Annotated in this window: 44 protein-coding genes; 24 read left to right on the plus strand and 20 right to left on the minus strand. The window is 47.3% G+C overall.

Features of this window, described 5'->3' with window-relative positions:
• A partial coding sequence (locus WCK19_RS07620; RefSeq protein WP_342396776.1) for a cation diffusion facilitator family transporter occupies window positions 1-1205 on the plus strand: 1205 nt, incomplete at its 5' end.
• A 63-nt stretch (window positions 1206-1268) separates the two neighbouring features.
• Here the strand turns inward: WCK19_RS07620 and WCK19_RS07625 are convergent.
• The 4 genes from WCK19_RS07625 to WCK19_RS07640 form a co-directional block, all read right to left on the minus strand.
• Complete coding sequence (locus tag WCK19_RS07625; RefSeq protein WP_342396777.1) at window positions 1269-2294, minus strand: tagatose 1,6-diphosphate aldolase; 1026 nt, start codon at window positions 2292-2294, stop codon at window positions 1269-1271.
• Window positions 2295-2517: 223 nt separating this feature from the next.
• Entirely contained in the window at window positions 2518-3750 is a 1233-nt protein-coding gene (locus tag WCK19_RS07630; protein WP_342396778.1) for a hypothetical protein, read from the minus strand.
• Between the two features lie 2 nt (window positions 3751-3752).
• Window positions 3753-4550, minus strand: a complete 798-nt coding sequence (locus WCK19_RS07635; protein WP_342396779.1) for an ATP-binding cassette domain-containing protein — start codon at window positions 4548-4550, stop codon at window positions 3753-3755.
• Between the two features lie 344 nt (window positions 4551-4894).
• A complete protein-coding gene (locus WCK19_RS07640; RefSeq protein WP_342396780.1) occupies window positions 4895-5827 on the minus strand; it encodes a substrate-binding domain-containing protein in 933 nt (310 codons plus the stop codon).
• 31 nt (window positions 5828-5858) lie between these two features.
• Between WCK19_RS07640 and WCK19_RS07645 the strand changes: the two genes are divergently transcribed.
• The gene (locus tag WCK19_RS07645) at window positions 5859-6014 is read left to right on the plus strand and encodes a hypothetical protein (protein WP_342396781.1); all 156 of its coding nucleotides are present in this window, start codon (window positions 5859-5861) and stop codon (window positions 6012-6014) included.
• Between the two features lie 16 nt (window positions 6015-6030).
• On the opposite strand, the gene WCK19_RS07650 is transcribed toward WCK19_RS07645, so the two are convergent.
• Window positions 6031-6165: a hypothetical protein gene (locus WCK19_RS07650; protein WP_342396782.1), complete on the minus strand. Its 135-nt coding sequence runs from the start codon at window positions 6163-6165 to the stop codon at window positions 6031-6033.
• Window positions 6166-6651: 486 nt separating this feature from the next.
• Here WCK19_RS07650 and WCK19_RS07655 point away from each other — a divergent pair, with 486 nt between their 5' ends.
• On the plus strand, window positions 6652-7938 hold the full coding sequence (locus WCK19_RS07655) for an ROK family transcriptional regulator (protein ID WP_342396783.1): 1287 nt from the start codon (window positions 6652-6654) through the stop codon (window positions 7936-7938).
• A 22-nt stretch (window positions 7939-7960) separates the two neighbouring features.
• Here WCK19_RS07655 and WCK19_RS07660 read toward each other — a convergent pair whose 3' ends face one another.
• From WCK19_RS07660 to WCK19_RS07670, 3 genes are all read right to left on the minus strand, one after another.
• Window positions 7961-9271, minus strand: coding sequence for a branched-chain amino acid ABC transporter substrate-binding protein (locus WCK19_RS07660; protein WP_342396784.1), 1311 nt, complete (start codon window positions 9269-9271; stop codon window positions 7961-7963).
• Between the two features lie 16 nt (window positions 9272-9287).
• A complete protein-coding gene (locus WCK19_RS07665) occupies window positions 9288-10781 on the minus strand; it encodes a hypothetical protein (RefSeq protein WP_342396785.1) in 1494 nt (497 codons plus the stop codon).
• A gap of 114 nt (window positions 10782-10895) precedes the next feature.
• On the minus strand, window positions 10896-11690 hold the full coding sequence (locus WCK19_RS07670) for a hypothetical protein (RefSeq protein WP_342396786.1): 795 nt from the start codon (window positions 11688-11690) through the stop codon (window positions 10896-10898).
• Window positions 11691-11992: 302 nt separating this feature from the next.
• Between WCK19_RS07670 and WCK19_RS07675 the strand changes: the two genes are divergently transcribed.
• The 4 genes from WCK19_RS07675 to raiA all read left to right on the plus strand — a co-directional run bounded on the left by WCK19_RS07675 (window position 11993) and on the right by raiA (window position 15840).
• The gene (locus WCK19_RS07675; protein WP_342396787.1) at window positions 11993-12301 is read left to right on the plus strand and encodes a hypothetical protein; all 309 of its coding nucleotides are present in this window, start codon (window positions 11993-11995) and stop codon (window positions 12299-12301) included.
• 152 nt (window positions 12302-12453) lie between these two features.
• A complete protein-coding gene (locus tag WCK19_RS07680) occupies window positions 12454-14580 on the plus strand; it encodes an alpha-galactosidase (protein ID WP_342396788.1) in 2127 nt (708 codons plus the stop codon).
• An 18-nt stretch (window positions 14581-14598) separates the two neighbouring features.
• The gene (locus WCK19_RS07685) at window positions 14599-15108 is read left to right on the plus strand and encodes a pyridoxamine 5'-phosphate oxidase family protein (RefSeq protein ID WP_342396789.1); all 510 of its coding nucleotides are present in this window, start codon (window positions 14599-14601) and stop codon (window positions 15106-15108) included.
• A 177-nt stretch (window positions 15109-15285) separates the two neighbouring features.
• Window positions 15286-15840: a ribosome-associated translation inhibitor RaiA gene (gene raiA, locus WCK19_RS07690; protein WP_342396790.1), complete on the plus strand. Its 555-nt coding sequence runs from the start codon at window positions 15286-15288 to the stop codon at window positions 15838-15840.
• A gap of 50 nt (window positions 15841-15890) precedes the next feature.
• On the opposite strand, the gene WCK19_RS07695 is transcribed toward raiA, so the two are convergent.
• The 3 genes from WCK19_RS07695 to WCK19_RS07705 all read right to left on the minus strand — a co-directional run bounded on the left by WCK19_RS07695 (window position 15891) and on the right by WCK19_RS07705 (window position 17833).
• Complete coding sequence (locus tag WCK19_RS07695; RefSeq protein WP_342396791.1) at window positions 15891-17081, minus strand: glycosyltransferase; 1191 nt, start codon at window positions 17079-17081, stop codon at window positions 15891-15893.
• A 35-nt stretch (window positions 17082-17116) separates the two neighbouring features.
• A complete protein-coding gene (locus WCK19_RS07700) occupies window positions 17117-17314 on the minus strand; it encodes a hypothetical protein (RefSeq protein ID WP_342396792.1) in 198 nt (65 codons plus the stop codon).
• A gap of 141 nt (window positions 17315-17455) precedes the next feature.
• A complete protein-coding gene (locus tag WCK19_RS07705; RefSeq protein ID WP_342396793.1) occupies window positions 17456-17833 on the minus strand; it encodes a hypothetical protein in 378 nt (125 codons plus the stop codon).
• 351 nt (window positions 17834-18184) lie between these two features.
• On the opposite strand from WCK19_RS07705, the gene WCK19_RS07710 reads away from it, so the two are divergent.
• On the plus strand, window positions 18185-19759 hold the full coding sequence (locus tag WCK19_RS07710; protein WP_342396794.1) for an AMP-binding protein: 1575 nt from the start codon (window positions 18185-18187) through the stop codon (window positions 19757-19759).
• Window positions 19760-19844: 85 nt separating this feature from the next.
• Here the strand turns inward: WCK19_RS07710 and WCK19_RS07715 are convergent, their stop codons facing one another.
• From WCK19_RS07715 to surE, 3 genes are all read right to left on the minus strand, one after another.
• Window positions 19845-21221: a helix-turn-helix transcriptional regulator gene (locus WCK19_RS07715; protein ID WP_342396795.1), complete on the minus strand. Its 1377-nt coding sequence runs from the start codon at window positions 21219-21221 to the stop codon at window positions 19845-19847.
• A 385-nt stretch (window positions 21222-21606) separates the two neighbouring features.
• On the minus strand, window positions 21607-22389 hold the full coding sequence (locus WCK19_RS07720) for an enoyl-CoA hydratase-related protein (RefSeq protein ID WP_342396796.1): 783 nt from the start codon (window positions 22387-22389) through the stop codon (window positions 21607-21609).
• 15 nt (window positions 22390-22404) lie between these two features.
• Entirely contained in the window at window positions 22405-23172 is a 768-nt protein-coding gene (surE, locus tag WCK19_RS07725) for a 5'/3'-nucleotidase SurE (protein ID WP_342396797.1), read from the minus strand.
• A gap of 188 nt (window positions 23173-23360) precedes the next feature.
• Between surE and WCK19_RS07730 the strand changes: the two genes are divergently transcribed.
• The 10 genes from WCK19_RS07730 (at window position 23361) to WCK19_RS07775 (ending at window position 36657) form a co-directional block, all read left to right on the plus strand.
• Entirely contained in the window at window positions 23361-24599 is a 1239-nt protein-coding gene (locus tag WCK19_RS07730) for a TIGR00300 family protein (RefSeq protein ID WP_342396798.1), read from the plus strand.
• 23 nt (window positions 24600-24622) lie between these two features.
• On the plus strand, window positions 24623-25735 hold the full coding sequence (ychF, locus tag WCK19_RS07735; RefSeq protein WP_342396799.1) for a redox-regulated ATPase YchF: 1113 nt from the start codon (window positions 24623-24625) through the stop codon (window positions 25733-25735).
• A 375-nt stretch (window positions 25736-26110) separates the two neighbouring features.
• Window positions 26111-27607 (plus strand): LysM domain-containing protein, encoded by a 1497-nt coding sequence (locus WCK19_RS07740; RefSeq protein ID WP_342396800.1) that lies wholly within the window; start codon window positions 26111-26113, stop codon window positions 27605-27607.
• 219 nt (window positions 27608-27826) lie between these two features.
• Entirely contained in the window at window positions 27827-29314 is a 1488-nt protein-coding gene (locus WCK19_RS07745; protein ID WP_342396801.1) for an MATE family efflux transporter, read from the plus strand.
• 153 nt (window positions 29315-29467) lie between these two features.
• Window positions 29468-29680: a hypothetical protein gene (locus WCK19_RS07750; protein ID WP_342396802.1), complete on the plus strand. Its 213-nt coding sequence runs from the start codon at window positions 29468-29470 to the stop codon at window positions 29678-29680.
• A 38-nt stretch (window positions 29681-29718) separates the two neighbouring features.
• Window positions 29719-30510: an SDR family oxidoreductase gene (locus WCK19_RS07755; RefSeq protein WP_342396803.1), complete on the plus strand. Its 792-nt coding sequence runs from the start codon at window positions 29719-29721 to the stop codon at window positions 30508-30510.
• Between the two features lie 4 nt (window positions 30511-30514).
• Window positions 30515-31057 (plus strand): hypothetical protein, encoded by a 543-nt coding sequence (locus WCK19_RS07760; protein ID WP_342396804.1) that lies wholly within the window; start codon window positions 30515-30517, stop codon window positions 31055-31057.
• Between the two features lie 204 nt (window positions 31058-31261).
• Window positions 31262-31795: an NAD(P)H-dependent oxidoreductase subunit E gene (locus WCK19_RS07765; protein ID WP_342396805.1), complete on the plus strand. Its 534-nt coding sequence runs from the start codon at window positions 31262-31264 to the stop codon at window positions 31793-31795.
• Between the two features lie 17 nt (window positions 31796-31812).
• Window positions 31813-33615: an NADH-ubiquinone oxidoreductase-F iron-sulfur binding region domain-containing protein gene (locus WCK19_RS07770; protein ID WP_342396806.1), complete on the plus strand. Its 1803-nt coding sequence runs from the start codon at window positions 31813-31815 to the stop codon at window positions 33613-33615.
• A 105-nt stretch (window positions 33616-33720) separates the two neighbouring features.
• Window positions 33721-36657, plus strand: coding sequence for a molybdopterin-dependent oxidoreductase (locus WCK19_RS07775; RefSeq protein WP_342396807.1), 2937 nt, complete (start codon window positions 33721-33723; stop codon window positions 36655-36657).
• 70 nt (window positions 36658-36727) lie between these two features.
• Here WCK19_RS07775 and WCK19_RS07780 read toward each other — a convergent pair whose 3' ends face one another.
• Complete coding sequence (locus WCK19_RS07780) at window positions 36728-37879, minus strand: hypothetical protein (protein WP_342396808.1); 1152 nt, start codon at window positions 37877-37879, stop codon at window positions 36728-36730.
• A gap of 592 nt (window positions 37880-38471) precedes the next feature.
• Window positions 38472-40841 carry an NYN domain-containing protein gene (locus tag WCK19_RS07785; protein ID WP_342396809.1) on the minus strand — a complete coding sequence of 790 codons (2370 nt, stop codon included), beginning with the start codon at window positions 40839-40841 and terminating at the stop codon, window positions 38472-38474.
• Window positions 40842-40983: 142 nt separating this feature from the next.
• Between WCK19_RS07785 and rph the strand changes: the two genes are divergently transcribed.
• Window positions 40984-41730, plus strand: a complete 747-nt coding sequence (gene rph / locus WCK19_RS07790) for a ribonuclease PH (RefSeq protein WP_342396810.1) — start codon at window positions 40984-40986, stop codon at window positions 41728-41730.
• Window positions 41731-41772: 42 nt separating this feature from the next.
• On the opposite strand, the gene hisC is transcribed toward rph, so the two are convergent.
• Window positions 41773-42888, minus strand: a complete 1116-nt coding sequence (gene hisC / locus WCK19_RS07795) for a histidinol-phosphate transaminase (protein ID WP_342396811.1) — start codon at window positions 42886-42888, stop codon at window positions 41773-41775.
• A gap of 449 nt (window positions 42889-43337) precedes the next feature.
• Between hisC and WCK19_RS07800 the strand changes: the two genes are divergently transcribed.
• Together WCK19_RS07800 and WCK19_RS07805 are read left to right on the plus strand one after the other, a co-directional pair.
• Window positions 43338-47600, plus strand: coding sequence for an alpha-2-macroglobulin family protein (locus tag WCK19_RS07800; RefSeq protein WP_342396812.1), 4263 nt, complete (start codon window positions 43338-43340; stop codon window positions 47598-47600).
• Window positions 47601-47884: 284 nt separating this feature from the next.
• Window positions 47885-48202, plus strand: coding sequence for a hypothetical protein (locus WCK19_RS07805; RefSeq protein ID WP_342396813.1), 318 nt, complete (start codon window positions 47885-47887; stop codon window positions 48200-48202).
• Here WCK19_RS07805 and WCK19_RS07810 read toward each other — a convergent pair.
• The 3 genes from WCK19_RS07810 to WCK19_RS07820 form a co-directional block, all read right to left on the minus strand.
• The gene (locus WCK19_RS07810) at window positions 48199-49509 is read right to left on the minus strand and encodes a histidine kinase N-terminal 7TM domain-containing protein (protein WP_342396814.1); all 1311 of its coding nucleotides are present in this window, start codon (window positions 49507-49509) and stop codon (window positions 48199-48201) included. The genes WCK19_RS07805 and WCK19_RS07810 overlap by 4 nt on opposite strands.
• A 141-nt stretch (window positions 49510-49650) precedes the next feature.
• Window positions 49651-51627 carry a tRNA uridine-5-carboxymethylaminomethyl(34) synthesis enzyme MnmG gene (gene mnmG, locus WCK19_RS07815; RefSeq protein WP_342396815.1) on the minus strand — a complete coding sequence of 659 codons (1977 nt, stop codon included), beginning with the start codon at window positions 51625-51627 and terminating at the stop codon, window positions 49651-49653.
• Between the two features lie 266 nt (window positions 51628-51893).
• Window positions 51894-53522: an ATP-binding protein gene (locus WCK19_RS07820; RefSeq protein WP_342396816.1), complete on the minus strand. Its 1629-nt coding sequence runs from the start codon at window positions 53520-53522 to the stop codon at window positions 51894-51896.
• A gap of 463 nt (window positions 53523-53985) precedes the next feature.
• Here WCK19_RS07820 and glpK point away from each other — a divergent pair, with 463 nt between their 5' ends.
• The 3 genes from glpK to trxB all read left to right on the plus strand — a co-directional run bounded on the left by glpK (window position 53986) and on the right by trxB (window position 57570).
• Complete coding sequence (gene glpK / locus WCK19_RS07825; protein WP_342396817.1) at window positions 53986-55491, plus strand: glycerol kinase GlpK; 1506 nt, start codon at window positions 53986-53988, stop codon at window positions 55489-55491.
• A gap of 64 nt (window positions 55492-55555) precedes the next feature.
• Window positions 55556-56548, plus strand: a complete 993-nt coding sequence (locus tag WCK19_RS07830) for a sugar phosphate nucleotidyltransferase (RefSeq protein WP_342396818.1) — start codon at window positions 55556-55558, stop codon at window positions 56546-56548.
• A 74-nt stretch (window positions 56549-56622) separates the two neighbouring features.
• Window positions 56623-57570 carry a thioredoxin-disulfide reductase gene (trxB, locus tag WCK19_RS07835; protein ID WP_342396819.1) on the plus strand — a complete coding sequence of 316 codons (948 nt, stop codon included), beginning with the start codon at window positions 56623-56625 and terminating at the stop codon, window positions 57568-57570.
• Window positions 57571-57671 lie beyond the last annotated feature (101 nt).

Below are 57671 nucleotides of genomic sequence, written 5' to 3' on the forward strand. Positions count from 1 at the left end.
TGAATCTAGCGCATAATCATGATTCGCATGAACATAACCACGACGAACACGACCACTCACATGACCTGAATCTAGCGCATAATCATGATTCGCATGAACATAACCACGACGAACACGACCATTCACATGACCTGAATCTGGAGCATGACCATGATTCGCATGAGCATAACCACGACGAACACGACCACTCACATGACCATAACAAAGGCTTTTTCGGACGCATTTTTGGTGGTCTGGTGCATAGCCACGCGCATGAGGGCGAGGGCGGTCCGGCGCGGTACATGCAGGAAAGCAAGCGCGGAATCTGGGCTATCAAAATCTCGCTGGGCGGACTAGCTCTAACCGCTCTTTTTCAGGTAGTAATAGTCATTATAAGCGGTAGCGCGGCGTTACTTGCAGATACAATTCACAATTTTGCCGATGCGCTTACCGCCATTCCACTGTGGATTGCCTTTGTAATAGGTCGCCGTGAGGCAAACCGCCGCTATACATACGGCTACGGACGCGCCGAAGACCTTGCGGGTCTGTTCGTAGTGCTGATAATTTTCATCAGCGTATTGATTGCGCTTTACGAGTCAATAAATCGGATAATCAACCCGCAACCTATAACCAATATCGGTTGGGTGATGGCAGCAGCAATCATTGGCTTTGTGGGCAATGAAGCGGTGGCATTCTTCCGCATCAGTATAGGGCGCGAAATCAATAGCGCAGCGCTAATCGCCGATGGGCAACATGCGCGTGCCGATGGTTTAACCAGCCTTGCGGTGTTGGGAGGAGCGGTGGGCGTTTTGTTGGGCTTCCCTTTGGCAGACCCCATAGTAGGTTTGCTGATTACTGGAGCAATTATCCTGATTTTGAAAGATTCGGCTAAAGCAATGTACCATCGTGTGATGGATGCGATTGATCCCGCCATTCTGGATAAAATCGAGCGCGAGGCGAAAGCGGTAGAAGGGGTACGCCTAGTAGATAATGTACGGGCGCGTTGGCACGGACATAAAATATTCGCCGAACTTTCGATTGAAGTGGAAGGGACATTAACCACATCTGCCAGCCACGATATTGGCGAGGAAGTGCGCCATCGCCTGTGGCATAGTGTAACCACGCTGGAAGATGCAGTGGTGCATGTTGACCCGTACATTGATGGCACAAATAGCCACCACGATTCAACCGCCCATCACCTACGCACCAACAGTGCAGACAAATAAAAAAAGGCGGGTTACTCCAAGCTAAAGAAGTAACCCGCTGCAATTATTCAAATGACAGGGAAATTAACCCACTACTTCAATATTGTCCAGACCACCATAAGCGGAATACCACGGTTTTCCACCCTTCGCAAGCACTTCATTAAGCGCTTGGATGTTCTTAACGCCTCGATCCAGCAACCATTCTTCCAGAGCAGCGCCACCCTTCTCACCGAAAACTGGAACGCCCTCTTTCCAAGTTGCACGTCCACACAACACACCACTATAGCCCACGCCTGCTTCGGCAGCGAGTTCTAGGCTCTCGCGGAACACATCATCGTCCACACCTGCGCTCAGGTAAATGAAAGGTTTTTTGGTAACTGCGGCGGAGGAATGGAAAAATCCCAGCGCAGCTTTCTTGTCGTAAGCAGCTTCTCCACCTTTGAAAGCGCGGCTACCAGCCAAAAATTCCACGTTGAAGGGGATTTCTACCTTCAGAATGTCCACGCCATATCGGTCTTTAGAAAATTCTTCCATGTAGGCAGTGACATACTGCGGTTTTATCTTGGCGAACTCCAGACCCTTCTCATCATAATTATCGTCATAAGCAAGCGGCTCAAGGAAGAAGGGTACATCTAATGCCGTACATTCCGCACCAATACGCTCGATGAAAGCCGTTTTCACGGAATTAATACTCTCAGAGTCAAAGGGATTGTAATACAGCAGGATTTTGACCGCATCTGCGCCAGCTTCGAGCAACCGACGAGCGCTCCACTCCGGCAACAGGTCGGGCAAGCGACCCTTTACACCGACATCGTAGCCGGTTTTCTCATAAGCCAGCAAAACGCCGGTACCGGGGGCGCGTGCTTCCAACGAAGGCAAGCCGTATTCTGGATCCATCAGGATGGCACTAGAATAGGGAGTTAATACCTTAGTAACAATAGTTTTAAACTCGGTAAGAACATCGTCAGAAACAGCAGAGCCTCGCGCCTTTTCAATGCTCTTTTTCAACGAACCACGCTGATCCATAGCGGCGGCAGCTATGATACCATTATTATCACTGCAATTCTGGATATGGGTAAATTTACCCTTTGTCATTTTTACTTTACTCATGAAACCCCTCTTCACAAATTATTTGGTTAGTTCAAGCGGTTGATGCAGAGTATTAAGCCTTTGAGTCAAAGCTTCTTTCACATGTTTATATTCTAGCACTTTGAAACAAAGAATGCCAATTTATTAGTATTAAATGCACAAAATTTCAGTTCATTTTTAGTTAGGATTTAAAAAAGCAAGGAGCATAAACCCCTTGCCAGAATTTGATTATATTCTCTTGAGATTAGCGGCGATTGGAGGAACGCCGCGCTAACGCATCGGCAGTTACCGCTAAAATCAGAACGACTCCTTCAATTACGTTCTTTATACTCTGTTCCTGATCTTGCAGGGTCAAACCGTTTTCAAGGCTGCCAATTACCAGCGCACCCAATACAACTGCCCAGATTGAGCCGCGACCACCGAACAGACTAACCCCACCGATTACAGCTGCCGCAATAGCCCTTAGTAGTAGGGTAGAATCAATTTGGGATGCCGCAGCGGTGCTACGCGATAGAAGCATGATTCCAGCAAAAGCCGCCAGCGTTGAAGCCAACGCGAAGATGGAAAGTTTCATTAAAGTGGTATTGATACCGGCGCGGCGAGCCGCTTCGCTGTTACCGCCCACTGCATAAAGATGTCGCCCATAGGTAGTTCTCGTCAGCAATATCCAAAAGGTCACAACCAGCCCGACCCAAATTAAACCCGCAATAGGCACACCATTATAGGATTGGAGCAACCAGATAACAGCAACCGGCACTATCACCGTCAAACTAAACTGAATGCCTAGGCGCAAAGGGGTTTTGGTTTTCAAACCAATTGCTGCACGACGGCGCTGTTCCAAAAGTACAAAGGCTATATATAAGCCGATACCAACTAAAGGAACGAGCCAGCCAAATAGATTATCCATATAGTTAGGGGCAAGGTCGCGGAGAATCGGGTCGCGCACCGTTAGAGTGGTTTGGCGACCCAATACCAACAACAAGATGCCGGCATAGAAAATAGAACCGGCTAGAGTTACTATAAAAGATGGGACTCGTAGTACCGCGATAAAGAAGCCATTGACCAACCCGATAGCAGCACCCGCTACCAGACCGACCAGAATAGCCGCCCACCCGTTCCATTCCTGATAAACCGACAGCACCGCTGTAATAGCGCCGCAAGTCTGTGAAACCGCCGCCAAACTCAGGTCGATTTCCCCGAGCAATAGCACCAAAACCGCCGCGATACCGATAATACCAACCGAGACCACCTGTTGTAGCAGGTTCGAAATGTTGCGTGGGTCCAGAAATATTCCATTGGTGCTGATCTGGAAAAAAACCACTATAATGAGTAAGGTAACTAGTACAGGTAGAAAGCCTAAATCTTGGCGCAACAATGTTTTTATGCTAAAATTTTCCGCCGGTGGAGGTGGTACTGTTCCAGCAAGACCGGGTAATTTTTCTACTACAAAGTTTTTGGTTTTGAGTTCGTTACTCATGGCTATACCTCTGCCTCCGTACCTGCCGGAATTTCACCGAATTCGGCTCCAGTAATTGCTCCCACCACTTTTTCAGGAGTTGTACTTTTAATATCAAAGGTGGCAGAACGCCGTCCTAAGCGCATTACAATCGCCCGATCTACTACTTCAAATACATCATGGAGGTTGTGCGAAATAACCACTACCGCCAGACCTTGCTCACGCAAGCGACGAATCAATTGCAAGACCTGTTTGGTTTGAGCGACACCAAGCGCAGCGGTAGGCTCGTCCAACAAAACCACTTTGGGTTTGCGTAGAATGGTTTTGGCTACTGCGATAGATTGGCGCTGCCCGCCGGAGAGAGCGGCTACAGGCACGCGCACTGAGGGGATTTTCACATCCAACGAACGCAACACATTAAGGGTAAGCCGTTCCATCTCTACTTCATTAAGAGTACCCATCAGCAATTCTTCGCGACCGAGCCAAAGGTTAGCCACTACGTCGAGATTATCGCAAAGGGCGAGGTCTTGGTACACCGTTTCAATCCCTAGGCGGTTGGCATCTTGAGGAGAAGTTATATGAACACTTTCTCCTTCTATAAAATAGTCCCCAGAATCCGGTATATAGACCCCGGAAATTACTTTGATGAGGGTGGATTTGCCAGCGCCGTTGTCACCAACAAGCCCAACCACCTCCCCAGCATATGCTTCAAAATCTACATTCATCAGCGCACGCACCGCGCCGAAGGTTTTATTTATGCCTTTTAGCTGCAAGCGCGGTACCCCAATACCAGCAGTTTTGGCAGTTACTTTCTCACTCATTCCTGTTTCTCATCTTCTACCCCTAGAGGAGTGTTTCTGGACGGTTGGTTATAGACAAATCCGAAAGCAGTCAGACTTACACTCGGAATGTACAACTATATTTATAAGCGTTAAGACTTAGACGCTCTGATTTTCCTCAACGTTGCGTTGAAAAAATATGCCAACCTGATAAAGTGAAATATTTCTGAAGTTCTTTAGTACGTTGTTCGGTACATGGAGCAGACATAAAACACCCCTGCAAGCAGGATACGCACGCTGTTTAACTCAGGATGGCATAGGTGTGAACAGACTCGGATAAAAATTGCCCCCACTCTTGTGGGAATGGGGGCAAAAGTTTGCCGGGATTAGCAGATACCACCGGTACCAGCGGGAAGACCTTTGCAGGCATTTTCTTTCTTGACAAAACCGTCTTTGAACACAGTGGAGACAATGTTGTCTTTAGTCACGGTTACGGGAACTGCTAGAACAGACGATATATCTACGCCACCTTTGGTCTTGGTTTTACCGTTTATAATGCTACCGGGGTCTGTACCAGCAGCGAGAGCGGCTACCAACTGACCGGTCGCTTTGGCTTCCAGCGGTATAGCTTTGTAAACAGTCATACCTTGGTCTCCGGTGATGATATTCTTGATACCATCATCAGAAGCATCCTGACCGGTAACAGGCACTTTGCCATTCAACTTCTGGGCACGCAGCGCGGCGATAACGGTGTTAGCCATACCGTCGTTAGCAACATAAGCAATCTGGAGGTCGTTCTTCTGAGCGGTCAAAACGCCTTCCATCAAGGTTTGGGCTTTGGCATTGTCCCAATCCGGGGTGTACTGATCGTAAACCATGGTCAAGTCGCCGCTGTCAACCAGAGGTTTCAGCTTATTGAGAGCGCCTTGGCGGAAGAGCAGCGCGTTGTTGTCGGTCTGACCGCCGTTAATCATTGCCAGTTTCGCGCCCTTTTTCAGACCATAGTTACCGGCTTTGTATTGGTCAGCCAGCCACTGACCCTGCAATTCGCCTACCTTCACATTGTCGAAGGAGACATAGTAAGCAGAATCATTGTCTTGGATTAAGCGGTCGTAAGCGATAACCGGCACTTTAGCAGCTTTAGCTTTCTGCACGATGGCGGAAGCTTTATCACCGTCAACAGCGCCCACTACCAGAATGCAAGCCCCCTTGGTCAGAGCAGCCTCAGCCTGGTTCTGCTGTGTGTCGGCATTTTTACTAGCGTTGGAATACTGAACGGTAGCGCCGGGGATTGCGGCAGCAATTTCCGACTGAAGCAATGGGCGGTCTAAGGCATCCCAGCGGAACGAAGTGTCGGTTTCAGGTAGTAAAATTGCAACGTTCTTGCAGCCTTTAGCCGCAGAGAAGTCGGCTTTTGCGGCGACAGCAGTAGTAGCTCCAACAGCGGTGGTTGCAGATGCCGTAGTAGCAGCCGGTACAGGGGTAGCAGTGTTGTCACTTTTGTAACAATGATTGCAGCAAGTTAGCTTAGATTTGTAGTAGCAGCCGGTACAGGGGTAGCAGTGTTGTCACCGCAAGCACCCAGCATCATGGCAGAACCCATCACAACTGCCAATCCAAGACCAAACTTTTTGTACAGGGACTTGGTAAGTTTCATCCTTGCCTCCTTGGTAGATAAGTGAACAGCATTGTTACGCTTCTTAAGGATTAGGGCGTGCAACAAAGTCGGAAATATGCAAACTTAAGACGATGATGTAGAAAAACCGTTGGATTTCCGGGCAAAGTCATATCCGCCCATTTATTCCCAAAAAAAACTGGGAATGGAATTGATTTGAACTGCTAACCATGCTAAAAACATGGGATTTTATCATTGCAGCCTTTGTTATAACCTATGCGATTTACGAGAGATTGGTCTGTTGTGTTGAATGGTGTAGTTTATTACGAGTCAACTAGCAGAATCATAAATCATTTTGATTTATTTGTCAATAGGTTCTTTCTATAAATCAATTTGATTTATTATTGGCAAACATATTGCAAATTTTGTAAAAAGATTCTATCCTTTACAGGATAGTAACTTTCCCAACCAATAAAGTAAAATTAATACAGCAAATTGCTCGCAAGTTTGGTTAATTAATAACTGATTATGACCCGTATAACTCAACGTGTAAATAGTAAGCGCATTGGATTAATCGGAGGCAACATGCCGGGAGGCACAAATCTACCGCGCATTCGGGACTACAATCAAGGGGTAGTGTTAGAAGCAATTCGGCTTGGTGACGGAATTAGCCGGGTTAAGATTGCAGAGGATACCGGGCTGACTGCCCAGACCGTTTCTAACATTGTGCGGCGTTTGCTGGAAGAAGGGCTAGTAGTAGAAGCTGGGGTTGACCCCTCCGGGCGCAAACCTCGCGTTAAGTTGCGCATCAATCCTGAAACGCGCTATGCAGTGGGCGTGTTAATGGATCGGGACGGGATTTCGCTGGCATTGTTGGCGTTGGATGGAAGCGTGGTGGCAAGTTCCTTCCAACCGTTGACTGTTCCCGTATATGAAACAGACGCGATTATTGATATGGTGGCACGCTGTATCCGCGAAATGATCGAAAATGCGCGGATTCCTGAGCATAAAATATTGGGAGTAGGGGTAGGCTGGCCCGGAGCAATGGATCACGAGCGGGGTATTGTATATGAGCCGCTGGATTTATTCGGGCAGAATTGGAAAGAACTAAACCTGAAAGAGGCGCTGGAAGAACGCACTGGTTTGCGGGTACTGGTAGATAACGATGCTACCGCTGCCGCTATAGGCGAGCATTGGGTGGGCGGCGCACAAAACGCCACAAATTACGCCTACATTTTTATGGGCGCAGGCATAGGCGCAGGTATTTTCATCCAAGATCAAATTTACCGGGGCGATACCACTAACGCCGGAGAGTTCGGGCATATTGCTATAAACTTTGAGGGTCCGCTATGCTTTTGTGGTAATCGGGGCTGTCTGGAAACTTACTGCTCCCCGGCAGCAATGGTAGCAAAGATTAATATGCTGCTGGACGAAAACAAGCCTAGTTTGTTGAGCGTACGCAAAGGTAAAATTGATTTTGAGACAGTGACCAACGCCGCGCTCGAAGGCGATGAACTGGCGCTTTCGGTAGTAAAGGAAGCGGCGCGTATTCTAGCGGCGGGTATCGTCAGTCTGGTAAACTTATTGGACATTCGGCTGGTGATTCTGGGAGGCAACAAATTGCACTCGCTCCGTCACCTCTATCAAAACGAGGTGGACAAAGCCTTGAACGAGCGGTTAATCACCCGCAATGTGAAGCCGGTAACAGTGGAGCTTTCAATGGCAGGCGAATTTGCCGGAGCAGTAGGCGCGGCAGCACTGGTACTACACGAAATCTATACCCCCCGTTTGGCAGGATTGAGTCTTTCCTCCTGATAAAAAGAGCGCCCCCCCTTGCCTATTTACTCGGCTTGCTTTGCCGTTGGTACGCAAAAAGCCCGTCCTTAATCTGATAAATAGCGAAATCGGTCAGGTCAGTGTCTCCGTTTGCATCGAAACTCCACCGCCCCAACACCCCCTCAAAGTTTTTGGTAGCAGCGATAGCATTCAGAATCGCCTTCCGATCTTTTTTCCCCGCATTCTTGATAGCATTCAACGCCACCGACATCACCTCGTAGCCGTGCAAAGTGTAGTTAGTAGGCGTGCCGAAACGAGCGCGATAGCGTTTGAGGAAATCCTGACCTTTGGTGGGTAACAAATTTTCCGGCACGCCGCTGATAGAGCTATAGGTTGCCACCTCACCCGCAACACCGGCGCTTTTAAGGAATGCTGGGTTATTGAAACCATCGCCGCCCATAAAGGGAACGGTCACTCCGGCAGCGCGTACATCTGCCAACAAACGACCGGGTTGGTTTTGGGCTGTTCCGCCAAAGAAAACCATGTCCGGCTTGGCATCGCGAATCTTACGAGCAAGGTTGCGGTAATCGGCAGCGCGTTCCTGAACTGTAGAGCGTCCCACGATAGAAATACCATATTTGGAGGCTTCACGCTCCACCGAATCGGTTAGACCCTTGCCGTAAACAAAAAGGTCTGGTTCGCTGACCAAATACAACCGCTTTACCTTGAATTCTTCACGAGCGAACAGCACAATTGCAGGTCCCTGCCAATCATCACGCGCCACCACTCGGAAATAATTACGGGTTTTGGTAGGATAAAAATTATCCGGTTCCCCTGTTTTGGTGATGCCATCAACCGCCAACGTCAAGCCGGGGTAGGTATTGGAGGGGCTAATAATCGGCAACCCGGCGCGGTTAAGAATCGGAATAGCCACCTGCGCCGCCCCGCTATTATAAGGACCAAGAAAAACCATCGCGTCCGGGTCATTAGCGGCTTGGGTAGCATTGGCTTTCTCGGTGGTTTCGTCCCATTGCCCACGTTGCGCGGTGGCATCATCAAGGCTCACGAAATCAATCTTGAACCCGTTGATAGTCTTGTCAGGTCCGGCAACATCTTCCAACGCCATTTGCATAGCGTTAGTCAGAGTCAAGCTCTGTTCTTTGCTGCTACCCGTAAGTGGCAAACTGGAATAGATACGAATAGTTCCGCTATTTTGCTGGACAAGCGCATAATTTACGGCAACATCCGGCGCAAGCACAGCGTCAACCCGCTGCGAGGAGGTGGTAGCGTTACCGACCGCTGCACCACAACCCTGCAACCCTAGCAATAGCAAAAATAGCAGAGAAAGTTTTTTCAGATTTTTCATTTCCATCAATTCCTCCGCTCCCTTAAAATTCCCTGCGCCAAACCAGCAAACCAGCTGCCGCCAACGCCAGCGCCGCCGGATAGATAATCCAAGCAAGCTGAGTGGCAAAACTCAAACCGTCAGTACCTTGCTGACTACGCTTGCGGTAATCTTGAATATTGAGGTCGCGTTCCTTGTTCAAGCTATCAGCCATAAAGGCATAGGCTTTCGCCCCGTCTCCGGAACGCAGCGTAAGCGCATCATCAATTTTGCCAGATATTACCAATGGGCTAAACCGATTTTGCATATTTAGCCAGTCGCGATAGGCTTTGATAAACTGATTCAGGTTGTTGGAACTATAAGAGGCAGGCAATTCGCGACACAACTGGGCAATATTCCCCTCGAAATTATAATTGGTACGTGAAGTAGCAGAAGCGGGGCAATCCTGCAATTGCGCAGGGTCAACCAACAACGTACCGTCCTTTGTACGCAGCGAAAGCAGCAATTCCAGCCGCGTTTTCAAATCTTGATTATAAATCTCGTCACGCACACCCGTCCCAAGCCCGGTTTGCCCCACTAATTGCTTGCCGCTGATAACCCATTGCACCTGATCTGCCGAAGCATCGGTAATATAAGTCAGCGAGTCGCTGAGAAGCGCGGTGCGGTTGTAGGTAGCTACCACTTGCGTCAGGTCTCGGCGACTGTTGGACAACACCGACCAAAGAAAAGCCGAATATATCAACACGATTACCAGAGCCAAATTGAGCAACGGCACAAATACACGCTTTACCCTGAAGGTAAGCCACAAGTTTGTTACCAATAACGTAGCGCCAAAAAGGACGGTAGCCGCCGCCGCCAAATATTGTTGCAATTCGGCAGAATAAACCGCGCTGCTTTCGGCTTCTTCAAGGCGCGATTGGTGGATGCTACGCAAGAAGTATAGACTGGCAAAAATCGGTTCGTAATTATCATTTTGTCCATTCAGAAAAGCTTGAATCGCGGTGGTAAGGTCGCCCTTATCGGTTAAGGCACGCGCTTGAGCCAACGCATCCTGCAAACGCCCGTAGCGACTGCTAATATAGAGCAACGCTTTGGAGGCATCTGGCTTAATATCGTTACTGTAATTGCTAAGAGCGTTGTAACCGCGCTGCAAAGCAAGGTCAAAAGCGGCACGCTGCTCTTCGATTTTGGTGAGAATGACCTGTTTGTTGGTAGCAGGAGCGAGCGCACCGGGAGCAACGCTGGTAGCTTTGCCTTGATCCGCCAGAATATATTCGCCAGTATTCTCCACTTCACCCGCAAGTAATTGAGTAGCATCATTGGTAGCATTGATGCTCGGCACTGCAATTGAGGCTATTTCGTTGAAAGTAGAGATGCGGGCGGTGGTCGCGCTGATTACCGCCAGAAAAGCGACAACTGCCAGCGCCGCGCAAGCTCCCATAAACCATAGAATCTGGCGGCGCAGCGTCCGATTGCGCTTTTGGGCAAGGTGAAGGGACGCTGCCCCGCCGGGTACCTGAGATACATTGACAGCCAAGCTCTGTCCTCCTGAATTTCGACAGGTAATAAACACGAAAGCGGAGAAAGCTTTCAGGGCTTTTGCAATATGCAATTTATCTCAAGCAAAAGCCCAATTCAAACTTGCTCCAAACTAACCCATATTATAAAGCATTTCAGGAAGGAACGATGGCAACACGGCTATAGTTAGTGGGGTCAAACTTGACTTGAATAATCGCACCACTGGTATATTTCGCCTGTGAAGCGTAAGTAACGAGCGCAAAGGACTCGGATTGAAAAGATGGTTGCCCAAACGGTTGTACTTCCAACGAAAAAATCTTTGGAGAAGTGCCGTCCGGCAAAGGCGCACCGTAGTCGCGCACGCCCAGAATACGAGCGGTGGCAGGCTGTCCGCTCTGGAAGAGCGTGGCACTGTTCGTAACACTATAATACGCGCTACTTTTAGCTTTGTGGCAGGCTGTCCGCTCTGGAAGAGCGTGGCACTGAGGGCGTTCTGCTGCATTACAATCTGCTGAAGTTCGGGGGGAATCTGACTAAGAGCAGCCATTTGCATGCCGCCCATACCACCGCTTAAAATCGCGCTCAAAGCTACTTTGCTGGTATCATTCGGATCATATTTCACTTCGACCATCTGCCCCGGCTGCACCTGCGCCAACTGAATCATCGGCACAACCTTGCGTGCTTCCGCCTGAAAAGGGGGACGATCTGATGGCATAACCTGAATAGTCATACCGATTTCGGGTTGCTCGTTAATATACATTCCGGTTTGCCAAACTTTAACAATCGTACCGTTCGCGGTCAATCCGGTATTTAAAAGTTGGCGACTTCGCATTCCACGACGTACAATTGGTATAAATACAATTAGGATTATAGCGATTGGCAATGCAACAGAAAGCCCGATAATTATGCCAATATTATTCATAGACATAAATCAATACTCCTAAGTTAAAATTAGGTGACACAACGTTACAAGCACACTTGCTAAATCATAACTCTAAACAGCCAAAGCGCGTGTTAAACAGGTCACACCGACAATAAAAACGCCACCCGTAAGAAAATGAGTGAAGTTCCTACCGAAATTTCTTGAGTTTTTATATCTAATTTCAAATAAGCAGATAAAGCATCTTGACAGCCTGAACAGGTGGCATTATAATAAAGTTATGACGCAGTGCGTCATAGAGGCGCTTCTGCTCCAACCTCATAAAATATTATTTAGAAGGAGACAATGCTATGGCGGATGACATTAAGATTAAAGTAAAAGATGCTGAAGTTGACGCTCTCGAAGAGCTTGACACTGAAGTAGGCGGTTCTTCCGGTTTGTTCGGAGTCAATGTTGGCAAAACCGTACTCAATCTCGTAAAATTGGAATACAACTTGGTTACTGCACCGCTCGCCCTTTTCCCCAAGAAAACCCGCGTGCTTGCCAAGCAGACCACAGTTGATTTCTTCCAGACCATTCGGTCTTTCGTGGACAGAGTAACCGATGACCTCGAAGAGATTGTCGTTAGCAGCCTCGAAAAGGATAAAGCAGCCGAGTAATTTCTACGCTGTTTAACATTCGCTTTTGCTAGTCTGAAGAAAAACGAGAAGAGAGTGACCTTCGGGTCACTTTCTTTTTTACTTGGTCTTTCCTATCTAAAAACAGGTGCGCTATAATACACTACCTGAACTATTTTGGAGAGGAATGCGCCATGCCTGTACAATACTTTGATGAGACCCGCTTGTTTTGCCTGACCACCGCCACTACCGCTTACCTATTTCAAATCAGCCCGGACGGACAGCCACTACACCTCTATTGGGGCGCAAAATTGCCGCGTATTGAAGATTACCCGCTCGCTCCCCCCGACCGCCAGCATTCCAGCTTTAACGCTACTTTACACCAGAATATGAGCGAGTATTTATGCCGTAGCGGTATTGCCGAATATGAACCGTCATTGCGCGTTACCTTCGCTGATGGCGTTCGCGATGTGCGCCTGAAATACCTTTCGTACCGGATTGAGGGAGAAAGCCTTAGCGTTCGGTTGGCGGATATTTTCTACAAGCTGGAATTATCGCTGGAATATCGGATTGTTCCAGAATGCGACATGCTGGCGAGGCGCGTCACAGTTTACAACAATGGGCAAGAACCTATCACACTGGAACAAATATTGAGCGCAAGCCTACCGCTTGCACCCGACCGGGGCGATTACCGCCTTACCCACCTATCAGGAGCATGGGCTTGCGAAGCGCTGCTGGAAAGATGCGCCATCACGCCGGGGCGCAAATCGCTGGAAGGTCGCCTGAACTATTCGGGGCATGCTGCTAACCCCTTTTTCGCGCTAGATTTGGTTGATAGGGCAGGTCAGGGCGCGGGGGAAAGCGTAGGCGAGGTATATTTCGGGGCGTTGCAATGGAGCGGTAACTGGAAAATCGTGGTGGAGCAGGAACGCGCCGCCGGAAAAAGAACGCGAGTAGCGGGCGGTATAAATGATTTCGAGTTTTCGTGGCAGCTTGGCGCGAGCAACAGTTTCGAGACTCCGTGGATGGCGTTAGGTTATAGCAACGCTGGTTTCGGGAAAATGAGCCGCAACCTACACCGCTACGTTAGCGAACAGCTATTACCTCCGCAATTCGCACACGAGTTGCGCCCGGTGCTTTACAACAGTTGGGAAGCAGTTTTCTTCGAGGTGAACGAGGCATCGCAAATAACGCTGGCAGAAAAAGCGACAAAACTGGGCGCAGAGGTGTTTGTAGTGGACGATGGCTGGTTTGGGGAACGACATAGCGACCGCGCCGGGCTTGGCGACTGGCAAACCAATCCAGCTAAATTCCCCAACGGCTTGAAGCCCCTAATTGCGAAAGTGAACACGCTTGGGATGGATTTCGGGCTGTGGGTTGAGCCGGAGATGGTGAACCCGGACAGTGATTTGTACAGGGCACATCCAGAATGGGCTTATCACTATCCCAACCGTGAGCCAATTACCGGACGTAATCAGCTAATCCTGAACTTGTGCCGTGAAGATGTCCAAGATTGGATGTTGGGTTGGCTAGATGCGCTACTCTCTAAGCATAATATACGTTATGTCAAATGGGATTATAATCGCGCTATCAGTGAGATAGGCTGGACTGATGGGGCGCAAAGCGAAATTCCGGTGCGCCATGTACAGGCGCTCTATAGCATCGTGGCACAATTACGAGCGAAACATCCTTATGTGTTGTTTGAAGCCTGTTCCGGCGGTGGTGGACGTGCCGATATGGGGATGCTTACTCACTTCGACCATGTGTGGACGAGTGATAACACCGACCCGCTCGACCGCTTGCTAATCCAACAGGGCTATTCATTGGTATATCCTCCCAAAACCATGTATTGCTGGGTCACTGCCACCGATTGGAACGCGGGAAATTACTCCCTGCGCTACCGCTTCCACTCCTCTTTTATGGGTGCGCTAGGAATCGGTACTAACCTCAACAGCATGAGCGAGCAGAACTTAGCAGAAGCCGCCGCGCTGGTAGCACAATACAAACAGCTACGCCCGGTTATTCAGCATGGGAATTTCTACCGCCTTACCACACTAGGCGAAAAAGAGGTGCAGGCTTACCAATACCAACGCGAAGGCGAAGGGGTAGTGCTGGCGTTCGGGCAACGCTATCACTTCTGGAAGTTCCTGAACCGCTTGCGTCTTTACGGACTGGAAGCGGAGGTGCTTTATCAACTAGAGGGGGATTTGATGAAAGACGAACCGCGCCTATTGAGCGGTGAAGCACTGATGCGGCGCGGGCTTGTCCCTAAATTAGAACACGCCTTGAGCAGCGCACTGATTACCTTGCACAAAATATAAGTAGCATGAGGTGTATAGATGGCAGATGAGCAAAAAGAGATAATCCGTCCGATAGCAGGACGACCCAACTTCGCGCCTGATTACGGGCTGGATACAGCAGATGACATCCAGTTATTGGAATGGGAATGGGTCACCGAAAAAATGACCCTTTCTCATAACTACTGGATAGGCAGCACCCGCCCCGATGGTAAACCGCACGCCATGCCGGTATGGGGCTTGTGGTTAGAAGGCACGTTTTATTTTGCTACCGGACGCACTTCTCGTAAAGGGCGCAACCTATTACAAAACCCGGAAGCGGTGGTACATCTGGAGAGCGGGGATGAAGTGGTAATTTTCGAGGGCAGGGTGGAGGAGTTCAACGACCCGGCGTTGTTCGAGCGGTTCGCTGAAGCTTACGGGCAAAAATACGCCGGTTTCAAACCCGCCTACGACCCGGCTAACCTATATCTGAAACTTATCCCGCGAGTAGCTTTTGGCTGGCTAGAAAAAGATTTCGCAAACAGTGCCACTCGCTGGCAATTTTCCTAAAGCAGGGAGGTTTTCAAGTTCAAAGCTGGAATTTTAATAAAATTTTAGCAAAAAATTGTATGCGACATCACCTTTCTTCTTGCCTACAATGGTATAATTAAGGTAAGGAGAACTCCGTTTTGACAAAATTATAAACAACGGAGTATTTTCCAACAGCTATCTAGACGGAGGAAGACTATGGAACTAACTATCCGGGGTAAAAACGTAAAGGTTAGCGATGAGCGCCGAGAGCTAATCGAAACCAAATTGGGTAAACTCAATCACTACCTTGAAACAGTACACGATGCCACGGTCGAATTAACCGCACAACACTCTCACAAACTGGCTGAACGGCTAGGTGTAGAAGTAACCTTACGGGTAAACGGCACAATTCTAAGAGCGGAAGAACAAGATAGCGACTTGGCTACCGCCCTTGACAAGGTGCATGACAAGATGCAACGACAGATGGTACGCTACAAAGAGCGACAAGTCGCGCGACGTGGTAGAACCAAATTGAGTGAGGCTGTTGCTCCACAAGAACCTGCCGAAGAAGCAATTTTACCTGTAGAATTTATCTCCCCGGTCAAGGTTAAAACCTTCCCTATCATTCCAATGATAGCCGAGGAGGCGATTGAAGAACTCGAGTATGTTGGTCACGATTTCTACATGTATATGGATGCAGAATCCAAGCAGATAAATGTAGTTTACCGCCGGAAGGAGGGCGGTTACGGCTTGCTTAAGCCGGAAGTATAGCTCATGTAAATAGTCTTTGCCCCCTCCCTGAACTTAGGAGAGGGGGCTATTTATTTCTCCGGTGAAAGCGTGGATAAAGCGGAGAGGAAATCCTGTGCGCCCTGTTGCCATGTAAAATGCTGCGCGACTCGTGCTGCGCCTCTCCGCCCGATTTCCTGCGCCTCAGTTGGGTGGGTTAACAGCCATTCCAGCGTTGCCCCGAACGCTGCCGGATTTGCCTCTACCAAAAACCCGGTTTGCCCTTCCAGAATTATATCGCGGGGACCGCCCTCGTCCGCCGCCACTACAGGCAAACCCGCCGCACTGGCTTCTAATACCGACAACCCAAAACTCTCGGCGCGACCAGAGTGCAAATAAACAGCAGCAACAGAATAGCAGGCTGCCAGTTCCTCATCCGGCACGAATCCGGCAAACACCACACTATCACCTATTCCAAGCCTCCCTGCCAACTCTCTGAGATTTTGCGCTTCCGGTCCAGAGCCGACTACCAATAGCGCTACATCCGGGTATTTTGGCAGCAACAGCGATAATGCTTCCAATTGCAGATTGACTCGTTTGCGTGGGTGAAGGTGGTTGACGGTCAAGATAACGCGCTTGCCCTCCAGCCCGAAACGAGCGCGAATCTGGTTAGCGGATTCTGCTGGGTCTGACGATTTGGTTAGCTCTGCCCCATGCGTGATAACTATTGAAGGCAACCCGTAAGTTTCACGAATCAGGCTCTGCCCGTAGCACCCATTCACCAGCGCCGCCGAGGCTTGCCGCGCCAGATAGCGATCTATCGGACGATACAACCGAAAGAACGGTTTCACCAATCCACTAACTCGCCCTGCCCACGCCCGACTGACCTCGCCAATATCAGTATAGGCAGCGCGGGGCGGTTCGTAGCAAAAATAGAACAGGGGCATTTTCAGACGGTGCAAATGCTTGCCCCACCACAACCCCGGTAGGCTAGGCGGTCCGAAAAAGCACAATGCGCTTATCTTTTCGCCGCTTTCCCGTTCGATGTGCGATAGCTGTCTCAACAGAAAAGGCGTGGAAAAATATTCCAGCAGCGAATTAAGGTAATGGTTGGGAGTACGGTTGAGGTTAAAGCCGCTCTCGCACAAGCGCACCCCGGCGGGTATAGCAGCGCGACATGCGGGACTAACGGTATGGGTCAAGAGAGTCACACAATGACTACTCCCCGGCGTAGAAGCGATTGCCCCTGCCAATTCAAGAATTAGCCGCTGCGCGCCGGTCAAGTTTTTCAGTTGTGGGTATAGAAAGGCGAAATGCACTAATCCTCTATCAGCATAACGGGGATGCCGTTCTCAATGCGATATTCGCGTGGGCATTTCGGGTCATCGCATTTATCGGTGCAGACGAGTTTGGTTTTATCTTCGCTCAGCGCTACCTTTTTCTTGCTACGAGGGCAAACCAGAATTGCCAACAAATCTTCGCTAATAGGGCTTTCTTTTGTGCTATCCTGCGACATAGTTTATCCTCCGGTATATAAAACATAATTTAGCCTGTTATCGGAAGAATTTTACCATATTTTCAGGCAAGCGTTTTATAGAGTCAGGGATGTCCCTTGAACCGCTGCTCTCTCCTCCTCTTCGGCGGATTACTGCCCTGTTTATAGAGTGGAGTAGAAATTATCAGACGGCGCGAAATCAACAAATACAACTTTTGAAGGATTAGTCGGGTCGTATTTTACCTTTACCACTGCATCGGGAGTCAGTCTGGCAATTTGACGCGCAGAAAAATACCCATTCAATTCAGCTTTGAAAGGATGTTGTTTCGGCGGGAATACTTCCACCTCAAGTAGCATCAAGGTATCCCTAGAACGACGATCAGTCATGGTGGTGTTAATCACAAGTGCTGACGCAATTCGTAAGGTTTTATCCTTATGCTCGGCTATTTCAGGCACTTTATTTACTGGTAAAAGGATATGTGCGGCAGCATACATTAACAGGATTGCCAAAACCGCAAATACCAAAATAGTGAAATCCATAGATACAACCCTTGCAATGGGGATTATAAGTTATTTACTTACCCCGCCATATTGTAACCTATGAGTCGTCTTATAGGATTAAGCTCAGATTAAGAACTTTTAAAATAAGCATGTTCTACCTTTTTGCCATAGGGCTGACTGAATTACAGTAATTGGCAGTAAAAATACTGGTTTTGGAAGCTATTTTAGGGATACAATGAAGTTGAAAGTTAATAAAGCCGCTTCTAACTTGAAAAAAATTCCCAACAATACGCCCGACAAATAGCAAAACTACAGGAGTAGCGGCACTTGCGAAACAAAAGGGAAACGCCCTTCTATATGTGCAAGCCTGAAAACAGGGAGGTTAATCGTATGCAAACGTTAAGTTCGTTTCTAATGGACAGGGTTGAGCATTATAGCACCCGCCCCGCTCTATTGACCGGACAGGGCGCAAAGGTAGAGCAGTGGAGCTATCAGGAGTTGTTGAATAAAGCTAGAATTATCGCAAACCATCTGGCAGAACAAGGTGTTAAAAACCGAGATCGGGTTATAATCTGGGCGCCGAATAGCCCTTGGTGGGTGGCAACATACTTCGCTTGCCATCAGATAGGCGCAATTCTGGTTCCTATTGATATTCGCAGTAGCAAGGACTTTGTAAACAAAGTGTTGGCACAGTCTGAAGCCACTTTAGCAATACTCTCTACGCAAACTCAGGAAAGCTGGAATGCAAATATAGCGTCAATCATGATTGAAAATCTGGAAAAGCTGCCTGATACAGGTAAACCCTTGCCACAATGCCCCACCCAAGTCGATGACATAGCTTTGTTGATGTTTACTTCCGGCACTACCGGAGACCCCAAAGGGGTTATGCTGACACATCACAACGTGCTTTCAAATGTGGATGCTACCAACGGAATTGTGCCGTTCCTATCGAACTATCGCCTTATGTCGTTGTTGCCGTTGAGTCATATGCTAGAGCAAACGCTGGGGCTTTTGCAACCGCTTTATCAGGGCGCAAGCGTTTATTATCCCGCCAGTTTGCAGCCAAATACCCTGTTCAGCGCCATGCAACAGCAACATATTACCATCATAATTTTGGTGCCACAGGTTTTGCAGTTATTTATGGACGGCATGGAGCGTGAGGTCAAAAAGCAAGGCAAGCAAAAAATCTGGCAGCGCATGCTCGCCATTTCGAGGTTTTTGCCGCTCAAAGCACGCCGTTTTATTTTCAAAACCGTACACAAACGATTGGGAGGACATTTGCGATATTTCGTAGCCGGAGGCGCATATCTCGACCCCGGACTGGCGCGTAAGTGGAATTTGCTAGGTGTTCAAGTGTTGCAAGGCTATGGCTTAACCGAAGCTGCGCCAGTTGTAACTGGCACACCACTATACCAGAAAGACCCCGCCTCAGTTGGGAAAGTATTGCCGGGAATTGAGATAAAATTTAACGAGGATAACGAAATTCTGCTAAGGGGCGCAACCATTACCGGAGGCTACTGGCACAATGAAAAAGCCACTCGTGACGCTTTCGAGAACGGTTGGTTCAGAACTGGCGATTTGGGCTACCTCGATAAGAAGGGCTATTTATACCTTCGCGGTCGCAAGAAGGACATGATTGTGCTATCCAACGGTAAGAATGTTTATCCCGAAGATGTGGAGCATGCCTTGAAACAAGTTCCCGGCATCAAAGAAGCGGTGGTGGTGGCATATCCTGAGAAGCCCGAACCGCAAGTACACGCAGTGCTAATCTGCGACCCTGAAGCAGGTAATCCGGCGACATTGGTAAAAGAGGCTAACAAAGCGCTTGCCCCTTACCAGTATATCAAGGGCTTTACGGTGTGGCATGAACCCGAATTTCCGCAGACCCACACGCTGAAAATCAAGAAGCGCGAGGTTATTAAGGAATTGGAAGCCCTGAAAAATGCGCCGATTAATATCGTCTGAAAAATTGCCGGGTAAGAATTTGTGGTTTATTTAGAAGAACTAGCGTTTCAGACAAGGGGCTTAAGCCCCTTGTTTTCAATTATTATTAGAGTTCCGCTGCTATTCCGGCGCGATTCAACTGACGATAAGCGCGTTCGTACATCTCGGCAGCGTGGGCAGTATCACCTTTCTGACGTAGCGTTCCGGCATAACGAAAATAGATTTTGCTGAGCAAATCACGCGCATTAGCATGTTCCAGTAATTCCACCGCTTGCTCGAAAAAGCGAATCGCGCTATCCAAATCCTGCTGGGAGGAAAGCAACCCGGCGCGACTGGCAAATGCCTGACCTTTAGCAATTATATCCACACTATCAATCGTGGAGAGCATTGCATCGCTATGCGACCGCGCTTTCTCCAGTTCACCCTTCTGCAGAAACAGGTCGCTCAGATTCATATGAGCATGAGTGATTGCTTCTTCATTGCGTTGGAATGAAGCAATCCGCAACGCATCCTCAAACTGAGTTTCGGCTTCATCAAATTGTTCGGTTTCTCGCATCAGCACCCCGAACCCGGCGCGAAGTTGGGCAAGTACGCGCTGATTACTGGCACATTCGTATAACGCTAGAGCCTTATTAGCAAAGTTACGGGCAGCGGGCAGGTTGCCATTTTCGCGATGAACTGCGCTGAGACCGGCGTAAAGATTAGCAAGTTTATCAGGGCTGGAGGCGTTTTCTGCCAAGCGCAACGCCTCACGGTACATCGAAATCGCCTCTTTCATGTCGCCAAGTTGATAGTGCAAAATTCCGAGATTACTATATATGCTCAACTGGAACTGAATATCCTTGATTTGACCATTTTCAACTGATTGAAGAGCCGTCCGCAATTGCTCGATTGCCAACACAGGCTTGGATTGGAGCATGTAAACGATTCCGGTAAGCTGTCGCACCTTTGCCTGCATCTCAAAATCGGCGGTTTTTTCAGCCAATTCACGAGCAACGCCAAGTTCGGGCAAAGCCAACGATGAATTATCCAAATCAACCAGTACAGTAGCAAGCGTAAAATGGTAATTCTTAAGTTGTTCAACGCTTAATTGTCGGATACGCACTTTAGTAGTAAGCAAGTTGCGGGCTTGTTCGTAGCGGCGCTGCTCTCTTAAAATTTTAGCTTCGGTAATCAGCAAATCCCAACGTGCGGGCGATTCTTGCTCGTCATCCATCGGGGCAATAGTCACCGCCAATTGATTGGTCATCATACCAGTGAGGAGGTAAGAAACGGTCACTCCCAATTGTTTAGCTATATACTCAAGAGCTTTAAGAGAGGGGGTAATTTTACCGCGCTCAATTGAACTTATATAACTTTTGGAAAACCGCTCACCCACCAATTCTTTCTGGCTCATCCCTTTATCGGTGCGTGACTCGCGAATACGTAAACCGACTATCGGTGCTAGACCTTCAAGAATATTCAAGCTTCTTTGCGCAACCATAAACCAACTTCCTTTATTATACACTAACATTGAAATGGTTAGCCGTTTCTAAAACGACTATACTTATTATTATAATATCTCAAATTTTACAAAATTACCATAGTATTTCAGAAATATAGGGCTTTCTTTTGTACTATTTTATAAATCTCTATAAATATAATTGTGACAATAATATTTATATATTTGAACCTGAAAACCAACACATGCTGAAGCCAACACAATTAATTAGCTCAATAAATAAAATTACACACAGTTCAAGCTTGTCAAATTATAATGTACAAGCTCAATTTGGTTAGCGTTAATATTTTCACATTAAATTGTAGAACCATTGTTTTAGAACATGAGGAATTTTAAACAGAGCGGCGGGGATGCCGCTCATAGACGTTTATTGACCTTTCCAAATCGGTTTGCGCTTTTCAAGGAAAGCCGTCAACCCTTCTCTGGAATCTTCGGTGAGGATGCACAGAGACAGCATAGAACTCAAGTAATCTAGCGATTGCTCAAAAGGCAAGTCACTAGCATTGTAGAGCGCGTCCTTGCCCAACTTCATGATGGCAGGGCTTTTCGCTGCCAGTTCTGTTGCCAGCGCATCAACTTCCTGTTTTAGTTGCTCTTGCGCCACCACACGAGTCGCTACGCCGATGCGTTCGGCTTCGTGCGCGTCAATCTGCCGCCCGGTTAGCATCAAGTCAATAGCTTTCTTGCGCCCAAGATTGCGAATGAGAATCGCCGAAATCATCATGGGAAACATGCCAACATTGATTTCAGGCGTACCGAAACGTGCTTGCTCACCTGCGATTACGAAATCGCAATTGACCGCCAAACCCATGCCACCAGCCAATGCCGCGCCCTGTACCTGCGCGATGATAGGTTTGCCGAGTTTGCCCAGCAACTCCCACAAGTAGATGAAAGGTTCGCGCCCTTTCCAACGGATGTATTCGCTCATGCTCTGCTGAGTTTCCGCCAAATCTGCGCCTGCACAGAATGCCTTGTCGCCCGCGCCACTCAACACCACCACTCGCACCGCCTGATTATCGCGACATTCTTCAAATGCTGCTACCAATTCGGAGATAGTGGCAGAATTAAGGGCATTGCGCCGTTCCGGGCGGTTGATGATTATATCGGCACGCGCCCCTTCGATTTGCAGCAGCACATTTCGGTACTCCATTGCACCGCTCCTCTCTTAAATCTTCCAACCTTGCATTTCTTCCAACGCCTTATAATTGGTCAAATCCAGCATCAAGGGAGTAATCGAGATTTTACCCTGCGTTATCGCTTCAATATCAGTACCTTCGCCAGGAATACCGCCGGGACGCTCTCCGCCAATCCAATAGTAAGCGCTGCCTCGCGGGTCGGTGCGTTTGTGCAATTCGTCAGTATAGATGCGCCTCCCCTGTCGGGTTAGCGTCACGCCTTTTATCTGTTCAGGCAGCAAATTCGGCACATTGATATTCCAAAAGTTATCCGGTTTTAGCTTGAGCGCACCGCTCTGAAAACGCATCACCAAATCGGCAATAAAATTTGAAGCGGTTTCAAAATGCCAGTTGGAATAGGCATCTAGCGAAACAGCAATAGCGGCAAATCCGGCGATATGCGCTTCCATCGCTGCCGCCACCGTACCACTGTAGGTAACATCATCGCCCAAATTTGGTCCGGTATTGATACCGCTTACCACCAAATCTGGCGGAGTTTCGAGGAAGCCGAGACTGGCGATGCTCACACAGTCAGCGGGCGTGCCATCGGTAGAAAAAGCGATGCTGCTACCGCCCCACCATTTCACCTCGCGCACTCGTAGTGGGCGATCCATTGTTTTATTATGACCGCTCACGCTCCAGTTATGGTCGGGCGCAATCACTGAAACTTGTACACCGGGGATTTTCACCAGTGCATCATAGTTAGCACGCAAGCCCTGACTATCAATACCGTCATCATTGGTTAGTAGTATGTGCATTAATGATTCTTTCTACAGTTAAGGAGAATTCAGTCTGATGAGTAATATAGCATTTTCGCAGGAAAAAATAAACGAGAAGAGCCAAAAAATATCATTCAACTAGTCCGAGGGCTTGTATTTTTTCTGTACTTTTCCTGCCCAAACCGCTATAATCAGCAGAGCTTAACCAACCATAGGTGAGGAGAATTATGACTCAGCAGCTTTACCAGCAAACCATTGAACTACGCGGGCATATAGTTGACAGCCTGATTTTGCCGCAGTTGATGGACGGCATTATGGATCTCGGCGGAAACTACGAGGTTGAGGAGTTCGAGTTAGGGCGCAACAAAACCGAAACCAGCTATTGCCGTATGCGTATCATTGCCACTACAGATAAGATTCTGGAAGAGGCGCTTCTGGTAGCGCAACGACTCGGCGCAGCTATTCTTTCCGATGCCGATGCCAAATTCGAGCCTGTTCCTCGTGATGGGGTATTCCCCCTCGATTTTTACGCTACCACCAACCTGCAAACTCACATTCGCATAAAGGGCATCTGGTTGCCGGTAGATAAAACCGAGATGGATTGCGGCATTATTTACTATCCCGAAAAGGGAACCGCCGAATGCATCCCTATGACCAAAGTTAAAAAGGGCGATTTATTGGCGGTGGGGCATTCCGGTATCAGGCTGGAAGTATTGGAACGCGAACGCCAACGTGAAATCTTTGGCTTTATGAATAGTGCGGTCAGTAGCGAAAAACCCAAAGAACTGGCTATAAACGGGTTGGTAGAAGAAATCAAGAATGTAAAAGCGCGAGGAGGAAAAATCCTGCTGGTAGGTGGTCCAGCAATCGCGCACACAGGCTCAGCCAAATACGTGAGTCGCCTAATCGAAATGGGCTTTGTGGATGTTTTGTTTGCAGGAAACGCGCTAGGAGTACACGACATTGAAACCGCCCTCTACGGCACATCATTGGGAGTATCGCTATCTAGCGGGTTGAATGCCGAACATGGGCATCAACACCACCTGAAAGCCATCAACACCATTCGCTATTATGGCAGCATTGCTCAGGCAGTTGCACAGGGTGTATTAAAGAGCGGGATAATGTACACCTGTACCAAACACAATATTCCGTTTGTGCTGTGCGGCTCTATCCGCGATGATGGTCCCTTACCGGAAGTAATTACCGATGTGCTGGTGGCGCAGGATGTTATGCGCGAACATCTCGAAGGGGTGGAAATCACCCTTATGGTATCTACGATGCTACACAGCATCGCGGTGGGCAACCTGTTACCAGCGCGAGTACGCTTGGTCTGTGTGGATATAAATCCCACCGTAGTAACCAAATTGGCAGATCGCGGCAGTAATCAGGCACTTGGTATCGTTACCGATGTGGAAAGCTTCCTAGGTGAGCTTTACCGACAATTAAGCGGAAACAACGGCAACTAGCCGATTTCTTATTTTGGAGATATATGGCACTTACTTTAGGTATTATAGGCTTCAGTAAAAGCGGCAAAACTACCGTTTTTAACATTCTTACGCATGGACATGCCGAAACCAGCGCATACGGGTCGGCAGCAACTCCCAACCTCGGCACTGTAAAAGTGCCGGACAAACGGCTGGAAGTGCTAACCGAAATGTTCATCCCCAAAAAAACCACCTACGCCACAGTTGAATATACCGACGTAGCAGGTATGAACCCCGGCGCTACCAAACAAGGGCAAGCCCTTCCCGGCTTGAACTATATCCAGAAGGTACAAGCGCTGGTTCATGTGGTACGGGCTTTCGAGGACACCAACATACCGCATCCCTCCGGCAAGGTTGACCCTATCCGCGATATTGAAACGATGGATTTGGAACTAGCTTTCAGCGACCTTAGTATTATCGAGAAACGCCTGATTAAGCTGGAAGAAAATATCAAGAAATTCAAGTCTGGTCCTGAGCGCGATGCCTATGTTTTTGAGCAGGAAATTATGGTGCGCTTGAACGAATCGCTTTCAAATGAAATCCCGATTCGGGATTTGGATTTGAATGAAGACGAGCTAAAAGTGATTCGCGGCTATCAATTTTTGAGCCAGAAACCGTTACTTACCATTCTGAACCTAGGCGAAGAAAAGGTAAGCGGGGCTGACCAACTATTGGCAGAATTGCGGACGCTGGCAAGCAAACACAAACAAAGTGGAGTTGAAGCCTTGCGCGGCAAGATTGAAATGGAAGTCAGCCAACTTGAACCCGAAGAAGCCGAGATGTTTATGGAAGAGTTGGGCATTAAAGAAAGCAGCTTAGATAGAATTATCAAAGCATCTTACGATTTGCTCGGCTTGATTTCCTTCCTAACCGCCGGAGCAGATGAGGTGCGTGCGTGGACTATTCGGAAAAACACCCCAGCAGTACAAGCAGCAGGGGAAATCCACAGCGACATCGAAAAGGGTTTTATTCGCGGTGAAATCGTTAGCTATGACGATTTGATAAAAGCCGGGAGCATGACTGAAGCGAAGCGGTTGGGAGTGTACCGCAGCGAAGGCAAAACCTACATTATGCAAGATGGCGACATCGTAAACTTCCTGTTCAATGTCAAAAAATAATCAAGGTCTTGCCCTTCACAGATATAAGCTGGAAGGGCAGTACGCCTCTTTCGCTGGAACGCACTTGTCATCAGCCCACATCACTATCAACAGAGGTGCTTAAATATTAGAGGTATTAGGTTACTGAGAAGCGTTCTATTTACAAATCGTAATTGTCAGAACGCACTTTCCCAGTAAAAATTTTACCGTATTATAACGGCTTAAACCTTGTTATAAACATATTAAATAACCCCCTAGACATAATATGATATAATGGTAATAATCATGATATGTTAAGTTAACGGTTTGCCAAATCAAAGAGAACTTTCGCTAAAGATTAATGAATAATAACTCTAAGAGTGCCACTTTTCTAGGCGCATATGGGGGGGGCAGAAAGTGACAGAAACGAGCGCAAACGATATTAATGCTCTGTTAGTGCAGGGTTTTAAGGCTGCGAAAGAGGGAAAGCGCGAGGAAGCCTACAACCTTTTCTGCAACGTAGTCAACCTTGACCCAAATAATGAACATGGTTGGCTGTATCGAGCCGCAACCACAGATGACCTTTCGGAAGGATTTGTTTGCTTACAGCGAGTGCTGGGCATCAATCCGAACAATGCAAAAGCGCAGCGTGGTATCGAGCGAATCAAAGCCCGGTTAGATGAGGAAGCTCAGGAAACTGGCAAAATCGCCGAAACTTCTGCACAAGCGCCAGAAACCACCGAGCAAGATAACCTTAGAGTTGGTGAACAAGAATTAGTTTCCGGGCTTGGAATGAGTAACACATATTCAGAAAACCAATCCCAAAACCTTGACAATATTCAAACCAGCCAAACTTCTCGGATAGATTTGAGCAATATGCCATCTGGCATGCCTACTGTCTCATTTCACCAACCACCCAGTTCTGCTGCTATACCGCCGTTTAGCAACCAGTTGCCGATTCAAGCAGAGGATGTGGCAGAGTCAAATTACGCCAGCAAGGATACCTCACCTGCTTTTAGCATTCCAGCCTTGCATGTTGATTACTCTGCGACAGATGAAGATATGCCGCCGATAATTACTCCTCCAAGCTATAGCCAACGCCCCAAAGGAGCTTATGAAGAACCCGGTTTGGATTCTTTAAGGGCTGAAATAGGCGGGCGCAGCAAGAAGAAAGAAAAACCGCGGCTACAAACTTTTGGAGGCGGGGCTGCAACCAGTCTTGACCGCAGTGGCAAAGAACGCCAGAATAAGCAGCGGCGCAGATTATTGCTGATATTAATCACGTTAATCGTGGCGTTTATTCTTATTGCAGCAGTTTTGTCATATCGCAACCGTAATCAGATGGTAGCTTACAACAGTGGTGATAGCGTTACTACCGAAATGGCAACTACACTGCCTACCAGTGTAGCCACTACGGCTTCTTTCGTTACTACTACCGCTGCTCCTGTAACTACCACGGCAGTTGCTACAACAGCGGCTCCGGCAACTACCACCGTAGCGCCCGTTGTTACTACTACCGCTCCTGTTGTTACTACCGCGGCACAAGCTCCAGCATCACCCAGACCAATTATCAGGGCGATTGTAAGCGGGGACAACCTGACCAATATAGCGAAACAATATAATACCTCGATTGAGGCTATAGCCGCTGCCAACAGCAACCCGGCGGCAGTTGGCTCTAACATTCCGTTAATCAGCGGCACGGCTCCATATTACGGAATATTCGCCAACACAAAGCTTGTGATACCGGTTAATCAGCCTAATTTTAGGGGCAGAGCAGTGGTACTTAAAGCAGGCGAAACAGTTGACAGTATCGCCCAACAATACAAAGTAGCCGCAGCTGAAATCCTGAAGTTAACAGGGCTAAGCACTACAGGGGATGCTAAACCCGGTGACGCGCTGCTATTGCCGCAATAGTTCGAAAATTCTGAGAGGTTGCACCTAAACCGTGCAGCCTCTTTTTTTGTCTTCAATATTACTCTTTAATCACATCGAATAATTTTTAACTAGACCTTTCAATGAAGTATGAAAAGTCTTATTTTATTATTACCGCCAAATTACCAATTGACATGACAGCAGCTTAATGTTTGAATTTTTACTATGGGAAATAATCTATCAAGGAAAGTGCGTTGAAGAATGAGCAGAACCAACGCAAAGAAAGAAATAGTATTTGAAGGGGAAATAACTCCAAACAGGTTGCGCAAGCAGGTTTGGAGTTTGGCTTGGCCCACTATCGGAGAACAATGCCTGAACCTTTTGGTAGGGTTATCCGATGTGTTTTTCGTGGGGCATTTGACCGCAACAGCGGTTAGTCAGCTTGGATATGGAAGCGCCGAAGCATTGACCGCTGCCGCTTTGGCAACCTTCTTTACTTGGGTGTCTTTCGTAATATTCAGCGCAGTGAGCATTCCCGCTACCACACTGGTAGCACGCGCTTACGGCGCACATGATATAAAACACGCTGCTCACATAGGGCGGCAAGCGATGGCAGTCGGGCTGATTACGGGCATTATCGTAGCAATAATTTTTCACTTTTCTGCAAGTCATCTTATCCAAGCTTTCGGTGCCAGCGGAAATGTCGGGCAAATTGGCGCTATATATCTTGAAACCGCTGCTTTAGGAATGCCGCTGTGGGCGCTTATGACAATCGGCAACGCCTGTTTGCGCGGAACGGGCGATACCCGTACCCCATTACTAATTATGTTGCTAGTGAATGGCATAAATATCGCTGGTTCGGCTCTATTGGTAAACGGCAACCTCGGCTTCCCCATAATGGGCATTAGAGGAGCAGCTACGGCAGCAGCTACCGCTTGGACGGTGGGAGGATTGGTAGTAGCATACCGCTTGTATAAAGCGCCCCGACCGGGAAATACAGAGGCTCTTTATATTCCTTTCGGGGTTAAATTTGAGGCAACCACAATTCTTTCTATGCTCAAGATTGGGCTACCTACTCTGGGAGAGCAACTCGCCTTCCAATTCGGCATTTTCTTCTTCGCCCGCATAGTGGTTGGGTTGGGAACTACCAATTATGCCGCCCATAACGCCATAATCAGTATTGATAGCATAGCTTTTTTACCCGGTCTAGGCTTTGGAATAGCCGCTACAGTGCTAGTAGGGCAATGCCTAGGGGCAAATCGTCCTGACCTAGCAGAACGCTATGCCATCACCTCTTACCAATTGGGGCTGGTTTTTATGACCATTATGGGTATCACCTTTGTACTATTCCCACAATTTTTCCTGAGTATCCTAGTAAACGACCCCAATGTAATCGAAGCCGCTACTAATCCTCTACGCATTGCAGGGATGGTTGACCCGTTGCTAGCAACCGTCTTTATCTTCATCGGCGTGCTACGCGGCGCAGGCGACACCCGCTACCCGATGTACGCGCGGATAGTTTCATCCTGTGGAGTACGCTTTATCCTAGGGTATATATTTATCGAACTAATCGGATTAGGCTTATATGGAGCGCGTCTGGCTATGGGCTTGGACTCGGTTGTACTATCAATAATGGTGGTATGGCGTTTCAAGAGCGGACGTTGGAAAAGTGCCATCAAAGAAGAACCTGAACAACCATCTTCACTTCCCAAACTTGCAACTGTACAACCTATTCCTTCTAATGAATAAAAAAGGTTGGATTATCCTAAAGAAGCGTGCAAAGTTGCCGTTTCTTATTGCTTGTATTTTCGCCCTAAAACTATTTGGGCTTTACAAAGTTATTCCTAAAGGTTAAGATTACGAACACAACCTAACGTTATTTTCAATTAGGAGAAATATATTATGGATGCCCAACAGTTGGAAAAAGAATTAAACGACTGGATGAAAGAACACGAAAGTGAGCTTTTTGAATTCATTCCCGAAGCTATCCAAGAATTTGAAGAAGCGCATCCGGGCGTAGATACAAATATGGTACGGGTTAATGCTCTATCTATGGCAGACCGCAAATTTATGGCACGTGCTGTAGCAGAAGTTGTAAGCAAATACCTCAAATAACGCCAAGCCCTGCCATATAATTATAGGGAGATAAAAGTATGGACTTTGGAATAAAAGGCAAAGTGGCGCTTGTAGTTGCATCTAGCAGCGGGCTTGGCAAAGCAGTTGCGCTGGAACTGGCAAAAGAAGGGGCTAAGCTGAGCCTGTGCGCTCGCAACGAGTCCCGCTTGCTGGCAGCAGCACAGGAAATCAGCGCAGCAACTGGCGTTGAAATACTGGCGGTTCCGGCTGATGTCACTAAAGCTTCAGACATAGAGAGTCTAATTAACAAAACAGTAGCACGATTCGGGCAGATAGATATTTTGGTCAACAACGCGGGTGGACCACCAACCGGCGCATTCGAGTCGTTCAACGATGAAGAATGGGCTAAAGCTATCGAACTTAACCTGTTGAGCGCGGTTCGCATAACCCGCGAAGTATTACCACACATGAAAAAAACAGGCGGGGGACGCATCATTAATATTACCTCGATGTCGGTAAAACAGCCCCTTGATGGCTTTGTACTCTCCAATTCGGTCAGAGCGGGCGTAACCGGACTGGCAAAAACACTTTCAAACGAGCTGGCAAAGCACAATATTACAGTCAATTGTGTATTACCGGGCTGGACTGCCACCAACCGCATTCTGGATATTCAGAAAGCGCGAGCCAAGCGAGAAAACCGCACCGAAGAAGATATACGCAGTGAAATTGAACGCTCTATTCCAATAGGGCGCATGGCTAAACCTGAAGAGTTTGGCGCAACCGTTGCTTTTCTGGCAAGCGAACGAGCTAGTTATATCACCGGAGTATCCTTACAAGTGGATGGCGGCTTTTATAAGGGCTTAATTTAAGCAAATGAAAAGCAGAGAAGATTTCGACTCGGAGATTCAACGAGTGGTCGAGCGAGTATATGAAGATGAAATGCTACGCTCCGACCTGACTGACAAAGAAGCTCAGCCTGTACTGGATTGGGCTTCAAACTATCTATACCAACGATTGGAAAATAAATACGCGAACGCAACAACTGCTACTGAACTAGAAGACGCTCCCGATTATGAGTATGGGCGGGTAAAACAAGCGGTATTGGCAGTAATAGCCTTATCTAGCCCTACATCAAATGAAACACCCCATGCCATCTTGTTAAGTTCGGTCAAAACGCTGGCTCAAGCAATCAGCGGACTTTTGGGGAACAAAAATCCAGAATCATTGGCAGAAAATCCTGCAACGCCGAGAGTAAAAGCGCAAGTATCCGATAAAGAGCTTGATACCAACCAAACAACCCTATTTAATTTCGGATTAAGCCCTGAAACGGTTCGTGACTTTCCGCAACAACTCTCAGGAAAAACCCGTCAGGAAAAAATTGATTTGCTGATAAGCATATTACAAACGGTAAACTAACCAAATTTTTCACAAAGCATTTTCCAATTTGTGCTATAATACGTGAAGTGAAAATGGAGAAACAGGCACGCTTAATTTTTTTACGTGAGCGCCTTTTCTTGGCACGCATATATCTGCTTAAAATGTTCCCATAGCGTGGAAGTAAAACCCCATGCATAATCACCAAATAAATAAAACCAATTCCTTTCCTTTGGAGGTGTGGTGTTGTCTCTCACAGTTTTGAACAATGGCGGCGGCAGTAGTAGTATAGAGCTTGCCAAAGCTAATGCTATACTGGATAAGTATGATTCGTGGGATATCAAACGCGAAGCTTTAATTCCGGTTCTTCAGGATTTTCAGCACGAATATGGCTACATTCCAGCGCCGATTGCAGCCCTAATCAGTCAGCGGCTTGACCTTACCCTTCCTGAAATCTACGGGGTAGCTACCTTCTACACTGACTTTAAAGTTCTCCAAAAAGCCGAACATCGCATCTTGCTATGTGAAGGCATTGCCTGCTATATGTGTGGATCGAAAGGTCTGGCAAAACTCGTCAAGGAAAAACTTGGTATCGAACATACCGAAGTCACACCAGACGGAAAGTGGACAGTTGAGCGGGCTAACTGGTGCTTTGGGGCATGCAACCTGATGCCGATAGTAGAAATTGACCACACGGTTTACGGGAATGTGACTGCTGAAAAGCTAAGCCAATTGATTGATGATATCAATACAGGCAAATTTAAAGAGCATCATCACTAGAGGAGCGCATCTAATAAATGAACCGCCAACAATTTCATGAGCTGCAAGCCCGTTTGGCTGGACAGCGTAAGGCGCTTTTTGAAAATAACACCGTCATTCAGGTCATGATGGATGGCGGTTCGATTCTTTCAGGCGCCAAACAGACATATGAGTATTTCAAAAAGGAAATTGCCAGTCGCGGGCTACAAAACGTAGTGGTCAAAATGGTAGGTAGTTTCGGCGCTATGTGGGCTGACCCTACCGTTTTCATCAGCAAGCCCGGCAGCCCGCGTGTCCTTTACGGATTCGTAGATACCAAACGAGCGGGTGAATTGCTCACCAGATTTGTACTAGGCGATGACCCCTGCGCTAATTGGTCGCTAGGGTGGGTTTCAAATGACCCATATCACTACCCTGATTTCGCTTGGGCAAAAGCCCCTGATGAAGAGTGGCGAGGCATCCTGCCAATTGGTCGCACCGAATGGGGCAAGTTACAACATCGCATCTCTGGGCGCAACCTTGGTTTTATTGACCCCGAAGACATCGAGGATTATATCGCAATCGGCGGCTACAAATCGCTGGAAAAAGCGTTACTCGATATGGATCCGCAAAAGGTCATTGACGAAGTTAAAGCCTCCAAATTGCGTGGACGTGGTGGTGCAGGTTTTTCAGTCGGTACCAAATGGCAATCAACTCACGATGAAACACGCATGCCAAAATATGTCGTGGTAAACGGGCATGAAGGCGAACCAAACGTATTCAAGGATCGCCGCTTATTTGAAGGAGACCCACACTCCATCCTCGAAGGGTTACTGCTAGGATGCTACGCTGCCGGAACCGGTGATGCCTATATCTATGTAGGTTCAGAACACCCTCTATCCTTCAAGCGTATCGGCATTGCAGTAGAACAAGCTCGCAAAGCAGGTTTCCTAGGTAAAAACATTCTGGGTAGTAGCTTTAGCTGCGATGTAAAGGTAATTATCGCGGCAGGTTGCTATATCTCCGGCGAAGCAAGCGCCATGCTCTACGGTATTCAGGGCTTACGTGGTATGCCCCGTGTAAAACCGCCTCGTTCTTACGAAGCAGGTTTGTGGGCGCAGCCTACCACCGTTAACAACGTGGAATCCTTCAACAACGTGCCGGAAATCATTCTGAGGGGCGGCGCGTGGTATGCCGGTTTTGGTAGCGAAAAAAGCAAAGGTACTAAGCTAATCATGCTCTCTGGTCCTTTCAAACGGCAGTGTCTGGCTGAAGTGCCTTTCGGTGGTCCTATCTCCGACTCGATTAACATCGTTGGCGGCGGTTCGTCAGACCCTAAGCATCCAATCAGAGCGGTGCAAACTGGTTCGGTATCGGGCGGTTGCTTCCCCCCTTCTATGTTCAATATACCATTTGATATTGATGCCTTTGGCAAATGGGATTGTTTGTTGGGTAGCGGTAGCTTCACTGCCTATACCGACCAGCAGTGCCTAGTGGACGCGGCGTACTATGTGCTTCGCTATAATCGTGACGAAAGTTGCGGTAAATGCGTCCCTTGTCGTATTGGCAACGAAGGGCTAACCGAAATGCTCTGGCGTATCAAAAGTGGCGATGGCAAAGAAGAAGATGTGGAAAAAATGCTCCAAATCTCCGATCTAGTCATTGAACACTCAATCTGTGGGCTAGGACAAGCAGCTCCACTGCCAATCCGCAATATGCTCAAGATTCCAGAGTTCAAAGCAGAGTTGATGGAGCATATCATCAACAAGCGATGCCGCGCCAACGTTTGCTCGATGGATCACGCTGATAATAAAAAACTCGGCTTCGGTACCGGAGTACGTGCGAACCACCAGTATAAATAATAAAAAAGGGGCTTGGAAGATGCGATTGCTTCCCGCCCCCGTACAATTTTACAGTCAAACAAAACTCAGTAATGTACTGAAAACCCTTAGAGGAGTTTGATATTTATGGCTGATGCGACCCAGGGTGTGCAACTGGTCAAAGTAACTATAGATAATGTCGAGGTAAGCGTGCCGAAAGGTACGTTCGCCATTGAAGCGGCTAAGAGAGCGGGTATTTACGTATCCAACATGTGCGCTCACCCCGATATACGCCCCTTCGGCTCTTGCCGCATGTGTACGGTAGGTACAGTTAGCAAGTGGGGTTTTGATTTTGAAATCTCATGCGCCTTAGAGTGCAAAGACGGCATGGTAATCTTTACCGAAAACAGCAATGACCAAGTACGCGAAGTTAAGCAGTTTATTCTCGAATCTTTATTGATAGACCACCCGCTCGATTGCCCCATCTGCCCTTCCAGCGGCGCATGCGATTTGCAAAATGCAACTTGGCATTACGGAATGAGCGAAAACCGCATGGCACGCCCTAAAGACTGGTACGAGCTAGATTATCTCAGCCCTGCCATTGTTATCAAGCGGGATCGCTGCGTAAACTGTGGGCAATGTGTGCGCGTCTGCGAAGAATTAGTCGGCGCGAAAGCCTTATGTTTCGTCAATCGCGGTATTGAATCTTACATCGACTCAGCTTGGGGCGGAGATCTCACCACCTCAACCCCCTGCACCAGTTGCGGTATGTGCGTAGAAGTTTGCCCAGTGGGCTGTCTGATGCATGTACAGTTTGAAAATACCTTCCTGAACTGGAACCTCAAACGTACTCCCACCACCTGTAACTATTGCAGCACAGGTTGCCAAGTTAATCTAGAAGCCGAAGTAAATACCGGACTGATAGAAAAAATTGCTTTCAACGAAGCGGCAGGCGTAGGAGACGGGCGCTCATGCGCGAAAGGTCGTTACGGACACCAATATATCAATAGCAAAGACCGCTTGACTTCACCGTTAATGCGTAAAGGCGAAGAGTTTGTCGAAATTAGCTGGGAGCAGGCTTATAACGAAATTCTAAATCGCCTCAACAAATATAAAGGTGACCAATTCGCTGCTATTGCCAGCGGAAAACTCACCAACGAAGAGAATTATCTTCTCCAAAAATTCACTCGTGGCGTGATGAACTCGAACAATATTGATAACTCAATTCGTTTCAATCACGGTGCATCAATAAACGCGCTGCTAAGTCAGTTCGGTATGTTCGGAATGACCAACACCGTACATGACGTGAAAGACTATTCCGGTTGCATGCTTATTGCCGGTTCAGACCTAGAAAATACCGCTCCGGTTATTAGCTACCAATGGCAAGAAGCGGTACAACGTCGCAAAGCTTTGAAAGTTATAGTGGTTGACCCCCGCCCTTCCCGTTGGACTGAACGCGCCCACCTATGGTTGCAAATCAAGCCGGGAACCGATGCCGCGCTGTTTAACGGTCTAGCCTACATCATCTTCAAAGAAAACCTGTTAAACGCTGGTTTTATCTCAGCACGTACCACCGATTTTGAAGGTTGGAAATCCTCGTTGTCTGAGTACACGCCGGAGAAAGTAAGCGCAATAACAGGTGTTCCGGCTGCCAAATTGCTAGAGGCAGCGCGTTTGTACGCTACTGGCGGCGCAGGTAAAGGCAATAAGGGCAAGGATGGGCAATATCCGGCATCTGCCATAATCTACGGCACCGGTATTACACAATGGACTAATGGCGTTGAGAATGTCCATACATTGGCAAACCTAACCCTATTAACCGGAAATCTTGGACGACAGGGTGGCGGTTTGAACGGTATCCTTGACCAAGCAAATGACCAAGGCGCAGCGGATATGGGATGCTTACCGGATTACCTGCCCGGTTACGTTCCCGTTACCAAAAATGAAGCCCGGGCGGCGTTAGAAACTATGTGGTTCGGACAAGCCAATGCAGCTATACCAGCTAAAGCAGGCTTGAAATTTATGGATATTTTCAAAGCCGCCGAAGCCGGACAGGTCAAAGCGTTGTATATCGTTGGTGAAAATCCGATGGTAACTGCGCCAAATCTGCAATTGATACAAAAAGCATTGGAAAAGGTAGAGTTGCTAATTGTGCAAGACCTTTTCATGAATGAAACAGCCCGGTTTGCTGATTTCATTCTCCCTGCCGCAGGTCACGCCGAGAAAGATGGTACTTATACAAGTACCGAACGCCGAATCAGTCGGGTTCGCAAAGCGTTGGCAGCGCCGGGAATTGCGAAGCCAGACTGGAAAATCCTAACCGAACTATTGAATCGTCCCGGTTTCGTCAACAACTACAAATCGCCAGCCGACATCCTCGAAGAAATTACACGAGCGAATAGGTTGTACAGGGGTGTAACACTCCAGAAGGTGGAACGCAACCGCACTATTTCTACCTTCAAATCGGGCTTGCTATTCCCCGGAGCAGATTATAGTCGCAAATATCCCTACACTTTAATCCGCTTTGGACCACAGACTCCGGTTAGCGTCGAGGGAACAGCCGAAGATGGTACTCCAATTCTGTTCAAAGACAAATTTACAACGGCATCGGGTAAAGCAAAGTTTGTGTCAGCCCGCTACAATGCCAGCAAGACAATTGCAAGCCGCGACTATCCGCTAATCCTATCGGTAGGGCGTGCTTCATACGCCAATGATCGCAGTGGAGTGCTGTTGCGCCGTAATTACGTGCCTGAAGCACTCGATCCAGAACCGGAGTTGGAGATTAATGAAGTTGACGCAAAGAAACTCAATATCGAAAGTGGTGATATTGTAAAAATTACGTCAGCCTTTGGTTCAATTGAAATCAAAGCCAAAATCACCGGCAAACAACCGAAAGGTTATGTATTTATGCCATGGATGTTCCGTGAAGCGCCCGGTTTCGTGGTCACAAACCGCGCTACCGATGAACGTAGCGGTTCTCCTGAGCTTAAGAACACACCTGTTTCGGTGCAATTCGTGCGGAAAAGCCTTGCAGGGTTGCTACAAACCACAGAAGGTTTACAAGTAGTACCAAGCCGAGCATAATCCAGTAATGGAATAGAATTAAAAAAGGGGGGCGGTTTTTAGAACCGTCCCCTTTCTAATGAAAAAATTATTACAAATCCAAAATTCCCGGTTCAAAGGTCGTGCGACCAAGTATAGCGCCACTACTTCCGAATATAATCACAGTAAGGCGGATTTTCTGCGAAACGTTCTTGCGTAGTTCAAAGCAAGCTCCTTCGCAGATTTTGTCGAATATCCAACCCAGACCGTCACGGCTTATAAGTTTCATCAGATTTGGTAAGCTGAAAGATTCTCGCAAGCTCTGAACCGTTTCCATCGGTAAATTAAAACGGGTTGCCAGTTGAATTACCAAGCTAGTATCAAATGCAATATTATTCTGCGCTGCCTGTTCACCAAGTGCAATTTGCTGAATCGAATTAAAATTACCGCAAATCGTTATGGCATCAAGTAGCTCAAACGAAGTGGCATGGTTCAGGGCATCTTGTAGCGACAAATTATGAAGAGACAAATCTAGGAACACCTCAGTTGAATTATCAAGCATAGGCAAGATACCGTTACCGACCGAATCGAGTGATAAAGCAAGGTGAGTTAGAGTAGCAGTATTATCCAGATCGGACAAATTCACCCCATTGTTATTCTGGTATGACTGTTCTAATTTCGTTTGCAGGTTGGGTAATTCAAAGGCACTCTCGTGAGCCAACCCAATCATAACGCGCACACCACGTTCAAGCCTATCGGAAGATATTGAATTAATAGCTTCGGTGATAGCGCTCGCTACCAGTTCACGCGGTATTTGGCTTAGCGCGGCTTCTTCTTCATGCGTAGCAGCGATAAAGTGAAGCAATAACGGCACAGCCTTATTTACAGAAGAAAGGGTAAGCCAGTGTAATTCGACTCTAGGGTCTAAAAACGCAACAGGTTCAGGTAATGAATCTACAACCGGGCTAAGGTTATGTTCCCACATTACTTTAACCCAGACTTCTGGGGTTTCAGTTTCGGGAATCGCTTCAGGGGTACCAATAATTGAGCAGAGGGCGCTTCCAGATTCAATAACGCATTTTTGGACTTTGAAGTGTGCAACACCACCACCGGGTATAATCATTCGCACCCGCTGTATAACTTGGTGAGTCAATAATGCAGTAGCAGCAGCTTTAGCAGCGGCGGCGGCAGTCAGATGGACAATATCATTTTGCGAACCACCGATACCTGCTCTGGACGCATCTTTTCTGATTTCGCGTCCCATAAGGGTTTCTTCTTTCTGAGTCCTTGAGCTAAGTACATCTCACTCTATTTAGCTTTAGCTTACCTGCATCATCGAAAGGTAATGGCTGGAACAAGGCTTAGCTTGGTTCCCTAAAATAATTGCCTGATTCTTAGTTGTGTTAACGTTCGGATACATCGCAAGAATCAGGAGTAAACTCAACGCTGTAATTCTCATTATACTTCGACAGCATTTACCCACCAGAACAAGTACCATATTTTGACTTGTTGGCGCACTTTATCAGGTATCGTTTTATTACCTGCCGTCTCTGTGCCATCGCTGCTGTTAAACAGCTTAGGATTTCTCTTAACGGTTTGTTAATTCTTCCTTTTATTAATCTTTTGAGTCTTTACACTAGGCTAAGCAACTGGAGTTCAAAACATAGCATGGTGTAAAAGATTAATTAAGAAATCTTTAAGGATTCGTTACAAAAGAGTGAGGAATCAATTAAGATTACATGAAGTATAACGCATAGGGGAAAGCAATGTCAATATCAATTTGAGCGACTCTGATTAAGTTTTGTTAACAAAAACCCCCTCTTATATTCAAAAAGAGGGGGTTTGTTAAGGGTTTTTTAGTTTTCTGAATTTCCACCTTCGTCATTCTCAGAACCGTTTCCATGCGGTATCTTTATTGGGCGACGACGGCGCGGAAAAGGCTTTCCTTCCATATCGAGTTTAACTCGGAGCGGAGGGCGACGACGAGGGCGTGGAGTTGCTTCTGGGCTATCTGCCATATCCGCAGAAATAGCCTCATCGTCACCAATACCTTCCTCGTTGGCTACTTCTATATCATCTACCCCTTCTTCGATTTGATCATCTATCTCTACCAATTGCTCCGGTTGTTCCACTTCTGATAAAGCCTCTTCAGCAGAGGGAAGTTCCGGTAGCGGTTCGGCTGAATAACTCAAAAGCCCGAAATATCCAAAAGTATCAGGTTCGCTTGGCGATGAAGCTTCGATTTCTGGAGTCGACTCAACTTCGGCTACTTGCTCGACAATTTCATCTTGCGCGATTTCCTGAATAGCAGTCATTTCAGGCTGAAACTCAACCATAGGTGCGGCATTTAATTCGTCTGGCATCTGCTCCATATGTGATTGAGCTTCCGCTGCTGCCGTTGCTAACATAGCATATTTAACTGCTTTGTGTTCTTCCTGCAAATGCGCTACCTGTACTCGCATCTTGCGAGCGCCACGAGAATGCACTTCCACCGCCATTTTCAAGACACCCTCACTTAAAAGACGAGAGAGTATGGTGCCGGCGTGGCTTTTAGCTTCATTCTCGTTCATACCATGCTTGTTTAGATAATCGCGAACGTTGGAAAGCAATAATTCGTATCCAAGCCACCGATTGCGATGACGCAACCCTTCTATCAAAACAATAACTTCCTGAAAGTGAGGTTGGTCAAGTAACGTAGGCTTAGGCCCGAAAGGCGAAGTGTTCGTTTCTTTATGGAAAGATGAAACTGAACGTTCACGACTACTAGGAGTAAGAGCCACCGCTTCCACTTTTTCTGATTCAGCTACAGGGGCATGCGCTTCAATTGCTGCGTCCTGTTGAGCTTCAGTCGCCCCATCATCCGACACGTTCTCAGTCGCTTTAACAACTGTTTCAGTTCTAGTTTCTTCGCCGGCAGCCTCATAATTTTCTTCGGAATCCATATCTATTGAAGACTCGCCATCGTTAACCCCATCCGCCTCATCATACCCACTCTCAGAGACATCCATTCGAGGTGAACCCGGCATAGAAACCCACAAAATATGTCCGATTTGATCCATTTGCAGGATATTAGCAACTTCTAAAGCTGAAAGTAGGGCTTTGAATTTGCTGAATCCATAACGGCGTTCATTAAAACTGGGGATGCGGCGCAGCAAATCTTCTTTAAGGTCACGGGCGCGCATTTGCGCTCTACCACTAGTGGAACGTTGGGACAAAATATTGCGGATTACTTCCTTAATATCCTCAAAATTGGAAGCATGCGCGGTTGACTGTGTAGTAGTCGAGGCAACAGGCTTGACAGGAGCTGGGGGAGGAGTTGTTACTACCGGAACTGCTTGAACCGGAACTTGCACAGGTTGTTGTGCCTGTGGTTGCGGAACGGGTTGGTAAGAATTTGTCACAGACGGATAGTTAACCGGAGTTGTAGGCTGATATTGTATGGGATAAGTTACCTGAGAAGGGTAGGAAGGCTGCTGTTGCTGAGGAATAGGAACCTGCATATAGGGTTGACCCACACTTGTCGGCGGGGGAGTACCACGCCGATTTCCTGCCAAGCGTCGCCCACTACGCCCTGCAACAGTAGTTTGCTGCTGCTGGTTTTGGGGGGACGTAGGTTGTTGCTGGTAATATTGCTGTCCAGATGACTGCTGAGAATAAACTCCCTGATAATAGGCAGCATACGGGTCGGAAGGCAAGGAAGCTTGCGCCAGCAACACACGATAAGGTACAAACTCATCGCAGATTTGCTGCAAAACATTTGCCACATAATCCGGTCCGACAACCACTACGCGCCGCCCACGCATTTTAGCGAGGCGCACCACTGGCATCATGTCCTTATCGCCGGTTACAAGGACATAAGTGCGAACACTAGGCATTAAATGTAAAAAGTCCACACAATCGGTCACCATCACCGGGTCTGCAAGGCTCTTGCCCTTCCCGGTTTGCCCGCTCAAATCACGATCAGCGTGAAAGACGGGAGCGTAAACGGTTTCAACGCCAGCCTTGTAAACTTCAAGACGGTCAACGGTATTTGACCATTCGGCGTAAGCGCGGGCAAGTACCAACGTACCATAAGATTGAGCCTTGGCAATCAGCACATCGAGATTAGGGCGATTGCTGCCACGGTCGGCATAATTACTAATTACAAGATTATCCCAATCTATGAATAAAGCTACCTGATCTGTTTCTTCTTCCTTGCGGTTATATATATTTGGATATATTGCCATGTTAAATCTAATCCTTTCAAGCCTCTAGCAAACTCTCGATAGAGTTGACCCGCTTCATTGTCGTGTCTATACTTGATATTGTACATGTAGAAACCATGTTTTTTGTAACATTCTTTCGGACAAATGATAGGGGGTACTTAAGTTGTCTAATTCCAGAATAAAAAAGGTCGGGCGAGGCGATGAGCGATTGCTCGACCAAATGCGCGGGGTACGTATTACCCCCAATGTTGTTGAGTGGGCGGAAGGTTCTGCATTGGTTGAGTTTGGAAAAACTCGGGTGCTTTGCACTGCCAGTATAGACGAGAAGGTTCCGCCGTACCGTGCGGGCAAAGGGATTGGTTGGGTTACTGCTGAATATTCCATGCTGCCGCGGGCGACTCACTCCCGAACCCCCCGTGAAGCAGCAGTTGGAAAGGTCAGCGGTAGAACGCAAGAAATCCAGCGCCTCATCGGGCGTAGCCTGAGAGGTATTGTTAATTTTGTCAGCCTCGGAGAGAGGCAAATTATTATTGATTGTGACGTTTTGCAAGCCGACGGAGGCACGCGCACCGCCTCGATAACGGGAGGTTACGTAGCGCTCGCGCTTGCCTGCAAATGGTTGCAAAATAAGGGTTTTATAGATACTTTTCCGCTTACTAACGCAATCGCCGCAGTGAGCGTAGGCATTGTTCAGGGACAACATGTCCTTGATCTTAATTACAGTGAAGACAGCGCGGCGGCGGTAGATTTCAATGTTGTGATGCTGGACAGCGGCGAATTCGTAGAAGTACAGGGGACAGCAGAAGGAAGTCCATTCAGTAGGAACGACATTGATGCCATGCTGAACCTTGCTGAAAAGGGTATTCGTGAACTTTTTGAAATCCAGAAGCAAGCTATCTCCGAGGTGTAAACTCGGAGCAAACCCAACTTTTTTGACTTTCAGGTACAACGTTCAAAGTTCCTCCGCCATTGCGAACAGACATCGCATAAGCGCGTCGGTGTCTTCGGCACGCCCAACGGAGATACGGAGATAGTCAGGTAAACCGGGGAGGTGCAGGTATCTAACAAAGATGCCTTGCCTCTCCAAACGCTTTTTTATCCTAAAAGCATCACCCCGGACTACCTTACAGAGAACGAAATTTGCATTTGAGGGGTACGGTTGCAGAAAATTCAATTTCCGCAATTGGCGGAACAAGCGACCGCGCTCATTCTTTATCCAGCCAATTACGGTTTCATAGTAGCGTGGATCATCCAGAACAGCCTCTACGGCTAACTGCTGTGCAGCGTCAAGTTTGTAAACCGCACGCAACTTCCAAACGTGCTTGAGAATCTCTTGTGAAAAGAGACCATAAGCAACACGCATTCCCGCCAACCCAGCCCAATGACTAAAGCTTCGAGCTACTACTAGGTTCTCAAATTCCGTAACTAGGTTGGCAACACTATTTCCTGCAAATTCGTAGAAACTTTCATCTACGAGTACGACCACTCCGGCTTTAAGGAGCTTTACCACCTCAATTGGAGATATTAAGTTGCCGGTGGGATTGTTCGGCGAGCCTATCACTACTAACTTGGTGCGCTCGCTTACTGCCGCCAATATTTGTTCAATTTGCACTTCAAAAGTGCTAGAACTGCGCGGCACCTCCACTACCTGTGCTCCCGCTAAATTAGCATAGAAGCGGTAAAATTGCACAGTTGGAGGACAAATTATGACCTCATCGCCCGGTTTTAGCAAAACCCGCATCACGAGGTCTACCAGTTCGCTCACGCCATTTGTCAGCAGTATTCGCTCCCGACGAATACCAGTATAAGCTTCCAACCTGCTGCGCAACCCGGTCATCAATGTGTCCGGGTAACGATGATAAGCGTCGAAACTGGCTAATAATTCCTGTACCCGTACCGAACAACCAAATGGATTTTCGTTAGCATCCAGCTTAATGATTTCTTCAGGTTCAAAACCTAGGCGTTTACTGGCTACCTCTAACGAATCCCCCGGCAGATGGCTCTCCATCTCCACTATATCTGGGCGGACTAATGCCTCTATATCCACCTCATATGGTTCAGAAGGCAATATGTGAGCCACTCCTCTGCATCACGCCGTCCGTGTTCTTATCTCTTTCTCTCTGTTAAAGTCTGTTCTTGTTTTCTGACTTAACAAATTACTACTATGATTTAGCAAAAAATCTGCTCAGTTTTTGTCCGAACATTGTTTGAATATTTTGCCTGTGCCATTATACACATTATTTAATATGTCAACAAGGGGCATAGCGAAAAGGTTCAGGGAAAATGCGTCTGGAAATAGATGCACTCTCTAATGACTTTACTCTGAGCCTACACTTGCTGTATCTCTTTGCAAGAAGTTTGAACTAAAAGCATAATCCCTGATTATCGAAAAACTCGTTGGAAATTGCTGTAATTTTTTGCTATAAGTTTGCGTTTCTAAAAATAGGAACAACAAAAGCAATTATTAATCTCTTCCGCCTATCAATGTTTGTCAATCAAAAAACAGGAGCGGGTACAATGATAAACAACAAAGATTTCAGCCGCAGACACTTTATAAGAATAGCCGGTATCGTAACAGGGTCGGCAGCTTTAGGGGCATTGGCAGCATGCAGCGACAATACCAGCAGCCCTACAGCCGGGATAACCCCGATTATTTCAACCTCCAAGCCTACAGTTTTACCGGTGGGCAATCCCATTGATAGTTACATGGCTTTAGCTCCCAGCACGATGCGGGCAGGACAGGTCGAAAAAGTTTCCGTTTCGCTGTTCAGCGGGGCAGCGTTGGGAACTGATACCGTAAAAGTGGATTTGCTACTAAATGGGCAGAGCAAATCCAATGTAACAGGTGTTATACAGGGGCGGGGTGATTTGGCTTTAAATCTACCTACGTTAAGCGAGGGTACTTATACCCTCCAACTTGCTACGTCCAATTTTCAAGCGCAAACTCAGGTAAAAGTGGAAAGCGGCACGCTGGTTTTTCTGGAAACCGACAAGCCCATCTACAAACCGGGACAAACGGTGCATATCCGCGCCATAACGCTTGACCCACGCCTGATACCGATAAGCGAACAAATCACAATCGAGGTACAGGACGCGAAGGGTATAAAAATCTTCAAGAAAAACCTACAGACCGATGAGTATGGCATGGCAACCGCCGATTTGCCGCTCTCCAGTGAGCCGAATCTCGGCACATGGAAAATTTCAGGAGTCATAGGCAAAAAACGCACGCAACTGGACATCCGAATCGAAAAATACGTGCTGCCCAAATATGAAATCACTACCCAATTTACCAAAGGTTGGGCGCTAGTAAACGAGTCTATCAAAGGCACAATCAAAGCGGAATACAGCTACGGTAAAGCGGTGCAAGGCGAGGCGGAAATACACGCCTTCAAATATACCGGAACTTGGCAGGAATTTTCCACCGTTACCAGAACCATCAACGGACAAGTGGATTTTGAACTACCCGCTGTAAATTACGTGGTGGGAGTGCCGGGAGCAGGTGGGCAAGGAAATGTGCGCCTTGAAGTGACAGTGCGAGAGAAAGACACGGGCTATGAGGAAAAAACCACCGAGTTGCTAACCATGGCTTCTGCGCCGATAACCTTAAAGGCGATACCAGAAAGCGTAATTTTCAAACCTGCGTTGCCCTTGTCGCTATTGTTGGTGGCGCAAACACCAGATAAAAGCCCGGCAGACGCACAGGTGACGGTTGAAGTGATATATACCAAAGCTGATTACAGCTCCAGTCGCGAAACCCGGCAAGCGGAAGTCAAGCAGGGAACAGGCTCAGTGAAGGTTAATCCGCCCGGTGATGCGATTTCACTCACGATTTCAGCTTCCAGCAATACCAATTCGGGTAAAGCCTATACCTCCCTCACCATGCAAGCCGGCTACTCGCCTTCAGGTAATTTTATCAGCTTGCAACAAGTCAGCAAGGGTGGGCTAAAAGTGGGCGATACTGCCAGTTTCAAGGTAAACGCTACCAAACAAGCAAGCGGCTTCTACTACGAGATAATGGCACACGGCACGCTAATCTTTTCCGACTATTCCGCATCACCCGACCTAGCGTTCACAGTTACGCCCCAGATGACACCGCAAGCGCGTTTGCTGGTTTATCAAATTATGCCCAACGCCGAAATAGCTGCCGATTATCTGCCCTTCTCGGTTGAAGCGAGCTATACCCACAAGGTCGAAGCCAAATTTGATAAAGAAGAAGTAGAGCCGGGGCAAGAGGTTAATTTAAGCCTGAAAACGGAGGGAGCGGCAAAGGTGGGCGTGGCAATAGTTGACCGCTCGGTCTTTATTTTGGCGGAAAATCGGCTAAATCTGCAACAGGTCTTTGATGAATTGGAAAAATTGTATCAAAAACCGCAGATTGAGTTGCACGACGCGCAACCTGTAGCTGGAAACGTAATGCCCGGTGGTAGCGGAAAGATGGACACATTGAGCAGCAAAGAAATGTTCGCCAACGCAGGGGTAGTGGTACTGACCAACAAAAACGTACCGCAAGGCAAGAGCTATCAGCAACAGGTCTTTGCGGAAGCGGGTGGAGGAGTAGCAAGAGGCATACCTCCTGCCGCCGCCGCTACTGCTGCTACCACCGCCGCCGCTCAAAATTCAGCAGCCGATGCCAGCAAAGCAGCCGATCAGGTTGGCACGTTGGCAGAAGTGCAAAGGGTTCGGCAGTTCTTCCCCGAAACGTGGCTTTGGGAAGATTTCAAAACAGGGGCGGACGGTACCGCCAGCAAGAAATTACAAGCGCCGGATAGTATCACCACATGGATGCTGCACGCGGTGGCGCTCTCTCCCAAACTGGGCATGGGCATGGCTGAAGCACAATTAAAAGTGCTACAACCTTTCTTTGTAACGGTTGACTTGGTGTATTCCGCTATCCGGGGCGAGCAATTCCCGGTTAAAGTGGCGCTCTACAATTACACAGCGCAAGAGGAACAATTCACGGTTGAGCTAAATCCTGAAAGCTGGTTCGAGTTACTAGATCAGAATTCCAAAACAGTTAAAGTGGGCGCAAACGGCACAGGTGGGGTATCTTTCACCATAAAGGCAAAAGAGCTAGGCACGAAGCAGTTAAAAATCACGGCACGTTCGCGCAACCGAGCGGACGCAGTAATCAAAGAATTGCTGATTGAGCCGGAAGGCGTAGCGCGGGAATTGATAGAAAACTATGTGGTGACCACGGGCAAGAACCTACAACTGGATATGAGCGTCCCGGCAGGGATTGTAGCAGGTTCAGCGCGGGCTTATCTGGCAGTAACGGGCAACTACCTGACACAAACAATCGAGGGCTTGGAAAATCTGTTGCGTATGCCCTACGGCTGCGGTGAGCAAAACATGATTCTATTCGCGCCAAACGTTTTTGTAGCGCGTTACCTGAAAGAAACCGAGCAGATAAAGCCCGAATTGCAGGCGAAAGCGGAAAGCCTCATGATAACAGGCTACCAACGCGAACTAACCTACCAACGCACCGATGGCAGTTTTTCCGCTTTCGGCAATAGCGATAAAATCGGCAGCTTGTGGCTTTCAGCTTTTGTACTGAAAACGCTGTCTATCGCTAAAAATTTTATCTACATAGATGATAACGTTTTGAATGTAACTCGTAGCTGGCTACTCAAGCAGCAAAAAGCAGATGGTTCTTTCGAACCGGTGGGTTTCTTGCACCATCAGGATTTGCTAGGCGGATTAAAAGGCAATCAAGCATTAACGGCTTACCTAGCGGTGGCGTTGCAGGAGTCGGGCGATAAAACCGGAGCGGGCAAAGCTATTGCCTATCTGGAGAAGAATCTAGAGGGTATGAGCGACCCCTATACGCTGGCTTTGACTTCTTATGCGCTGGAACTAGCAAAAAGTGGGCAAGCAGTCAAAGCCTTCGAGATGCTGGTCAAGTTGGCGAAACAGGACGAAAACGGTTTGTATTGGGGTGAATCAGCGCAGATTCCTGTAAACCCGCAACCGAACGTTAATCGCTATAACCCACCAAACCGCAGCGCCACCATCGAAACTACCGGTTACGCACTGCTGGCGCTTGTAGCGCATGGCAACCGGGTAACGGCAGCACAAGCAGCGCGTTGGCTAGTCTCAAAGCGCAATTCTTACGGCGGTTGGGATTCGACTCAAGATACGGTGGTAGGCTTGCAAGCATTATCACAATATGTGGCAGGCAGCAAAACGGATGTTGACGCTACCCTTACGTTCCGCAACGGGAATTGGCAAAAAGAGGTTCGGGTCAATACAGACAACGCCGATGTATTGCAAACTATTGAGGCGCAGTTGGGCGATACAATGACTGTAGAGATAGCAGGACGGGGGCAAGCAATTTTGCAAACGGTACGACGCTTCAACGTACCGGAGGCTGAACGCAAGGAGCAATCCACTTTCCAGTTAAGCGTGGATTATGGCGCATCACAGATAGAATTGAGCAATCAGCTTAATGTAAAGGCGACAGTGCAATTCACGCCACCCGAACCTATCAAGGCGGGAATGGTAGTGCTGGATGTGGCTTTACCCACAGGCTTTGCGCCTGTTACCGATACGTTGGTAGCGCTATCGAAACAACAGCCCAAAATCAAACGCTACGATGTGGCAGGGCGTAAGGTGATTCTGTACATCGAGGATATGTCTCCAAACGAGACTCTAACCTTCGAGTTCAAGGCGGTGGCGCTCTATCCAATCAAAGCGCAAGCGGTTACTTCACAGGCGTATTCTTATTACCGCCCCGATTGGAAAGGCGAGTCGCTGGGAGGCGCAATTGTAGTCAACGGTTAGAGAACATGGGTTAATAATTTCTCAAGCGTGGGGAGTAATCCTCACGCTCTTTTTTTTGGAAAAGGGTCTTGCCAGCACGAAAAATAAGGTGTTCTAAACAGTACCCAACCAAAAACTAGCATTTTTTATTTTACCCCTTGACTACAACCGGACTAAGCTATATACTACATCCGGCTAACCATACTTTGTGTGATTACGCCAATTAGAAACAAATTTACTGTAGCGAGCTTATTCCTATAATAGATGTTAGTGATATGCCTCTATAACGTTGGTTATATAATATTATGCGCGAATTAGTCAAACAATTTAATTATGCCTCACAACAATTCCGTCTGCTGATGGATAATGCCGGGAACGGTGGCATTCCCAAACTACGCCGCGTCCACGCTTACGAGGAGGCTTTCGCGCACCTCGTCAAATGCCATGAAATTTATGAGCTACTGCGGATGCAAGCGGGAGAAAACGAATTAGCGCTTATGCACCGCACCCTTAATGAGAATTTCAAGCTCTATACCGATGGTTGGGGCAGGGTCAAGCGAGTGGTGCAAGAATCGCGGCAGGCGCGTCATGAGCGCAAGCGTGAAGAAAGCTTTGATTATTAACCGGGCTCTTTCAGGTTTTTCTCTTCCTTCATATCCTTGTAAACCAAATCAACAATGTCAGGGTACAATTTCTTCATACAGTTGGGACAGATACCATGACTGAACCGCATATCCGAATTATCTTCAAGGTAAGTCTCAACCTGATGCCAATAACCTCGGTCATCCCTGATATTCTTGCAACTAGCACAAATGGGCAACAAACCTGAAAGCAACTTTATCTGCTCCAATGCCTCGCGTAATTCGGCAATGAGATGCTCACGCTCATGCTCAATTTGTACCCGCTGGGATATATCACGCATAACAATTAAGCTGCCATTTGTTGCAGCGCCTTTATCGCGAATCATCGTCACATTAACATCGTAGTAACTGAGTAAATCATTCTTACTAAGCTGTAGTTCACCTTTTATATCTGCCTTAGACATTAAATAATTGAGAAGTTCAGGGTTGTTTGAAAGAGCAATATCAACGCTTTGACCAAGTAATTTTTGTTTGGACTGACCCACAATTTGTTGTGCAGTTTGATTAAGGTCAACTATGCGTCCTAAGCGGTCAAGCACAAGCCAAGAATCCTGTAGCACATCTACCAGCATGCTACGCGCTACCGGCAAGAGGTCGAGAAACTGGTAACGATAATAGCTTACTACAATCAGTAGGGTGGTAAAACTCAAACCAACGGCAGATAGATTAAGATTTGGAATAGGGGAAAAACCGAACACATAGAAAACATTTATTACCAGTGGGATAAATGCGCCGATCAATAAGAATATTATCTGACTACGATAGGGCCCGGAAGCTGATAATAGAGTGTTAATCAATAAACCAATAATACCAAAGCTAAAGATATAAAGTATGGGCATTTGAACAAAGTAATACCAGAAGCCGTAATTGTTTTGTAAAATTGGGATTGAGGTAGTGGTAATATCCAGTAAAGGTTGCTTGCGAAACAAATGGTGTAGAGGGTCAGTCCAGATAACAAACTGGCTGATTACCGGATACAATACCAGCGGTATAACAAAGCGACGCACTTTCTCGAAATAGCCCAGATAACTCAGAATCAGACCTACCCAAATTATTGGTAGTAAATCTATACCGATAAATTGCAGGTTAGCAAGGGCAATTTTGGTATCTAAAGTGGTAGCAGCTATTTCAAATATAAAACCTACAATCCAAACCTCAAGGCAGGCGATAAAAGCCAGCATCAACTTAACGGTAATATTGCGTCTTAACCGCCAAATCAAAAGCGCAACAATAAATATGGGTATTGCTGAGAAAATAAATGGTATTAAATAAGAAGTAAATTGGAACATAATGTCACTTTTGAATCAAAAATCCTTATTTCCAAAAGTAAAAAACAGATGTAGCTAAATTCTCTTCAAAAGATTATAACCCGTACTCGCAGTTAATAACAGATACTAGTTTTTGCGAGCAACGGTTATTTTTTGTAAGAATTAACCTGCTTTAGCTATATTTTGCCGATGGTTTTTTTCAAGGTGAACCAACAAAACCGCTATATCTGCGGGATTCACTCCATTCAGCCGCGAAGCTTGCCCTAGAGTAGCAGGCTTAAATTGGACAAGACGCGCTCTTGCTTCGTTGCGTAACCCGACCACAACATTATAATCGAGGTCGTCAGGTAAAGGGCTATCTTCAAGGCGACGCATACGCCCCACTGCTTGTTCTTGCTTGTTAATATAGGTGGTGTACTTGGCTTCAATTTCAACCTGTTCGGCTACATCCGAGGTAGGTTGCTCATCAGGGAAAAGCACCGCAAAGGCACGAGTGCCAACGTCAGGACGGTGCAGATATTCAAAACCCCGTGTCTCGCCTGAAAGAGCAGGAAGCCCGGCAGCGGTAAGCATTGCATTACGCTCGGCGCTAGGTGTAAGACTAGTTTTTTCTAGCTTCTTGAGGTAATAAGCGATGCTATCTCGCTTATTTTCAACTGCTATATAGCGTTCTTTTGAAACTAACCCCATCTCATAGGCAAGTGGAGTCAGGCGCAAGTCGGCGTTATCAGTTCGCAATAACAAGCGATATTCGGCGCGACTAGTCATCAAGCGGTAAGGCTCTTTGATTTCTTTGGTAGTAAGGTCGTCAATCATTACGCCGATATAAGCCTGCTCTCGCTTTAGAATAAAAGGTGGGCGACCTTGTACCCGTAACGCCGCGTTAATTCCCGCCACCATTCCTTGACCACCCGCTTCTTCATAACCGCTAGTGCCGTTGATTTGACCCGCTAGAAACAGGTTAGAAATGCGTTTGGTTTCCATGCTGGCGCGAATCTCAGTGCTTGGAACGGCATCATACTCAACCGCGTAACCGAAGCGCATAATTTCGGCTTTTTCCAAACCGGGGATTGAGTGAATCAAGTCAATCTGTACATCGGCTGGCAAACTGGTATTTGCGCCCTGCACATAGACCTCGTTAGTTACCCAACCCTCCGGTTCAAGGAACAGTTGGTGTGATTCCTTATCGGAGAAGCGGTTAACTTTATCCTCGATACTAGGACAGTAGCGAGGACCAACTCCCTCGATTACTCCGGTAAACATAGGGGCGCGATGGAAATTATTGCGAATGATTTCGTGAGTGCGCGAAGTGGTATGCACTAGATAGCAAGGCAACTGAGGTCGCCAACCGTCCAAGGTGGAATTTGGGAAAGCTTTGGGAATGGTGGGCGGTGGCATAAACTCTACCCGGTCATTTTCAGAGTAGGTAAAGCTGAAATAGAGTGGAACCGCGCTGCCACGTTGAACCATTGTTTTTGAAAAATCAATGGTGCGAGCATCAATACGTGGCGGAGTCCCGGTTTTCAAGCGATGTAGCGGAAAACCCAAATCAGCTAGATTATTGGAAATCTGGATGCTAGGCGGTTCCCCTGCACGTCCCGCACTGGCGATATAAGCACCCATAATAATACGCCCTTTGAGAAAAGTGCCAGTGGTTAACACAACCGTCCGAGAATGATAGGTTAGCCCATTGGCGAATACTACGCCACAAACTTGCAGATGCCCGGTTTGTTCATCGCGTTGAATGAGCAATTCTTCGACCTGAGCTTGGCGCAAAGTGAGATTAGGGGTATTTTCGATTGATTCTTTCATAGCAAGCTGATAGAGCTTTTTATCAGCCTGCGCCCGCAAAGCCTGTACCGCTGGACCTTTTGAAGTGTTAAGCAAGCGAATCTGAATCAAGGTGCGATCAGTGTTACGCGCCATTTGACCGCCCATCGCGTCAATCTCACGTACAACATGTCCTTTCGCCGGACCGCCGATTGAGGGGTTACATGGCATAAGCGCTACACTGTCGAGATTTAGCGTTACCAACATAGTCCGACAACCCATTCGAGCCGCCGCCAACGCTGCCTCACAACCTGAGTGTCCTGCGCCCACCACAATCACATCATATTCGCCCGCATTTATATGTTCCACTTCTGGTACAACCTCAAGAATCTATATTAGGGAATTAACCCCGATGAATTTCTACTTATCCAATCGGATATTATACCTTAAGCGAGGTTGGAATGAAATGGATTTTTCTGATATTCAGGGGAAATGCTTTTAGCTCAAACTTCTCGTATCGAGATGCAGCAAGTGTATCAATTTAAAATAACTTCAGGTTCACTGTAAGGCCATTAGAGGGGGCAGCTATTTTCAAACGCATTTTCCCTGTCTGATATTGAACAAGCATTGGTGATTTAACGAGCGATAAATTGGATTGGTTTGGTGGTAGGGTCATTGAAACCGGATGCAATTGGAAAGACAATAGTGAAAGTTGTACCGCTCCCGGAAGCGCTGCTGACTTCAATGCGCCCATGATGAGCGTGGATGATTTCTTTGCAAATAGCCAGCCCTAGCCCTAACCCGCCATGTTCTTTGCTACGGCTTTTCTCTGCTTGATAAAAACGCTCGAAAATATGGGGTAAATCTTTTGGAGAAATACCTTGTCCGGTATCGCTAACTGTAGCTACCAGATTTTGCCCAGCAGTCCGGCAACTGACCGTAATACTTCCACCGGGAGGAGTGTAACGTAGCGCATTATCAATCAAATTATTGAATACCTGTCGCAAGCGATCGTAATCACCCAACAGAGGCGATACCGGGTATAGATGCCTTGCCAGCTTTACTTCTTGCAACAAGGCACGCTGCTCAAATGTACTTAAGGACTGTTCTATTATTTCGTTTAACTGCAATTTTTCCTGCGCCATTTTAACCTGTCCGCTTTCAAGGCGCGAGAGATCCAACAAACTATGCACCAGCCTAATCATACGCTCGGTTTCGTTGTTGATGATTTCGGCGGAACGAGCAAAATCTTCGGGGCGGCGCAAGGCTCCATCCAGCATGGCTTGAGAAAAACCACGAATTGCGGTAAGAGGAGTTTTCAATTCATGGGAAACGTTACCGATGAGTTCTCGTTGCATACGTTGATATTGCTCGATTTCCTTTGACATCTGGTTAAAACTCTCAGCCATTTTTCTAATTTCATAGCTGCCAGCAGGCGGCACGAAATAGCTGTAATCACCACGCGCAACAGCCTGAGTTGCTACAGTTGCTTTTGCTAAAGGGCGACTAATAGTTCGGGCAATAAACAAACCCACGATAAGCGAAACTAGCAGCGCCACCAGACCGGACATAGCCAGAATAGGACCTAAATCTTGCAGCACATTCGGGACAGGTAGAACAGGCAACAAAGCAACTATCAAAACAGAACGTGCATCACCACGGATATTAAGTAGCCCGAATAGATTAACTTGAGCGCCCTCAAAACGAGTATATACCAAATCAAAATGCTCGTTCTGACGGGATATGTAATCATCCCGCAGATAAGGCTGCTTGCCAACGAGAATATCAGGAACAGGAGTGGGAGCAATGACATTTCCTGAACTAGGTGTTGGTAAAACTTGGCGAGGTCGAATCAAGGGAAGCTGTTGCCCGATAATGTTATGGCTTGGGTTCCCTTCAGTATCGTACAAAACCTGACTGGTCAGTGTTTCTACCATCAAAACACGAATGTTTTTACCGCCCAGCATTTGCTGAAAAGCAGCATCCATTTCTTCACGGGTAGGGGGCGTTATTTGGCGGCAAGGCTTGGTTTTAGCGGTATTGCAAATATAAGGGGCAAAGGCGTTAGTAGCAGCATCTTGATTAGCGCGTAGGCGGAAATTTTCAATCTGATTAGCTGCCTCCCGAATATCATTTTCGCGGTCAGCGCGAGTGCGGTCTTCTTGGTAGCCCTGAACCAACGGCAATAGCAATGCGCCCATTATTGCAACAGCAAGCAGCGCAACCGCTGAAAATGATATAATCAAGCTTGAACGCAACCTCATAAAACCCCTCCTATAGAGAAATAACTTCCCCTATTTTAGCATAGAACCTTTTTGTGAAAGGTAAATGACCGGATTGTAAAACCTCTGTAAACTCGATTATCAGGGCGGTTGCATAGTCAGTATTTATATTTTCAACACTCCAGCCAAACCACCAAGAGAATTAACCCGTAGGGGCGGTTCGTACCCACTACGGGGCACAGGCGAACCGCCCTTCTTTTATTGCCACATCACCCACAAAAAACGCCACCCAACGAGGGCGCATCGCGAGGCACCCCTACAAAATCACCTCGCACCCTTGCCCAAACCCCTTTGAGAATCGTTTTATAGAGGACAATTTCTTTCTTGCAACAGCCCTGACTCGATTATATAAATAGTATTGGCTAACAAAGCTTCTCTGCTATAATGTAAATGCTTTTCAAGAAAAATAAGAACGTTTATCAGGACGCTCAGAAGGGGGTCACCAATGGCGGATGGCTACGTTCTAGCCATAGATCAAGGCACAACCGGTACAACCACTATAATATTTGACCATGCTACAAATATTATAGGGCGAGGCTATAACCCAATAAGGCAAATTTACCCGCGTCCCGGCTTAGTAGAACATGATCCGGTGGAAATTTGGAACGGGGCAGTTTCTTCAATTCATCAAGCGATGAGTCAAGCGCAAATTGGTTACAATGAGCTTGCCGGAATCGGCATTACTAATCAGCGTGAGACCGTTGTACTTTGGGAACGCGAAACTGGACATCCAATTGATAACGCTATTGTATGGCAGGACAGACGTACCCTAGCAATGTGCGAGCGGTTGAAGGCTGAAGGGCTGGAAGCCGAATTACATCATAAAACCGGATTGGTATTAGACCCCTATTTCAGCGCTACTAAAGTTGCTTGGTTACTTGAAAATGTTGATGGACTGAAAGAACGCGCCAAAAAAGGCGAAATTCTTCTTGGTACGATAGATAGCTGGCTTATCTGGAACCTCACTGGCGGTAAATTACACTTGACCGATATGAGTAATGCCAGCCGCACCCTCTTTTATAATATCCACGAGCTAAAGTGGGATGAAGATATTCTCAACTATTTGGGTATCCCTATCAGTATGTTGCCAGATGTACGCTATAGCTCTTTTCCCTTCGGTGAAGTACAACCGGGATTGCTCGCGCCCGATAGCCCTGCTATCCCTATCGCGGGTGTTGCAGGCGACCAGCAAGCGGCTCTTTTCGGGCAGGCAGGATTTCAAAAAGGGGAATTAAAAATCACCTACGGCACCGGCGCATTTCTGATGATGAATACCGGCAGTGAGCCTGTAGACTCCCAAAACGGTTTGCTAACCACGATTGCGTGGGGTTATAAAAATAAAGTGGAATATGCGCTTGAAGGTAGCACTTTCATTGCCGGCGCTGCGGTACAATGGTTGCGAGATGAGTTAAAAATAATCGGTAACGCTGCCGAAACCGAGCAAATGGCATTGAGTGTACCTGACAACGGCGGGGTTTATATCGTACCTGCTTTTGTCGGTTTGGGCGCTCCATACTGGGATAGCCGCGCACGTGGAGCGATTTTTGGGCTGACACGCGGCAGCAATAGAAACCATCTAGTGAGAGCAGCGCTGGAAAGTATCGCTTACCAAACCCGCGATGTGGTTGAAGCAATGAAGCTTGATAGTAAAGCGGAATTCCCTGAAATCCGAGTGGATGGCGGGGCTGTTGCCAATAACTTTCTGATGCAATTCCAAGCTGATATGATGGGGATTAAAGTTATCAGACCCAAAATAATCGAGACCACTGCATTAGGGGCAGCCTTCCTAGCAGGGTTGACCGTAAACTACTGGGATTCTCAGAGCGAAATTACGCGATTGTGGAAAGTGGATCGTGAGTTTGAAAGCCAAATTAATGAGGAAAAGCGCAACAAATTTTACCGTACTTGGAAAAGAGCAGTAGAGCGTTCTTTGGATTGGGAAGATGACTAAGCAGCCAGTTCGTGTCTGACATCCCAACAAAATATATTATGAGCTAACGGAGATATTTACAAATATGAAAATCATCATACCGCTGGCGGGGCTTGGTACACGTCTCCGACCCCATACCTATAGTAAGCCTAAGCCTCTGGTTAACGTAGCCGGCAAACCCGTGCTGGCTCATATTCTGGATGAATTAGCTGTACTTGATGTTGAAGAAATTATATTCATAGTCGGCTACCTCGGTGATCAGATTGAAAAGTATGTGTCTAAAAATTATCCGCAATATAAATCCCGCTTTATAGTTCAAACAGAAATGTTGGGACAGGCGCATGCCGTAAATCTGGCTAATGAGTATGTAACTGACGAGGTGCTGATTATTTTCGCTGACACAATCTTCAAAACCGACCTAACTCTCTTGAAGAACATTTCAACTGATGGCGTTATCTATACAAAAGAGGTGGAAAATCCCGCCAGTTATGGTGTAACTGTACTTAACGAGCAAAGCATTATCACCCGATTAGTAGAAAAACCTAAAACCTATGTTTCCAATCTAGCCGTGGTTGGGATTTATTACTTCAAAAAAGGTGAATGGCTATTTAGCGCTATCAAGAAACAGATGGAACGCAACATTCAGTTGGGCGGTGAATATTTTCTGGCAGACGCTATCTCAATAATGATTGAAGAGAAAGCAAAATTTAATGCATTTACCCTAGAAGTCTGGGAAGATTGTGGTAAAATAGACACATTATTACTTACGAATCGTTATTTACTAAGTAAGCTTAACGATGGACTTCACAAGGATGAATATCCCGATTCAGTAATTGTTCCGCCAGTTTATATTGCCCCTGACGCTAAAATCGAGCGGAGTGTCATAGGGCCCTATGTCAGTATCGCCGCTGGTGTACAGGTAATCGAATCTATTTTGCGAGATTGCATAATCAACGAAAAAGCAGTGGTAAAATCATCTACCCTGAGTGAATCCGTAATAGGCAGTAACGCCAGTGTAGCAGGAACCTTCCACCGTCTGAATGTTGGCGATAATAGCGAGATAAATTACGGCGAGTAGCAAAGAAATCTCATTTATATTTGGGCAGGTAATGATTTAGAGTTACCTGCGTTATTCAAAAGGAGTATATTGAAATGTCCTCGGAAAAGAATCGAGTGATTATTATTGGGAGTGGACCAGCCGCTTTAACCGCTGCGATTTACACCAGCCGCGCAAATCTTGATGTTTTGTGTATTGCAGGTTATGCCAGCGGAGGACAGTTGATGCTTACCAGCGAAATTGAAAACTTCCCCGGATTCCCGGAAGGCATTATGGGTCCTGAATTGATGGGAAATATGCGTTCACAAGCAGAGCGATTCGGTACCCGCTTTATCGAAGCCGATGCAAGTAAGGTAGATTTCTCCGGCGCGGTACACCGGGTTTGGATCGAAGACGAAGTTTATGAAGCCGAAGCAGTTATTGTAGCTACCGGAGCGAACGCCAAATGGTTAGGTCTAGAAAGCGAACAACGCTTGGTAGGACGTGGGGTTTCAAGTTGCGCTACCTGTGATGGTTTCTTCTTCCGCAATAAAGAAATTGCAATAATCGGGGGTGGCGATACCGCGCTGGAAGAAGCGTTGTTTCTGACCAAGTTCGCCAGCAAAGTTAACCTGATTCATCGGCGCGACAAATTTCGTGCCAGTAAAATTATGCAGGAACGTGTCAGCCAACACCCGAAAATTAACATTATTTATGATACGGCAATAGAAGAAGTGTTAGGCGAGAATAATGTCACCGGCGTTAAGTTGCACAATCTCAAAAATAATGAAATAACCGAGTTACCCCTCAGCGGAGTATTTGTAGCAATCGGGCATCAACCTAACACCTCTATATTTAATGGTGCTTTAAAAATGAACGAATCTGGTTATATCGAGGCAGTGGGTGGGGAAACTCTTACCAGCGAGAAGGGCGTATTCGTAGCAGGGGATGTCTTTGATTTCAGGTATAGGCAGGCTATCACAGCGGCTGGTAGCGGTTGCAAGGCTGCGTTAGAAGCGGAGAAGTATCTGGAAGGCTTGAACAGCGATTCTGGGCATCTCTAAGCTGCAAACTAAACGCGAACCTAAAAGGCGATAATATACACAAGGTGGCGTAGATGCCACCTCTTTTTATTTTATAGCTGATACCAATTCAATTCACCCTC

Origin of the sequence: Candidatus Chlorohelix sp., from assembly GCF_037138995.1 — a bacterium.
In the GTDB taxonomy this organism is placed as follows: Bacteria; Chloroflexota; Chloroflexia; order Chloroheliales; family Chloroheliaceae; genus Chlorohelix.

Excerpts from the sequence above, each read along its gene's own strand:
- WCK19_RS07625 (WP_342396777.1), bottom strand. The coding sequence starts at position 2,294 with ATGAGTAAAGTAAAAATGACAAAGGGTAAATTTACCCATATCCAGAAT.
- WCK19_RS07630 (WP_342396778.1), bottom strand. The coding sequence starts at position 3,750 with ATGAGTAACGAACTCAAAACCAAAAACTTTGTAGTAGAAAAATTACCC.
- WCK19_RS07635 (WP_342396779.1), bottom strand. The coding sequence starts at position 4,550 with ATGAGTGAGAAAGTAACTGCCAAAACTGCTGGTATTGGGGTACCGCGC.
- WCK19_RS07650 (WP_342396782.1), bottom strand. The coding sequence starts at position 6,165 with ATGAAACTTACCAAGTCCCTGTACAAAAAGTTTGGTCTTGGATTGGCA.
- WCK19_RS07655 (WP_342396783.1), top strand. The coding sequence starts at position 6,652 with ATGACCCGTATAACTCAACGTGTAAATAGTAAGCGCATTGGATTAATC.
- WCK19_RS07660 (WP_342396784.1), bottom strand. The coding sequence starts at position 9,271 with ATGGAAATGAAAAATCTGAAAAAACTTTCTCTGCTATTTTTGCTATTG.
- WCK19_RS07670 (WP_342396786.1), bottom strand. The coding sequence starts at position 11,690 with ATGTCTATGAATAATATTGGCATAATTATCGGGCTTTCTGTTGCATTG.
- WCK19_RS07675 (WP_342396787.1), top strand. The coding sequence starts at position 11,993 with ATGGCGGATGACATTAAGATTAAAGTAAAAGATGCTGAAGTTGACGCT.
- WCK19_RS07680 (WP_342396788.1), top strand. The coding sequence starts at position 12,454 with ATGCCTGTACAATACTTTGATGAGACCCGCTTGTTTTGCCTGACCACC.
- WCK19_RS07685 (WP_342396789.1), top strand. The coding sequence starts at position 14,599 with ATGGCAGATGAGCAAAAAGAGATAATCCGTCCGATAGCAGGACGACCC.
- raiA (WP_342396790.1), top strand. The coding sequence starts at position 15,286 with ATGGAACTAACTATCCGGGGTAAAAACGTAAAGGTTAGCGATGAGCGC.
- WCK19_RS07700 (WP_342396792.1), bottom strand. The coding sequence starts at position 17,314 with ATGTCGCAGGATAGCACAAAAGAAAGCCCTATTAGCGAAGATTTGTTG.
- WCK19_RS07705 (WP_342396793.1), bottom strand. The coding sequence starts at position 17,833 with ATGGATTTCACTATTTTGGTATTTGCGGTTTTGGCAATCCTGTTAATG.
- WCK19_RS07710 (WP_342396794.1), top strand. The coding sequence starts at position 18,185 with ATGCAAACGTTAAGTTCGTTTCTAATGGACAGGGTTGAGCATTATAGC.
- WCK19_RS07715 (WP_342396795.1), bottom strand. The coding sequence starts at position 21,221 with ATGGTTGCGCAAAGAAGCTTGAATATTCTTGAAGGTCTAGCACCGATA.
- WCK19_RS07720 (WP_342396796.1), bottom strand. The coding sequence starts at position 22,389 with ATGGAGTACCGAAATGTGCTGCTGCAAATCGAAGGGGCGCGTGCCGAT.
- surE (WP_342396797.1), bottom strand. The coding sequence starts at position 23,172 with ATGCACATACTACTAACCAATGATGACGGTATTGATAGTCAGGGCTTG.
- WCK19_RS07730 (WP_342396798.1), top strand. The coding sequence starts at position 23,361 with ATGACTCAGCAGCTTTACCAGCAAACCATTGAACTACGCGGGCATATA.
- ychF (WP_342396799.1), top strand. The coding sequence starts at position 24,623 with ATGGCACTTACTTTAGGTATTATAGGCTTCAGTAAAAGCGGCAAAACT.
- WCK19_RS07745 (WP_342396801.1), top strand. The coding sequence starts at position 27,827 with ATGAGCAGAACCAACGCAAAGAAAGAAATAGTATTTGAAGGGGAAATA.
- WCK19_RS07750 (WP_342396802.1), top strand. The coding sequence starts at position 29,468 with ATGGATGCCCAACAGTTGGAAAAAGAATTAAACGACTGGATGAAAGAA.
- WCK19_RS07755 (WP_342396803.1), top strand. The coding sequence starts at position 29,719 with ATGGACTTTGGAATAAAAGGCAAAGTGGCGCTTGTAGTTGCATCTAGC.
- WCK19_RS07760 (WP_342396804.1), top strand. The coding sequence starts at position 30,515 with ATGAAAAGCAGAGAAGATTTCGACTCGGAGATTCAACGAGTGGTCGAG.
- WCK19_RS07770 (WP_342396806.1), top strand. The coding sequence starts at position 31,813 with ATGAACCGCCAACAATTTCATGAGCTGCAAGCCCGTTTGGCTGGACAG.
- WCK19_RS07775 (WP_342396807.1), top strand. The coding sequence starts at position 33,721 with ATGGCTGATGCGACCCAGGGTGTGCAACTGGTCAAAGTAACTATAGAT.
- WCK19_RS07780 (WP_342396808.1), bottom strand. The coding sequence starts at position 37,879 with ATGGGACGCGAAATCAGAAAAGATGCGTCCAGAGCAGGTATCGGTGGT.
- WCK19_RS07785 (WP_342396809.1), bottom strand. The coding sequence starts at position 40,841 with ATGGCAATATATCCAAATATATATAACCGCAAGGAAGAAGAAACAGAT.
- WCK19_RS07800 (WP_342396812.1), top strand. The coding sequence starts at position 43,338 with ATGATAAACAACAAAGATTTCAGCCGCAGACACTTTATAAGAATAGCC.
- WCK19_RS07805 (WP_342396813.1), top strand. The coding sequence starts at position 47,885 with ATGCGCGAATTAGTCAAACAATTTAATTATGCCTCACAACAATTCCGT.
- WCK19_RS07810 (WP_342396814.1), bottom strand. The coding sequence starts at position 49,509 with ATGTTCCAATTTACTTCTTATTTAATACCATTTATTTTCTCAGCAATA.
- WCK19_RS07820 (WP_342396816.1), bottom strand. The coding sequence starts at position 53,522 with ATGAGGTTGCGTTCAAGCTTGATTATATCATTTTCAGCGGTTGCGCTG.
- glpK (WP_342396817.1), top strand. The coding sequence starts at position 53,986 with ATGGCGGATGGCTACGTTCTAGCCATAGATCAAGGCACAACCGGTACA.
- WCK19_RS07830 (WP_342396818.1), top strand. The coding sequence starts at position 55,556 with ATGAAAATCATCATACCGCTGGCGGGGCTTGGTACACGTCTCCGACCC.
- trxB (WP_342396819.1), top strand. The coding sequence starts at position 56,623 with ATGTCCTCGGAAAAGAATCGAGTGATTATTATTGGGAGTGGACCAGCC.